The sequence below is a fragment of the Shewanella glacialipiscicola genome (genome assembly GCF_023283485.1).
GTDB classification, from domain to species: domain Bacteria; phylum Pseudomonadota; class Gammaproteobacteria; order Enterobacterales; family Shewanellaceae; genus Shewanella; species Shewanella glacialipiscicola.
The window spans coordinates 57,672-109,537 of sequence record NZ_JAKILU010000013.1; the positions used below are offsets into that span (position 1 = coordinate 57,672).

38 protein-coding genes (1 of these 38 only partly in view) are annotated in these 51,866 nt (G+C 44.0%); 21 read left to right on the top strand and 17 right to left on the bottom strand.

Features of this window, described 5'->3' with window-relative positions; genetic code table 11:
• The 5 genes in view from L2717_RS11405 to hyaA are tightly spaced (at most 19 nt apart) and all read right to left on the bottom strand, a layout consistent with a single transcriptional unit that may run on beyond the window.
• On the bottom strand, positions 1-98 hold the 5' end (the start) of the coding sequence (locus L2717_RS11405; protein ID WP_220772836.1) for a NiFe hydrogenase. The gene continues 1,879 nt to the left of window position 1, outside the view; the window shows 98 of its 1,977 coding nt (coding positions 1-98); it begins with the start codon at positions 96-98; the stop codon falls past the left edge of the window.
• Positions 79-642 (bottom strand): HyaD/HybD family hydrogenase maturation endopeptidase, encoded by a 564-nt coding sequence (locus L2717_RS11410; protein ID WP_220772835.1) that lies wholly within the window; start codon positions 640-642, stop codon positions 79-81. Before L2717_RS11410 ends, L2717_RS11405 begins: the two co-directional genes overlap by 20 nt.
• Positions 643-649: 7 nt before the next feature.
• Positions 650-1,324, bottom strand: a complete 675-nt coding sequence (gene cybH / locus L2717_RS11415; protein WP_220772834.1) for a Ni/Fe-hydrogenase, b-type cytochrome subunit — start codon at positions 1,322-1,324, stop codon at positions 650-652.
• Between the two features lie 19 nt (positions 1,325-1,343).
• A complete protein-coding gene (gene hyaB / locus L2717_RS11420; protein WP_220772833.1) occupies positions 1,344-3,047 on the bottom strand; it encodes a nickel-dependent hydrogenase large subunit in 1,704 nt (567 codons plus the stop codon).
• Between the two features lie 3 nt (positions 3,048-3,050).
• Positions 3,051-4,187 carry a nickel-dependent hydrogenase small subunit gene (hyaA, locus tag L2717_RS11425; RefSeq protein WP_220772832.1) on the bottom strand — a complete coding sequence of 379 codons (1,137 nt, stop codon included), beginning with the start codon at positions 4,185-4,187 and terminating at the stop codon, positions 3,051-3,053.
• A gap of 384 nt (positions 4,188-4,571) precedes the next feature.
• Between hyaA and L2717_RS11430 the strand changes: the two genes are divergently transcribed.
• The 10 genes from L2717_RS11430 (at position 4,572) to mepK (ending at position 16,782) form a co-directional block, all read left to right on the top strand.
• Positions 4,572-5,039, top strand: a complete 468-nt coding sequence (locus L2717_RS11430; protein WP_220772831.1) for a TlpA disulfide reductase family protein — start codon at positions 4,572-4,574, stop codon at positions 5,037-5,039.
• Between the two features lie 3 nt (positions 5,040-5,042).
• Positions 5,043-5,261 (top strand): DUF4266 domain-containing protein, encoded by a 219-nt coding sequence (locus L2717_RS11435; RefSeq protein WP_028760174.1) that lies wholly within the window; start codon positions 5,043-5,045, stop codon positions 5,259-5,261.
• A gap of 111 nt (positions 5,262-5,372) precedes the next feature.
• Positions 5,373-6,692: a DUF3570 domain-containing protein gene (locus L2717_RS11440; RefSeq protein WP_220772830.1), complete on the top strand. Its 1,320-nt coding sequence runs from the start codon at positions 5,373-5,375 to the stop codon at positions 6,690-6,692.
• A gap of 130 nt (positions 6,693-6,822) precedes the next feature.
• A complete protein-coding gene (locus L2717_RS11445; protein WP_220772829.1) occupies positions 6,823-7,731 on the top strand; it encodes an FAD:protein FMN transferase in 909 nt (302 codons plus the stop codon).
• Between the two features lie 34 nt (positions 7,732-7,765).
• The gene (locus L2717_RS11450; RefSeq protein ID WP_220772828.1) at positions 7,766-8,425 is read left to right on the top strand and encodes a response regulator transcription factor; all 660 of its coding nucleotides are present in this window, start codon (positions 7,766-7,768) and stop codon (positions 8,423-8,425) included.
• 87 nt (positions 8,426-8,512) lie between these two features.
• Positions 8,513-9,958, top strand: a complete 1,446-nt coding sequence (locus L2717_RS11455) for an ATP-binding protein (RefSeq protein ID WP_248938050.1) — start codon at positions 8,513-8,515, stop codon at positions 9,956-9,958.
• Positions 9,959-10,401: 443 nt separating this feature from the next.
• Positions 10,402-12,030, top strand: coding sequence for a glucan biosynthesis protein G (locus tag L2717_RS11460; protein WP_220774868.1), 1,629 nt, complete (start codon positions 10,402-10,404; stop codon positions 12,028-12,030).
• 23 nt (positions 12,031-12,053) lie between these two features.
• On the top strand, positions 12,054-14,237 hold the full coding sequence (gene mdoH, locus L2717_RS11465) for a glucans biosynthesis glucosyltransferase MdoH (RefSeq protein ID WP_220774866.1): 2,184 nt from the start codon (positions 12,054-12,056) through the stop codon (positions 14,235-14,237).
• A 164-nt stretch (positions 14,238-14,401) separates the two neighbouring features.
• The gene (locus tag L2717_RS11470; RefSeq protein WP_220774867.1) at positions 14,402-16,072 is read left to right on the top strand and encodes a L,D-transpeptidase family protein; all 1,671 of its coding nucleotides are present in this window, start codon (positions 14,402-14,404) and stop codon (positions 16,070-16,072) included.
• A gap of 161 nt (positions 16,073-16,233) precedes the next feature.
• Positions 16,234-16,782: a peptidoglycan L,D-endopeptidase MepK gene (mepK, locus tag L2717_RS11475; protein WP_220775159.1), complete on the top strand. Its 549-nt coding sequence runs from the start codon at positions 16,234-16,236 to the stop codon at positions 16,780-16,782.
• A gap of 10 nt (positions 16,783-16,792) precedes the next feature.
• Here mepK and L2717_RS11480 read toward each other — a convergent pair whose 3' ends face one another.
• Positions 16,793-17,167, bottom strand: a complete 375-nt coding sequence (locus L2717_RS11480; protein WP_220775158.1) for a hypothetical protein — start codon at positions 17,165-17,167, stop codon at positions 16,793-16,795.
• Between the two features lie 303 nt (positions 17,168-17,470).
• On the opposite strand from L2717_RS11480, the gene rplY reads away from it, so the two are divergent.
• Complete coding sequence (rplY, locus tag L2717_RS11485) at positions 17,471-17,758, top strand: 50S ribosomal protein L25 (protein ID WP_220775157.1); 288 nt, start codon at positions 17,471-17,473, stop codon at positions 17,756-17,758.
• A gap of 112 nt (positions 17,759-17,870) precedes the next feature.
• Here rplY and tamB read toward each other — a convergent pair whose 3' ends face one another.
• Positions 17,871-21,878, bottom strand: a complete 4,008-nt coding sequence (gene tamB / locus L2717_RS11490) for an autotransporter assembly complex protein TamB (RefSeq protein ID WP_248938052.1) — start codon at positions 21,876-21,878, stop codon at positions 17,871-17,873.
• A complete protein-coding gene (locus tag L2717_RS11495) occupies positions 21,875-23,728 on the bottom strand; it encodes an autotransporter assembly complex protein TamA (RefSeq protein WP_220774743.1) in 1,854 nt (617 codons plus the stop codon). The genes tamB and L2717_RS11495 overlap by 4 nt, the downstream gene beginning before the upstream one ends.
• Before the next feature lie 120 nt (positions 23,729-23,848).
• Between L2717_RS11495 and L2717_RS11500 the strand changes: the two genes are divergently transcribed.
• The 4 genes from L2717_RS11500 to hrpA all read left to right on the top strand — a co-directional run bounded on the left by L2717_RS11500 (position 23,849) and on the right by hrpA (position 32,420).
• Positions 23,849-24,880 carry an isoaspartyl peptidase/L-asparaginase family protein gene (locus L2717_RS11500; protein WP_220774744.1) on the top strand — a complete coding sequence of 344 codons (1,032 nt, stop codon included), beginning with the start codon at positions 23,849-23,851 and terminating at the stop codon, positions 24,878-24,880.
• 702 nt (positions 24,881-25,582) lie between these two features.
• On the top strand, positions 25,583-27,832 hold the full coding sequence (locus L2717_RS11505; RefSeq protein ID WP_220774671.1) for a nitric-oxide reductase large subunit: 2,250 nt from the start codon (positions 25,583-25,585) through the stop codon (positions 27,830-27,832).
• A 170-nt stretch (positions 27,833-28,002) separates the two neighbouring features.
• Positions 28,003-28,419: a CBS domain-containing protein gene (locus L2717_RS11510; RefSeq protein ID WP_220774672.1), complete on the top strand. Its 417-nt coding sequence runs from the start codon at positions 28,003-28,005 to the stop codon at positions 28,417-28,419.
• Positions 28,420-28,541: 122 nt separating this feature from the next.
• Positions 28,542-32,420 carry an ATP-dependent RNA helicase HrpA gene (gene hrpA, locus L2717_RS11515; protein WP_373316161.1) on the top strand — a complete coding sequence of 1,293 codons (3,879 nt, stop codon included), beginning with the start codon at positions 28,542-28,544 and terminating at the stop codon, positions 32,418-32,420.
• 71 nt (positions 32,421-32,491) lie between these two features.
• Here hrpA and nrdD read toward each other — a convergent pair whose 3' ends face one another.
• The 9 genes from nrdD to L2717_RS11560 all read right to left on the bottom strand — a co-directional run bounded on the left by nrdD (position 32,492) and on the right by L2717_RS11560 (position 45,723).
• Positions 32,492-34,285: an anaerobic ribonucleoside-triphosphate reductase gene (gene nrdD / locus L2717_RS11520; RefSeq protein WP_248938053.1), complete on the bottom strand. Its 1,794-nt coding sequence runs from the start codon at positions 34,283-34,285 to the stop codon at positions 32,492-32,494.
• The gene (gene nrdG, locus L2717_RS11525) at positions 34,272-34,742 is read right to left on the bottom strand and encodes an anaerobic ribonucleoside-triphosphate reductase activating protein (protein ID WP_220774454.1); all 471 of its coding nucleotides are present in this window, start codon (positions 34,740-34,742) and stop codon (positions 34,272-34,274) included. The genes nrdD and nrdG overlap by 14 nt, the downstream gene beginning before the upstream one ends.
• 257 nt (positions 34,743-34,999) lie before the next feature.
• The gene (locus tag L2717_RS11530) at positions 35,000-35,386 is read right to left on the bottom strand and encodes a putative zinc-binding protein (protein ID WP_076500146.1); all 387 of its coding nucleotides are present in this window, start codon (positions 35,384-35,386) and stop codon (positions 35,000-35,002) included.
• Between the two features lie 77 nt (positions 35,387-35,463).
• A complete protein-coding gene (locus tag L2717_RS11535; protein WP_220774453.1) occupies positions 35,464-38,127 on the bottom strand; it encodes a nitrate/nitrite transporter in 2,664 nt (887 codons plus the stop codon).
• Between the two features lie 59 nt (positions 38,128-38,186).
• Entirely contained in the window at positions 38,187-38,951 is a 765-nt protein-coding gene (locus L2717_RS11540) for a peptidylprolyl isomerase (protein WP_107882728.1), read from the bottom strand.
• Positions 38,952-39,023: 72 nt separating this feature from the next.
• Positions 39,024-39,713, bottom strand: a complete 690-nt coding sequence (gene narI / locus L2717_RS11545; protein ID WP_076500140.1) for a respiratory nitrate reductase subunit gamma — start codon at positions 39,711-39,713, stop codon at positions 39,024-39,026.
• Positions 39,714-39,724: 11 nt separating this feature from the next.
• Complete coding sequence (gene narJ / locus L2717_RS11550; RefSeq protein WP_076500138.1) at positions 39,725-40,447, bottom strand: nitrate reductase molybdenum cofactor assembly chaperone; 723 nt, start codon at positions 40,445-40,447, stop codon at positions 39,725-39,727.
• A 2-nt stretch (positions 40,448-40,449) separates the two neighbouring features.
• Positions 40,450-41,985: a nitrate reductase subunit beta gene (narH, locus tag L2717_RS11555; protein WP_076500136.1), complete on the bottom strand. Its 1,536-nt coding sequence runs from the start codon at positions 41,983-41,985 to the stop codon at positions 40,450-40,452.
• 21 nt (positions 41,986-42,006) lie between these two features.
• Positions 42,007-45,723: a nitrate reductase subunit alpha gene (locus tag L2717_RS11560; protein ID WP_248938054.1), complete on the bottom strand. Its 3,717-nt coding sequence runs from the start codon at positions 45,721-45,723 to the stop codon at positions 42,007-42,009.
• Positions 45,724-46,273: 550 nt separating this feature from the next.
• On the opposite strand from L2717_RS11560, the gene L2717_RS11565 reads away from it, so the two are divergent.
• The 6 genes from L2717_RS11565 (at position 46,274) to L2717_RS11590 (ending at position 51,708) form a co-directional block, all read left to right on the top strand.
• Positions 46,274-46,432 carry a periplasmic nitrate reductase, NapE protein gene (locus tag L2717_RS11565; protein WP_220775185.1) on the top strand — a complete coding sequence of 53 codons (159 nt, stop codon included), beginning with the start codon at positions 46,274-46,276 and terminating at the stop codon, positions 46,430-46,432.
• Positions 46,433-46,468: 36 nt separating this feature from the next.
• Positions 46,469-46,726, top strand: coding sequence for a chaperone NapD (locus L2717_RS11570; RefSeq protein WP_076500130.1), 258 nt, complete (start codon positions 46,469-46,471; stop codon positions 46,724-46,726).
• A gap of 2 nt (positions 46,727-46,728) precedes the next feature.
• Positions 46,729-49,218 carry a nitrate reductase catalytic subunit NapA gene (gene napA, locus L2717_RS11575; protein WP_248938055.1) on the top strand — a complete coding sequence of 830 codons (2,490 nt, stop codon included), beginning with the start codon at positions 46,729-46,731 and terminating at the stop codon, positions 49,216-49,218.
• Between the two features lie 10 nt (positions 49,219-49,228).
• Positions 49,229-49,714, top strand: coding sequence for a nitrate reductase cytochrome c-type subunit (locus L2717_RS11580; protein WP_220774969.1), 486 nt, complete (start codon positions 49,229-49,231; stop codon positions 49,712-49,714).
• A gap of 8 nt (positions 49,715-49,722) precedes the next feature.
• The gene (locus tag L2717_RS11585) at positions 49,723-50,310 is read left to right on the top strand and encodes a cytochrome c3 family protein (RefSeq protein ID WP_076500126.1); all 588 of its coding nucleotides are present in this window, start codon (positions 49,723-49,725) and stop codon (positions 50,308-50,310) included.
• Positions 50,311-50,538: 228 nt separating this feature from the next.
• A complete protein-coding gene (locus L2717_RS11590; protein WP_220774970.1) occupies positions 50,539-51,708 on the top strand; it encodes a ribosomal protein uL16 3-hydroxylase in 1,170 nt (389 codons plus the stop codon).
• Positions 51,709-51,866: the final 158 nt, after the last annotated feature.

The following is a 51,866-nucleotide window of genomic DNA, read 5'->3' on the forward strand; positions in this document are numbered from 1 at the left end:
TTAATGTTCAGCGCATCGTAATTTAGATATTGATTACATAAATGTGCATATAAAGGCACCTGACGTGAACAGGTAAAATCAAATCGAATATTCTTCATCTGTATGGACGCCACGTTTATAAGAGTCAGGGATCAGCGAGTCAATACTATGTTCGGCAATACGCGTTGCAGTGAACCCAAGGGAGGATAAATGCGATAACAGCGTTTTTTCCATTAACGGTACCGCTGCCGCGACCTTAGGAGTAAGGCCCAGAACCATAGATTCAAGTACTGTAGGTGTCACCCCTAAGATAAAGGTTTTAGGTCGGTCACCCACCATTTCCATCATATTAAGGGTTTGTAGCATTTCGACTTCATGGGCGCTGCCTTGCCAATCGATTTCTTTGGGCGCTTTATCAAAATCGAAGAAGTAGACTTCGCCAGCTTCAACCCCGTTGGCATTGACGGTATCGACCACGATTAAGTATTCATATTGGCAGATAATAGGAATGAGCCCTTGGGCCAAGGTGCCACCATCGAGCAATTCTAGCTGATGAGACTCATGGGTAAACTGATAGTTATCAGAAATGTAATTGACAAAATGTACGCCGATACCTTCATCGGCGTACAGGACATTGCCAATACCAAGCAGCAATATCTTCATTGGGCTCCTAGTGGTGTGAGTCTGGCTTTGGATAGTCGTAGCCAGAGACAATTGAGTCGACCGAGTTATGTTTGAAGCGTATTCCTGACCACACCGCCATATAGACGTGGATCACCACAAAAATAACAAATGCCCAAGTTAAATAATGATGCCAAATCCTCAGCTGTGCCAGTCCACCCATTTGTGCGGTGATCCAAGCTGCACTGCCCCAGAGCATGCCACCTAAACCTTCGTGGTACACATTGGCGTATAGCACCAGACCCGTTATACATATCACAACAGCGACAAGGGAAATTGCTATATAAGTCACAAATTGCAGCGGTCCATAGACACCGGCTTTATGTAAATGGCCCATCCATAAGTAGGATTTGAGCTGAGTGATCCAACTTTTTATACTCATCACATCGCGAAATGAGCGCCGCTCAATATCACTTCGGCTGAAAAAATACAGATAGAAGCGCACTAAGGTGATGGCGGTTAATAAAAAACCACCCATCAGATGAGCGAAGCGGATCCAGCCCTGTACCAGCACATCAGAGCTATCGGGTGTGACTAAAAACGGCCAAGAAATATAGAATCCTGTCACTACGAGCACGAGAATCGATAATGCGCGTAACCAATGGAAAATCCGTATTGCAGGACTAAAAACCAGTGTCCGAATGCGGGTTGCAGAATGGTCCATTTTGCTTTCCCTCCCTCGATTATTGGCCATTGGGGCTGACACGAAACTCGCTCAGTTCTTGACCTTTAAAATCCATAACGTGTACTGAACACGCCATGCAAGGGTCAAATGAGTGAATAATACGTATCACCTCAAGGGGTTTAGTTGGATCTTCCAGTTTTAGGCCGATGAGTGATGCTTCATAGGGACCCATTTTCCCGTTAGCATCAATAGGACCGGCGTTCCAAGTGGTCGGTACCACAGCTTGATAGTTTTCAATTACACCATTTTTGATGCGCAGCCAGTGGCTTAACGAACCACGGGGAGCTTCCATCATGGCATGGCCAATATATTCCTTATTCGGGTCCATATCGGGTTTTATATAGGTTGTTTCATCTGACTGTATGTTGGTAATTAATGCGTCGAAGGTTTTTAAGCCTTCTTGCGCTGCTATTAATGTTTGCAACATACGTGCAGCGGTACGACCTAAAGTGGTAAATAACGCCTCGATAGGTAAGCCTGTCCGCGCGAGTAGGCCATTAACGGTATCCACAACAATTTGATTACCGCGGGCATAGCTAACCAGTAAGCAAGCGAGTGGGCCAACTTCAACCGGTTCACCTTTGTAACGAGGTGATTTCACCCACGAATATTTACCGTCACCGTCTAAGGTTGGCAACTTACCGTAAACAGTATCGCGCTCAACAAAGCCGGTATAGTTAGGGATAGTTGTCCCGTCGTAGGGGTGTTGCGGCGCATCGGCGCTGTACCAAGCGTGGGTGACGTCTTCGGCAATCCAGTCTGGATTGATATCACTGACGCCCGCTAAATCGCCATTCATAATCACACCTTGGTCAAACAGGTGTTCACCATTGGCAAGAACAAACTCTTGTGAAGCCATAAAGTTCTTCACGTTAACGCCGCCCAGTACACTAGGTTCAGCACCAAAAGCTTCGGCGGCCATGACGATGTCAGCTTGATATCCGCGCACAATAAAGTCAGTCACGATAGCGTGTTTTTGCTTCCACTCTTGCAGGCGTGCAGGGCTTAACATGTCGCGTACTGAGGTTACACCGCCTACCACTATAGATTGTGGATGAGGCGATTTACCGCCGAATATTGCCATCATTTCAGCGGCAATACGCTGTACTTCAAGTGCTTTAAGGTAGTGTGATAGAGCGACAAGGTTTTGTTCAGGCGTAAATTTATAGGTGCCATTTCCCCAGTAAGCATTCGCAAAAGGGCCTAGTTTACCAGTGTCGACAAAGCCCTTAATTCGCTCTTGGACTGCCCTTAAGTCACCTTCGCCAGCGGCAATGGGGTTATCGGTATATTTTAAAGCAACTTGGGCGGCTTTCGCGGGATCGGCGCTGAGTGCAGAAACCACATCAACCCAATCTAACCCATGTAGGTGATAAAAATGCACAATGTGATCGTGCATAAATAATGAGGTTTGCATCAGTGAACGCAAATATTTAGCGTTAAGTGGAATAGTCATCCCTAAGGCATTCTCCACCGCTTCAGTACCACAGCGGTAGTGTGAATAAGTACACACACCGCAAATGCGCTGGACAATTAAGCCCACGTCCATTGGAGTACGACCTTTAAGAATGACTTCAATACCGCGCCACAGGGTAGAAGATGACCAAGCCTTACTGATGACATTATTCTCATCGACTTCGACTTCGATACGTAAGTGACCCTCAATACGTGTGATAGGGTCGATAACTACGCGTTTACTCATGGGTTATTCCTCCAGCGGTTTGGCAAAAAGACTGGCAACAGCATGGGCACCAATACCCACAACGGTCGCGCCTAAAATCACCGCACCAATAGTATCTGCGGTCGCATCCAATCCATGGAGGAGTTGACGGCCAAGGGGTTTTTCAAAGTCAGCCATATCATCCCAGAAGTTAGGTTCTGAGCAGCCCATACAACCGTGTCCAGCGAGTACCGGCCAGCTAGTGTGATGATTAAAGCGCTCGGTGGGGCAGTTGTTGTAGGTGTAAGGTCCTTTACAACCGACTTTATATAGGCAGTAACCTTCTTTCGCACCGTGATCGCCAAACTCTTCAACGAATTCACCGGCATCGAAACGACCGCGGCGTTCACAGTTATCGTGTACCCGAGCGCCATAGGCCCATTTAGGTCTGTTAAACATATCCAGCGCGGGTAATTTACCGAACATAATGAAGTACATCAAAGTGCCGACTATATTTTTTTCGCTCGGTGGGCAACCACCTAAGTTAATCACGGGTTTACTGACAACCTCATACACACCTTTAGCACCGGTTGGGTTCGGATAGGCGGCTTGCACGCCACCAAAAGCGGCGCAAGTGCCGACAGAGATAATGGCTGCAGCGCCTTCTGCTGCATGTTTGATGATTTCTAAACCAGTGTGACCTTTACAGCCCACTGTTAAAAAACTGCCGTTATTTGCAGTTGGAATCGCCCCTTCAACGGCCAGTAAATAACGGCCTTTGTAGGTCTCGAGTGCATGTTCGAGGTTTTCTTCGGCTTGCCAACCAGAGGCAGCCATTAAGGTTTCGTGATATTCCAAGGAGATATGATCGAAAATCAGTGAGTCTAGGTTTGGCGTATCGGTACGAATTAATGATTCTGAGCAGCCCGTACATTCGGCCATATGTAGCCAGATTAACGGAACTCTGTCGGCTAACTCAGCGGCCTGTGCAACTAAGTTACTAAAGGGCAGTGGTAATGCGAGCATGCCCGTCACCATGGCACTCCATTTCATGAAATCACGGCGACTGATGCCATGTTGTTGCATCTTTTCAATCAGGGATTGCTGTTGACGGGGAGCGAATTGGCGTAACGCATCTAAGCGTGCCTTTCCCTGTTCATATAGGGCTGCATGTGTGTCCATGGGTCAACCTTTATTGTTGTTTAAATGTAAATTGGTAAGGGTTTACATAATTGACAAGCTCAGTTTAGCCCTTGGAAATATAAAAAATGTTGATGTATATCAAGGATCTTAAATCGGCGTGATGAAAATCTAATCTACATTTCATTAACATGACGCAGATCTGATTTCAGTTTTTTAGGTGGGACAAAATGTCTCGCTTTTACCATTTTGGATGAAATCGGTTACTTAATCATTACTCATGTGATTGAGGCGGTGCTGATGACTATGGTTCATTCGCGTGGTGAGTCTGGGCGAACAGGTTAATTAAACTTATATAAGCTTGTTTAAGAAAACCTTAAGATTCAGTTAATAGATTCAAACGTAATCGTTAACGCAGAATATGCTATGAAGAAAATATTGTTGTTACTCAGTCTATTGGCCGTAGGCGTACAAGCCGCGCCATCACTGGACTATCAAGTGTTTAACGCGCAAAACCAAGCCGTTTCCCTGAGTGAGTTTAAAGGCAAAGTCGTCTATGTCGATTTTTGGGCATCCTGGTGTGGGCCTTGCCGTAAATCGTTTCCTTGGATGAATGAAATACAAAAAAAGTATCAAGATCAGGGATTAGCTGTCGTGGCAATCAACTTAGATACAGATAACGAGTTAGCCCAGGAATTCTTAAAACAAGTCCCTGCCAATTTTTCAGTGCGTTTTAACCCCGAAGGTGATGTCGCTCGCCGTTTCGATTTGCTGGGCATGCCGAGCAGTTTTATGTTCAATCGTCAAGGTCAGTTAGTACAGCATCATGTTGGCTTTTATGCCGATAAAACCGCTGAATACGAGCAAGAACTTGTCAATTTACTGAAGGAGTAATTTATGCTTAAACCCGCATTAGTCGCAGTAACGCTCATCATAGGTTTGAGTGGATGTTCAAGTTTAGGAGTGCAGCCGTGGGAAAAAGGCCAGTTGGCCCGCAGCGATATGGCGCTCGACAGTGAAAAGCTCGACCTCGCACTCGATGATCATATTTATTTTAGTAAAGAAGGCAGTAGCGGCGGACGTGCATTTGCCGGTGGTGGATGTGGCTGTAACTAAACTCTCTGTTGGTGTTATTTGCCCTTAGATGTAACGAGCAGATGTTCTAAAATCAGGGGCGAAACCCCGCAGTATTGAATAGATTGAAGTGACCTACAGGTGTTGTCAGCTATGACCCAAAAAAAGAACCAAATAAATACAAGACAATCGAAGCAGATTGCGGGTGCTCTCGCATTAGCCAGTTGTGGACTGTTTGCAACAAGTGGCCATGCGACTGAATTATCTAAAAAAACTGACGACTGGAAGATCGATGCTGCGTTAATGTATTACGGTGAGCAAGATAGAGTACAAGCCATCGAAGCCATAGGTACAGCGCAAAAAGCCTTTGGCGATGACAGTGTGCTGGATCTCAAACTCGTGGTTGACAGTCTAACGGGTCCTTCAGCATCGGGCGCTGTGGCCCAAAGTACCAGCCAAACGTTTACTCGACCATCTGGTAATGGTCAATATCATGTTTTAGCGGGGGAAACGCCGTTAGATGACACCTTTCATGATACTCGCGTACAAGCCAATGTCGGTTGGAGTGAAGTGCTAACACCAGATTGGAAACTCAATGTTGGCGCATATGGCTCGAAAGAGTTTGATTATATGTCAATGGGCATCAATGCCGGAATTGAGCGAGGGTTCAATAAAGACAACACCACTTTATTTTTAGGTACGGCTTATAGTTTCGATGTGGTTGACCCCGTTGGCGGTCGTCCGGTGGATTTATCTTCGATGGTCATTCGCGGTAACTTCACCAGTGAGGAAACTTATCGCAGCGCATTCGATGCGACTCGCCAAAGTGGCAGTGATAACAAGCAAACGGCCGATGTGATGTTAGGCATCACCCAAGTGCTCAGTCAGCGCTGGTTGTTGCAGGCCAATTACGGCTTATCGAGTGTGAATGGCTATTTAACTGATCCCTACAAGGTGCTCAGTGTGGTGGATAACAACGGCATTACTCAGGATTTATTGTATGAGAGCCGTCCCGATTCGCGCTTGAAGCACAGTTTTTACGTGATGACCAAAGGCGCATTAGATGCAGGTGTGGTGGATTTTTCCTATCGTTATAATACCGATGACTGGGACCTCACATCACATACCTTAGAAACCCATTATCGGTATTACTTTACCGGTAACTTTTATGGTCAATTACATCTGCGCTATTACCAACAAACTGCGGCTAACTTCTATCAACCTTTCTTGATGGCTGATACGCCACTGCCTGAGTTTGCCAGTGCCGATTATCGTATCGGAGATATGTCGGCTTATACGATTGGGGTTAAATTCGGCCATAGATTATCGGGCGGTCATGAAATGTCGTATCGCTTAGAGTATTACCAACAGGATCCGAAAAATAACGGTGCTACGATTCCTGGAGAGCTGCAAAACTTCGATCTTTTTCCGACTCAGAAGGCTATTACAGCACAGTTTAGTTATTCTTTTTAATACGAAATAATGCTACTGGCTCAGATAGCAAGGCGTTAAACTGTATGGGTAGCTTAGCTACCCATACTCAATTTGCCCCTGAACTTATTCAATCGCAATCCCAGTGGGATGCCATGTGAAGAGGTGATTTATGATGTCGACATCGTCCCTAAAGAGCGCACCTAATTTGTTGCAACGCCGCGATTGGGGTTATGTGGGAGAATTTAGGGCCATGGCGAGTCCCTGTGAAATACTCATCGCATGTGATCAACTCGATATTGCTGACGATATGTTGGATATGGCTGTCACTGAGGCGCTGCGTATCGAACATAAATACAGTCGTTTTATCGCGCAGAATTGTCTGTGGCAATTAAACCATGCCAATGGTAATAAGCAGCTTATCGATGAAGAAACCTGGCAGTTATTGGCTTTTGCTAAACAATGTTTTCAGCTCAGTGATGGACTCTTTGATATTTCTGCTGGGCCGTTAATGGAACTGTGGCGCTTTGATCCCAAAGCCCAATTGCCCGAACATGGCCGCATACTTGCCGCGAAAGCCTTAGTGGGGTTTGAGCGTATCGAGTTTGATTCGCACCATATTGAGATGCCAACAGGTATGAAATTGGATTTTGGTGGTATCGCAAAAGAATATGCGGTCGACAGAGTCGCCTATGAGTTAGCTGAATGTTATCCAGACATTCCAGTGTTAGTGAATTTTGGCGGTGATATCGCTTGTCCCGTGTCTAAAGTGACGCCATGGCAAGTGGGAATTGAAGATCCACGACACCTCGATCACGCTGCGAGTGTACTGGCGATTAGTCAGGGTGCATTAGCGACCAGTGGCGATACGCGGCGCTTTTTTGAAGTCGATGGAAAGCGTTACGGCCATATTGTCGACCCACGCACTGGCTATCCCGTTATCCATGCGCCGCGCTCTGTAACTGTGTTAGGGCCAAATTGTGTGACCGCAGGAATGCTGGCGACTATGGCCATGCTACATGGCCAAGATGCGGAAGCATTTTTACAGCAACAAGATGTTAAGTTTAGTATTTTTCGTTAAAGGTTCTTTTAAAAGGCTCTGTTAAGGACATTGAATGCGTATTATGTTGGTTGAAGATAACGAGTTATTAGCCCAAGGAATATGCTTAAGCTTGGGTAAGCTGGGCATGCAGGTTGATCACCTTAATACTTACCAACAAGCATTACAGGGGGTTAAAAATGAAAGTTTTAGTGCCATAGTGCTCGATCTTGGTTTACCTGATGGTAACGGCAAAGAGTTGCTTAAAGCTTGGCGGCAACAAGGGGTATCCATCCCAACGATAGTGCTAACCGCCAATACCGATTTTGACACTAAGCTAGAATGTTTGAACATAGGTGCCGACGATTATTTAGGTAAACCCTTTGATGTGCGTGAATTAGCTGCACGCATTCGAGCTATTGTTAGACGTCAGTACGGACTCGATCACAACAGTTTGATTATTGGCGCCTTATGTATCGGTTTAGATACGCGCGAAGTGACTTTTCGCGACCAAAATGTTGTGCTTTCACGCCGTGAATTTCAATTATTACTTGAACTTGCCCAGTCGGCGGGGCGCGTATTGACGCGCAGTCAACTCGAACAATTAACCTATGGTTGGGATGAAGTTGGTAGCAATTCGATTGAAGTGCATATTCATCATCTACGTAAAAAACTCGCTAACGAACTGATTAAAACCGTGCGCGGTATCGGTTATACCTTGATTGAAATAAATTAATGCGATCCATTCAGTGACAACAACCGCGTTTATGGGTATTGATATCTTAACTGTTTGCTGAGTATGTAAAGACGTTAGGAAATTTAAGTGATTAGATTAAAGGGGCAGGATGTGTATTCACTGCGTTTGGTTCTGACATTATTGATTTTGTCAGGTATTTCAGTCTCAGTCGCTGTCTCTAGCTGGTTGAGTACCCGTGATTCTAAGCATCAAATAGAAGAGCTTTTTGATGCCCAAATGCTACAAACTGCAAAAATGCTGGAGCTTTTTTATCATACAGATCTTGGCGTACCCGTTAGAAATCAGACGAAACTACAAATATTGCATGTCCCAGATAGTCAAATCAGCACATTTGCTGAAAAAGCGGATGCGTTGAAGCTTGCCTATGAACATAAATTGGCGTTTCAGATTTGGGGGGAGGCGGGTGAAGCACTGGTTTTATCCGATAATATTGGTCTTAAACCGATTACGCATTTTGTACAGGGTTATCATCAGACTATGTTTGAAGGCCAGCTTTGGCATGTACTTAGTTTCTTCTCGGTAAAAAATAATGTTTGGATTGTGACTGCTCAGCGCGATGATGTGCGTCAAGAACTCGTCTCTCAAATTATGCATAATGCAGTGATAGTTCCCTTGATTGTTGTACCTTTGACATTGTTGATTGTAAGTCTGTTGTTTTATCTTTTATTTAGGCCGTTAAAAACCTTTGAAAGAGAGTTAATTAGTCGAGCGCCAAACGATCTTACGCCACTGACCATGTCTTTACCCAAAGAGCTTGTGCCTGTGCGCCGCGCATTAAATTTGTATATCAATAGCATTGCCCGCTTTATTGCCCGTGAACGCCGTTTTAGTGCCGATGCGGCACATGAACTAAAAACACCATTATCGGTAATTAAATTACATCAACATGGTTTAGAAAGCTTGATTGATGATGATCCTCAGCAGAAGTTTCATTTAGCTGCCATTGATGCGGGTGTCGAACAGATGAGCCATACGGTGGAACAACTCCTCGTACTTGCAAGAGTCGATTCAATCAATGAGCTTAATGTATCATCCCACGGGATATTGCCGATGATTGAAGATGCGCTTAATCAGCTGATGCCACAAATTACGGATTATGAATGGAACATAGATATTGCCTCCGATTTGACGGTGAAATGCGATCGTTTCTATTTACTGCTCGTACTAAAAAATATTATCGAAAATGCTTGTAAATATAGCCCCAAGGAATCTGAAATATCAGTCTCAGCATGTGCCGTTGATGACCAAATCTGTATTTGTATTGCTGACAAAGGACAAGGTATGACGCAGCAGCAGATTGCCAGTGCAACTGAACGCTTCTATCGTGTGAATGAAAATGAAGGCATTGGCGCGGGTTTAGGTTTGTCTATCTGTCATCACATCATTGAATTGCATCAAGGGCGACTGGTGCTGGCGGCAAGGGAACACGGTGGATTATCAGTGACTATTTTTCTACCATGCGATCAGCACAAATCAAATCGAGAAACTATAGGCGCTGGCAGGGCGGCATAAGATCGTTTTTTTGATCAATCTAGTCTGAGTATGAATGTGGCAGTTATAGAATACTTTAATTTAACCAATTGTTTTATTTGATATATTTTTTAAAAACTATTCTGCGGCAGCTAAATGCACCGACATTAAATTGAGCCTTTAAGAGGCGCTATTCATTTGCAATAATGCCGCATTTTGAACGATTAATTTTGTTTTGTAACTTTGAAACCATTAATAAGCATGTTAATGTTATTTTTATATTCTTTTTTAGTATAAACTTATTCTCAAATAGTATTGTCTAAAAGGGGTTAACTGCATCTTTATTTATGCGTTTTTTTCTCCTTCTGATATCTTTCGCGATATATAAGCAGTTGTTTTTTTTCATCACCTATTGAGAGTGAAAAAAATTCACCGCTTATATAAAAAACATTGATTTCTTAGTTTATTTTTTAGGTTACCTATCTATGGTTAGCTTGTTGCGTTGCCCATCGTCCAAACCTTATTCGTCCCTCATATGTTCACTGACGCTAGGCGCTGTTGTCGCCTTGTCTAGTGTCGCGTACGCTGAAGAGACAAAACCCACCGAGACAGTTCCAGTGGTTACTCCACCGAAAGCTACTGCTCAGCCAGCGGCCAAAAATCAAGTGCGCTTTACTAAAACCGGCGATTTTGATGGTGAGACTGTCGTAAAAATAGCAAAACGTTTGGCAGCGAAACCCTATGCGGCCCTCAAAGATCCTTTGCCCGCCGGCCTGGCTAAACTGTCATACGATGAATACCGTGATATTCGTTTTAACCCGACAGCGTCTATTTGGCGTGATCAGGGTGTGCCTTTTCAAATGCAAATGTTTCACCGTGGTTTTTATTTCCAAGATCTAATTGAAATAGCCATAGTTGAGGGCAATAAAGCGACACATTTGGCCTATGAGCCTAAGTATTTCACTGCGGGTGAAGTCATTACTCAAGCGCTGCCTAATGATGATATTGGCTATTCTGGTTTTCGTATTCATAACCAACTGAATACTAACGGTGTGTTCGATGAGCTTATGGTATTTCAAGGTGCGAGTTATTTTCGTGCTTTGGGTAAAGGTAACGCCTATGGCTTATCATCCCGTGGTTTAGCTTTAAAAACTGCAGATGCCGAAGGGGAAGAATTCCCGATATTTCGCGCCTTCTGGGTTGAACGTCCTCACAATGACAGCAACTTGATTGTTGTACATGCCTTGTTAGATAGCCCAAGTGTGGCAGGGGCTTATACTTTCTCTGTGCGTCCTGGCGATAACACGCTCATTGATGTGGAAGCGACACTGTTTCCGCGGGTTGAACTGAACAAAGTAGGTCTAGCGCCAAGTACCAGTATGTTCTTGCATTCGCTAAATGGCCGTCACGATACCGACGATTTTAGACCAGAGGTACATGATTCTGATGGTTTATTGATGTTAAACGGTCGTGGTGAGCATTTGTGGCGCCCGCTGGCTAACCCGCGTCAATTACAGGTCAGTGCGTTTTCTGACAACTCACCACAGGGTTTTGGTTTAATCCAACGTGAACGTGACTATACGGCATACCAAGATCTAGAAGCCCATTATGAACGTCGTCCTAGTTTATGGATTGAGCCTGTCGGGAATTGGGGCCAAGGTTCAGTGGTGCTAACTGAGATCCCGACCGAGTCAGAAATTCACGACAACATAGTAAGCTACTGGAAACCACGTCAACCAATTCCAGCGGGCGGCGAGTTTCATTTTGCCTACCGCATGAGCTGGGGGGATGAACCTGCAGCTAAAATGGGCGCTGTGCATGTATCTCGTTCTGCCAGCGGTCGTGCCGATATTGCTAAAGCAACGCCAAGACGTTTATTTGTGGTTGATTATCAATTAGAAGGTCCAATGACAGATGAAATGCCTATCGCTAAAGTTGAAGCCTCTGGCGGCGTGGTGACTAATGTGGTGATCGCGCGTAATGTTGCAAAAAATGGTTACCGTCTCGCCTTTGAGTTAGAGCCAGAAGATAAAGAGCTTATCGAACTGCGCGCAGAACTCAAATTTCCTACTCCTCGTCAGGTTGAAACCTGGCTCTATCGCTGGACGTTGTAAGGTTCATGACGGAGCAACATAATATGACTGTATCCGATAACTCGGTACTCGAGACGGAAGTCCTCGTGGGTGGCAGCGCTATGCCAAATGAACGGCCTGGCGCGATGGAACCCCAAAATTTAAGTAAGATGCCGGAAGGTTTTCCGCGCCGTAGCACTGTCGCAAATGGCGTGCGTTCGCGTGCTTCTCGTCGTTTCTTCGTAGTAGGCGGCGCATTGTTGATGTCTCTGTTTGCTATTTATGAAATGGGCGCAGTGTTTAGTATTGGTGGAATTACCCCCTTAGAGTACCTGGTCTTGGTGCTATTTGCGGTTAACTTCTGCTGGATTGCTTTAGCATTTTGTAGCGGTATTGCGGGTTTCCTCATCTTGTTACGTAAACCGCGTGCCAAAGACTTGGATGCGACGCAGCTACATACTCGTACCGCGATTTTAATGCCAACTTATAACGAATCCCCAGATAGGGTATTTTCTGCGGTCTCTGTGATGGCAGAAACCCTGTCGCAAACTGGACACGGCCATGCTTTTGATTGGTTTATTTTAAGCGATACCACAGATCCGGATATCGCACTGCTCGAAGAGCAGGCGTTTTTGGTATTACGCCAAGAAACCCATAAGCATTCGCGGGTTTATTATCGTCGTCGCCGTAAAAACGTCGCTCGTAAAGCGGGCAACGTGGCGGATTTTTGCCGTCGTTGGGGTTCGCGCTATGATCATTTATTGGTGCTTGATGCCGACAGCTTAATGGAGTCGTCAACCATTACAGGCTTAGCGCAGCGTATGCAAGCTGATCCTGATGCGGGTCTTATCCAAACAATACCGTCATTAATTAACGGCACTACTTTAATGGCGCGTTTACAGCAATTTGCGGCGCGTATCTATGGTCCAGTTATCGGCACGGGTTTAGGTTGGTGGGTACAAAAAGAAGGTAACTTCTGGGGCCACAATGCGATTATTCGTACTGAAGCCTTTATGACTGCGGCAGGCTTACCTAACCTTAAAGGTAAACCGCCTTTTGGTGGCCATATCATGAGCCATGACTTTGTTGAGGCTGCGCTAATTCGTCGTGCTGGCTGGAGCGTGGTTATTGCCTATGACTTGCCGGGTTCGTATGAAGAATGTCCACCGTCGATTATTGATTTAGCTGTGCGTGATCGTCGCTGGTGCCAAGGTAACTTACAGCATTCACGTATTTTACCGACTAAAGGTCTGCACTGGGTGAGTCGTCTGCATTTACTGACGGGTATCATGGCTTACTTATCATCACCTTTTTGGTTGATGTTAATTTTGACCGGTTTGATGCTCGCTCTGCAGGCACACTTTATTCGACCTGAATATTTCACGGATCAATTTTCATTGTTCCCTACTTGGCCCATTATGGACTCGGATAGAGCATTGAGATTGTTCTACATTACTATGGGTGTGTTGTTTGGTCCTAAAGTCTTCGGGGTGCTATTACTCCTCAAAGATGGCGAGTTTGCTCGCAGTGTGGGCGGACGCATTAAAGCGATACTCAGTGTTATTTTTGAGGTGATACTTTCAGCCTTAATCGCACCTATCATGATGTTTATTCATTGTGGCGCAGTGATGTCGATTTTGATGGGGCGAGATAGTGGTTGGTCACCGCAGCGTCGTGATGATGGCAGTATGCCTTGGCTGACACTTTTGTACCGTCATCGCTGGCACATGCTAGCGGGTATTATGTTAGGTTACGCGGCTATTTTAGACTCTTTAACACTTTTAGCTTGGATGAGCCCTGCTTTGATTGGTTTGTGGTTTGCTGTGCCTATATCGGCATGGACAGGCTCAATTAAAATAGGTGAAGTATTTAAGCGTGCTGGTATTCTCGCCACGCCAGAAGAACGTAGTCCCGCTGCTATCTGTATTCAAGCACAAGAAGCGCGTACTGCTTATCAACATTTTATTGCCGAACCTTGGACATTAGAACAGCTTCTTAAAGATCCTGCGTTGATGGAACTGCATTTGGCAATGGTTGATAAACAACCATTGCGAGCTGCAGGCACACCGATTGAAGCGACGGAAGCGATATTACATGTCAAGGTATTGGAAGCGCGTTGTCAGCAAAGTGCGTTAGCGCTGCTTAATCGTCAAGAAAGGGCGATGGTGTTAGCAAATCCACAGATGCTGCGTAACTTACAAAAATTACCTGAGCAATTTGTTGAAGAAGATTTAGTGTCTTTTTGCTAATAGCCACTAGCGCATAGCTTGTCTTAAATGCCACTGACTAACCTCAGTGGCATTTTTCTATTCATTATCTATAGTTAGCGCTAGCAATTCATTAAGCTCCATGGAATAGTCATCTTGTAGTGTTGATCCCTGACATGATTGCTGACCGTATTAAGGAAGTGTTTATGGTATTGCAAAAGATCATCCGCTATTTCTATCGTTTTGTTCATTGTGCTTTAGCGATTCTGGTGCGCAACACCGTTGTACTAACAAAGTGTATATCAAATGTGCCAGTGGCAAAGAGAGACCGGGGACTAAGTGATGCTCGCTTGGCTGTCTCATTATTTCGCCGTTTAGTATTCATTGTTATCGTTATAATACCTTTCAGTTTAGTTAATGCAGCTGATGAGGTCCCTCCACAAAACGTAAATCCAAGCGCGGAACGCGAGTTAAATCCTGACTTAAATTCTAACTTAGGCCCTGAGTTAAACAGTGAATTAAGCACTAGGTTCAGAACGGGATTTCACGTGATAGAGCCCGAGCCTCAATTGCAACTGGAGGCATTAATGCCACAGGTGTTGTTATTAGATCTTGCGGGAGTGAATCCCTTATTCAGCCAAGATTACCGTGAGCTGGTCGCTTCACCCAATATATTATCAATGGCAGATTTAGCCCGAATACAAGCCAATGTAGCGAGTTATTGGCGTTATGTGACGTTATTAACGGCATGTAATGACACTGGAACGATGGAAGTAACCTCTGCCGTTATTCCTATGGATACTCCATTCCAAAGCGTGCTGAAACAAATTACTCATCTTACGCAACTTGATGCAACTGAGTCATGGGAAACCTTAGTGCTAGATGAAAAGCTGACCTTAGGTATGACGCATCAAGCTATTGATATCATTTCAAAACGTTTACAAGTATTGGGCGACTTAACGACATGGTCAGAAACGACTCAAGTGTATACTGAAGAGCTCATGGTGGGTATTAAGCAGTTTCAGCTAAGGCATGGATTGAAGCAAGATGGGGTCATTGGTAAACAAACCTTGTATTGGTTGAATCAATCCCCTAAAACAAGGGCTGTATTACTGGCGAAAAATACTATTCGGAAAAGGCTATTTGAGCGTAAATTAGCGCCGAGCTATTTGTTGATTAATATCCCTGCCTTTGACATGACTTTAGTGGATAACGGCACTACAGTGCTTAAGTCTAAGGTGATTGTCGGTAAACCATCTCGACAAACTCCTATTTTAGATAGTCAAATCTCCAGTGTTGTGCTTAATCCTGATTGGCGAGTCCCTAGCAGTATTTTACGCCGGGATATTCTGCCGCAAATCAAAAAAAATGGTTATTACCTCAGTGAGCGTAAGTTTGATGTGTATGATTATAATGGTCAAAAGGTGCAGCATACGCCAGAAGAGTGGCAAGCATTAGCATCGACTTCTTTTCCATATAAATTAGTTCAACGCCCTGGTGCTAAGAATGCATTAGGTAAATATAAGTTTCATTTTGAAAACAGTTTTAGTGTGTATTTACATGACACGTCTGAACCTAGCCTGTTTAACAAGGATAATAGAGCATTATCATCGGGTTGTATTCGTATAGAGAAGGTTTCTGAGTTAGCGCAGTGGTTTAAGGAACATCTAGTAAAAGACAAGCGCTTGTGGGACAAATTAGCGCCAGAAGTTTCCCATGCACAATGGTTTGCTTTGTCAGAAAAGCTGCCCGTGCATCTTGTTTATTGGACGGCATGGCTAGAGGATAATGGTCAAGATCATTACCGCAGTGACATATATAACTTAGAACCTGAGCTAACCAATGCTGTGCCCGCAGCAGTACTCGATATTCGTTGAGGGAGCTTTTTATCACTTTACTATTTGCATAACTAACAAATTGAACTCACACGGCATTTTAAAATTGTGGCAAAGAATGGAGCGAGTAAAACTTGAACTTAGTATTAATTCAGTATAAGTTGCCTCTTTAACGACCAAAAAATAGACAAAAAGGTGACCATGTGACTTTGATCTGTCCTGCCCGTAGGCAGTTATTGTTAGGCCTTAGTGGTGTGGCATTATGTTCTTTTATTCCTTCAAAAGCCGTGGCGAGTCGTTCGACAAAAGGTATCCGCGAATTAAGCCTTTTTAATCGCCATACCGGAGAACGTGATGATGGTAGTTATTGGGTTGATGGACATTATCAAAGTAAGGTATTAAAAGATTTTAATCATTTGCTGCGGGATCATCGTCAAAATATTGCTGCACCAATGGATAAGCGGTTATTCGATTTACTCTATTCGCTTAAAACGACCTTAAATACCGATGATGAAATACATGTGATTTCTGGTTATCGATCACCAAAAACCAATGCCATACTAGCGAACAACAGTGGTGGTGTTGCCAAGAAGAGTTATCATATGCGGGGAATGGCGATGGATATTGCAATTCCAAGCGTTAAGTTAAAAACCCTGCGTGAGGCCGCGTTATCGCTCAAGCTCGGTGGTGTAGGTTATTATCCTAACTCTGGGTTTGTGCATGTGGATTGTGGCCCAGTAAGACACTGGTAACTCAGTACTTTTATTGTTGCGTCTGCAGGTGAAATGCATGCTCTAAGGCTTGAGCTTCAATTAAATAATGTTGCAGCAGTGGAATAAAGTGCTGGTTTAGCGTGCTTAGCTCCCGATGCTGTTGCCAATGACAGATTAATAGGCTTAAGCGCTGCGATAATTGATATTGTCTGAGCCTTTGCGCTTTTATGTCGACACCCTGAGTGGTTTGCATCAGCATAATTAAGCTATGGTTTTTTTGTTGGGTACAGGCGAGTAATTCTAAACATTTTAATTCTAACGTAGTTTGCTGATAAGGAACGGTTTCGATAAGCGAGATGAGTTCATGGGCCAATTGGTATGAAAGTTTATTCTCTTGTTGTAACTGATATAGTGGATGAGACATGTTATGGCACACCAATTATCGAATTTTGCGCGAGCTTAACAGACTTTTTTGGGATGCTATGTGATCTAGAGCGCGAGTTTTTTGTTTAAGAGCAAAGCTTTTTCTTTAGCGTAACTGCCACGATACAAGTCCTTTAAGTTAATAAAGAACCTCCTTTTTTACTAACGCAGATTGTTATAAATTCAGGTATTGCCTGATTCTTGTGTGCTTTAGGTATCTATGTTAGTATTCGCGCGCTTTATATGAGCCGCCATTGGTCGAAAATGTCGGCAATTTTTTACTCTAAATTTAAGTGAGAAACACATGTCTTACACTATCCAAGCACAAGCCCGCACTGAAATAGGGAAAGGTTCGAGCCGCCGCCTACGCCATGCTGGTAAAGTACCTGCTGTCATTTATGGCAAAGGCAAAGAGCCAATTTCTATTGTTTTTGATCACAAAGATATCATTAACATTCAAGCTAATGAAGATTTCTACACTTCTACACTGACTATCGTTGTTGATGGTAAAGAAGTCGGTGTAAGTGTTCAAGCTATGCAACGCCACGTGTTCAAGCCACTCATTGAGCATGTTGACTTCGTTTACGCTTAATTGTCGTAATTGAAGTAAAAAGCGCCTAATGGCGCTTTTTTTGTCTCTCAAATCCAGCGATTTTAGAATAGATTACCGTCAGCCCTATAAAATGGATGTTGTGCTAAGCGTGCTATTTGATATTAAAGTTATAATAAATATCAAGGGATTGGCCTAAAGTACCCGATACGGTTTCTAGGTAAAGTTGAGAGAGTAAATAATATCTCACGGTCATTTCATAGCCTGGGTTAAATACGCCAACGCCATACTTCACCATTAGGTCCTCGCCAATATAACCACTGATCGCAACGCGTCCTTCATCGTTAGTGTCGAGTTGCACGTTTGAGAAACCAAATTCTTCAATCAATCCAGTCGCAGTATTACCTATGCTGTTAATTGCGCCGCCGCTTACCTGTGAGCTTAACCCTAAGGCTGCGCCCATCATAAGAGAGTTATTCTGCTCATTATTAGCATTATTAAAACCACTGCCTTTAACAATATAAGATAAAATTTCAGCCTGCTCTTTGGCGGGGTTTGAAAATAAGGTGACGACAGGGCGCGATGGCGTACCTGTTACGCGCACGCCAGCGACTAAGTCTTCACTCTTAATTTCGCGTATAGCTTCAATATTAAGATTAGGTACTGAGGTTGGTCCCACAAATTGTACTTCACCAGTACGGATTTTAAGGGTTTGGCCCATAAACTTATAGCTACCCTGATTGACTTTGATATTACCAAAGAGCAAAGGAGGGCGGAAAGCTTGCTGCTGTAGCCTTAAAGTACCTTGCAGCTTACCTTTGAGGCCCATACCATCAATTCTGAGCTCATTCCCCACATTGATATTAAGATCAGCGACTATGGCGTAGGGGCTGGTTTTGGGTTGAGTGGCGGCGATGGAGTCTTCAAATACCACGTCCTCAGAGGTCGCAACGCCGCCTTCTGCTAACGGGATAATTTTGATATTGCCAGATGGGACGTTGATTTGCCCCTTCACTGCCAGTTGCTTACTGCTAAACGTAACCGTGATATCAGGTGATACATCGAGGATGGCCAGTGGCGGCTGGATCACCGCCAGTTTGTCACCTTGGACGGCTAACTCACCGCTAAATTGTCCTTGTGGCCATTGCAGTTGGCCATTCACTCGGCCTAAACCATTTCCCATCATCCAACGGCCTTTAAGTTGGGCCTGTTGGCCTGCAAATGTCATTGACATGTCAATCTTGTCAACCAAGGTTGGGTTGGCTGTTAGTGCTAAAGCGCCCTCAGTTAAGGCCATGCTGCCTGATACTTCAGGTGCATCTAGGCTACCAGCAAAGTTAAGCTGGCTTGTTAGCAAGCCTTGGACTGTATTTAATTGCGGGAAAAACTCCCCAAGTGGTTGTAAGTTGATTTGTTTGATATTGGCATAGCCCGCGAGCGCACGATCGGGCGTGACATTGACATTAATTTCACTTTGCCAACTTGCTACGCCTTCCGATTCAAAAGTTAATGCCGTCGTTAGCTGTTTTGCATCTAAGTTGGCTCGTAACGATAGATTTTGATAATTAATAGTCACTTCACGATTTTTAGCCCGTTTTAGCATGATACTGCCAGGCGTAAAATCCAGATTAACATCGGCTGTTGGTTTGCGGTTTGCGGCCCAAGCAAAGTTAGCTAATAGCGATGCGGGCCCATCCCAGCGCATATTCGTTGGTAATATGGGGATTAATAATTTCCCCGGGTTACCTGAATAACTTATCTGTGCATTGCCTTTGTTTCCTAATGGGGTGTTGTTATTTAAGCAAACGCGGCTATTTGGGTTAATAAGACAAAACGGCGTAATACTGCCTTGATTCTTGTTTTTATCCCAAGCGAGATTAACTGTTTTGTCTAGTTGCCATGGGCCAACGGGGGTGTTGAGGTTTAAGCGTTCGATGTCGACTTGTAGATGTGATTTTTTCACATCGTACTGGCTGTTTACTGTCACATCAAGGCTGAGATCGCCAATGGCATTCAGGGTGAGTTGTTGAGCATTGATAGTGCCTTTTGCCCCAAGCGTTAAGGTGTCTATACGTTCCGCTGCTAACTGTAAGGTTTTTGATTTTAGGGAAATGGCAAATTCATGCTGCTCTAATGGCTTGTAATAGGCTGTTAAGTTAGATTCTTGTAGTCTGATATTTTGATAAGCAAACTCTGCTAACAATGCAGTGAGCTCAACTTGGGGATGTTTTTCGTCACCGGTGACATTAATTTGCGCCTGCAGCTGGCCGCTTGCTTTAGGTATCCACAGACCAAAATCGGGTACTTGTAATTCACCTTGGAGATCCCAGTTGGCATTAGCTTCGCCTTTTAATATTAGCGTCGCACCTAACACTTTGGCATTAAGTCCTTTAGAACTGACATACAAAGCATCATTGATATTAATATCCCCTGTAATATCGAAGGGGTATCCTTGCAAACTGCCGCTGAGCGCAGTGTCACTTAAGGCAACTTGCCAACGAGGATCTGCAAACGAACCTTGAGTACGTAATGTCCCTGAAATTAAACTATCAGGCAAGATAGTTGCAGTTTGCGTGGTATCAGTTTTGGGCAGTTGTAATTCTTGTAGTTTGATGTCATTGAGCTTGAGATTAGCGGTCCAACTTATGGCTTTTTGATAATCAAGTTCTCCGGAGAGATCTACCTTACCAATGGCTCCCAGCGCCTCAAGCTTGTTAATCGTTAACTTAGCCCCTTGATTTTGGAGCTGTGTGTCTATATCGAGCACTTTGTGAAACGGCGTTGTGAATTGACCTTTAAGTGTCGCCTGCTGTTGATTGAAATCGCCTTCGCTCACCAGTGTCACATCGTTTATTGAGTATTCAGGGTTCTTCAGTGGCCACTGTAGTCGCGTATGCTCCAGTTTCACTGTGTAGGGTAGGTTAGGGTCACCAAGCGTTATCTGGCCATTAAGAATAAGATCCGCATCGCCTTTTGCCACAGCGTTAATCTGTAATTTACCCACGCTTTGACTCAAATGTAGCGTTAATGCTTGGTGAGTGAGTTCGGGTAATTCTGCTAATTGGTTAAGGATGAGGCTGACTTCTAAATCAAGTGGATAATCTTTATCTAGGGTTAAGCTGCCAGTAATATCGGCGTTACCATCGGTATGGTTGAACTGCAGATGCCCTAGGGTCAATTGATATTCACGAAAGTGGCCTTGTAATTCAACATGACTAAAGGCATCTTTGCGTTCACCAATTTGCAGTGTGGTGTTGTCTAGCGTTAGGGCGTGGACTGTCACAGGGAAAGGCATAAACACGGCTGGCAATTGAGCTAATGCCCACTCAGCAGAATTATCATTTATAACCGTTGATGCAGCTATTGTTGGTACTTGTACCGGAGTTGGCGCTGCGACGGATGTTGCGACAGTCGGATCCGCATTTTGTTGCGTGGGACTATGGTTGCCCGTTGCGGAACTGGTTTGCACTGTATCAGCCGATGTGGGGATAAATACCGATAATCCCTCGCTGGTTAACTGTTTTATTGATAAGCCTTCGGCAAACCATTGCGCTTGTGCGCTAAGTTGATTCGCCGCAAATTGCATATCATCCACTTGAACATGAATAGCGTTAAGCGTGGCTGAATCTAACACAATATCAAAAGGTAATAGTAGCTCAGAGGGTGTTTCATCCTGCGGCGTAATTACCGTTTCGCTGTCGGCTGTAAGGGCTACAGTATCAATAGTTATATCAACCTTGGTTGCAGATAAGCTATTTACACATAAGCGTTTTTGTAAAAAACAGGCAGGTTGCCATAGTAAATGCACATCCTCAAGCTCAACTTTGATTCCGGCCATAGACCAAGTAGCCTGCGATAACACTAAATCTTTATTAATCGATCCTGAGGTATAAGTCAGTCCAGCATCGGGGATAAATTGGTTCGCGAGTCCTACGGTAATGCGCGAGCCAAATTCTGTGCCGAGTAATAAAGCGACCACAATTAATAAGCTTAAGGGGACATAAATAATAATGCGTGTCCACAGTTTGAAACTTCGCCATAATTTTTGTAGCCATGACACTGATTGCGTCACAGATGCACTAATTGCATCACCTACCTCAGTGATCGGGTTGTTGGCTGCGTCTTGTTCTGTGGGTTTATGTTGCTCTGGGGGCTGGCTCATAGATCTGTCCCCATCGTCAGGTGAATGCGCCATGATCGTTCAATAGTATCGGTTTCTTTCAATCCCACCCCTAAATCCAGTTTTATTGGGCCAATAGGTGAAATCCAATGGATGCCTCCTCCGACAGATGCTACCGGTTCAAATTGATTATTATCAAAAGCGTTACCTGCATCAATAAAAGTGCCGACTCGCCAAGTGGGCGTGACATAATATTGATATTCTAAACTGCCTACCATTAAATAGCGGCCGCCGATGACCTCGCGGTTAAGTGATCCATCGTCGGCAATATAGTCTAAATAGGGGCCCAGTTCTTGATAGCCATAACCCCGCACACTTTGATCACCACCGGCAAAATAACGTAATGACGGCGGTATTTCTGCCAGTTCATTCTCGTTGGCTAAGTTGGCGGCTAAATCGATGCGAGCAACAATTCTGTGTTTATCAAAGAAGGTATCAATCCACTTAAATTTAGCTTGCAGTCGCGCCAAGCGGGTTTCAGAACCCAAATAGGGGTCGGCGTAGTCTAGGCTGTAGATTTGTCTAAATCCTGACTTAGGATCGAGGGAATTATCGCCACGCGTCGTTTTAGAAAAGTTAAGTCCAGCCAAATAAAATGTCGGCATATAATCGATGTCTGACTGAGTATATTCCTCGCGAATAGCCTCAAGGGAATAATTCATTAACCATTGATTATCTAATCTTTGTTGACGTAATAACCCAATAAGATACTTGGTTGATTCTAATTGCCCCGTATTCGTGAAATCGCGATTATCGGCATCGTAAACTTGGGTGACACCGTATTTATCTCGCAGTAATCCAACGCGGATTTTCAGTTGGTCATCCAAAGGGTGTGTTAACGGGATCGTATAAGTGGTTAATAATTTTGGCCTATCGGGAGACCATTCTAGGCTGGTCTCCTGTGAGTGGCCGTATCTATTGATTTGCGGAGTCCGCCATGTCACTCGTACTCTTGGATCGAAGGCTTGGTCTGTTTTACCTATATCACCACCAAAACCTAGCTCGATAGCGTGGCTGGCCTTGGGGGTCAATTCGACTCGCACCGGAATTTGACTGCCATCAACATCGTCGAACTGTGGCATGACTTTAATATTGGCGAAATAGCCAGTATCCAATAGCTGACGGTTGAGTGAACTCACTCGTCTGGTCGAATAGGAAGCCCCGGGTTTAAAAGGAATAAGGTCATCTAAAATTTCGGGCTCTAAGCTATGTCCCTCGAAGGTCACTTGGCCAAATTTGTAACGTTTACCCGAGTCAAAATGTAAACTGATTTTGGCGGTATTGATGTCGCGATTCACTTTGATCTGTGATTCAGTATATTCACCGTCAAAATAGCCGCGCGCCAAGGCTAGTGCTACCAATTGCGATTTAAGCTCACTATAGGCACCGTGATTTAATATATCACCGGGTTTAATTTGAATTTGTGCGAGCCACCGATCAAAGGCGCGGTCATCAAGCATTTCGCCACTTAAGTTAATATCAACCCACTGAATAATAGTTGGCTCGCCGGGGGTAATTTCAAGTTTTAGTTCCCACGGTCCCTTATCATGCTCAATCAGATTTTCGTCTATTTCGCCGTGATAGTAGCCCATTGACTCTAACGCTGTGCTGACATTGTCCTCAACATTAAACAAAAAGGCACGACGCTGCACCTCAGATTCGGGCAAGGTGCCTAAATGAGCAACGATATTACGTTGCAGAGCTTCGTTAACGCCTGAAACTGATAACCGAAGAAAATTATCTGCCGCTAACGCGAACGATACGACTGACATCAAACTCAGAAATAAGCAAAGACGAAAGTAATGTGAAGTAATTAGCAAAAATGGCTGCACTCTAAATTCCCTGTGATATGACATCATTGTCGCCAGAATAAAACCAACAGGCAAGGAGAGGATTGAAATTACATGTTGAAATGGTTACAAAGGAGGCTACTTTTTAAGGGGATGTAAAGAATGAAAACAAAACTAACCACCTTTAGTTTAATTATTTCGGGTCTACTTTTTATGTCACAGAACGCGTTTGCCGCAGATAAACCTTACGCCATTGCGATTCACGGTGGTGCGGGCACGATTTCTAAGGCCAATCTCACCCCAGAACAACGTCAAGCTTACAAAGATAAATTAAAAGAAGCCGTTGATAAAGGCTCAAAAATATTGGAAGAGGGCGGTGACAGTTTGGTGGCAATTCAAGCCGCGATTAATATTCTCGAAAACAGTCCTTTATTTAATGCAGGCCTCGGCGCGGTTTACACCTATGACGGCGGTCATGAATTAGACGCTGCGGTAATGGATGGCAAAACTATGAATGCAGGTGCAATAGCGGGCGTGCGCCATATCGCCCACCCGATAGATTTAGCCTTAGCGGTGATGAATAAATCCGAACATGTGATGCTCTCTGGCGCAGGGGCAGAAGAATTTGCTCTGACTCAAGGCTTTACCTTAGTACCGAATAGTCATTTTGATACTGACGCGCGCTACCAGCAATTACTCGATGCACGGCAAAAACTGCAAGCAGCGGCTAAATCAGAGCAAGTTGCCAGTGTTGAGATGAAAGACCTCGATTATAAATTTGGCACCGTTGGTGCTGTAGCCTTAGATAAAAAGGGTAACTTAGCCGCAGGGACCTCAACCGGCGGGATGACAGCTAAACGTTTTGGTCGTATTGGCGACTCTCCTGTGATCGGCGCGGGCACCTATGCCGAAAATGGGGTTTGCGCAGTATCAGCAACTGGGCATGGTGAATTTTTTATTCGTTATTTAGTCGCTGGAGATATTTGCGCTAAGGTGAAATACCAGCAAAAGTCGATCATTCAAGCGGCTGATGAAGTGATTAATCAACGCCTTATTACTGCCGGTGGTTCTGGTGGCGTGATTGCTGTCGATCAGCGCGGTAATATTGCGACGCCTTTTAATACCGAAGGTATGTACCGTGCCACTCGCAGCAATGGCGAACCCGCTCAAGTGCTGATTTGGCAAGATGAATAATACGCTAAAGCTCATGGTTTAAGTCATCACGAAGGTGGATTTTAAATCGTTAACAGCGAGTGCTACTAACCTAGCACTCGCCTTTTTCTGGGTAAGTGACTTTGCCCTAAGATGAAATAAGTCATTTTTAAGCGTGTGTTGCCTCAATACGAGTGACTCTCCCCGTATTTATTTGCTATGCACATCGCTTTAAACTCGGTTGCAACATATGGCCAAAAACCGAGATATAGCAATCGCCACTTTTCAAAATATGTGTAATTCGAGCCAGTTTAAAAGATATTTTTGTTAAAATATTGTTGGCATTTCGCTTGTTATTTAATCCAATAAACACATGCAAAGTCCATTCTTGTCGGCTGGTGATATGTTTGATCCGCAGGTAAGGTGGCAAAGCTGCATAATTTAGTGACTAAAAATTCTGCGCGATTAAAAATTAAACAGTTATGCATTAATAATATGATTATTGTTAAATAACGTTAAAGTGAATTAGCTTAAATGACTATACTGGTCCATAGTCTATATCGAAATGATATATAGGCTATCTTCAACATATTTGAATGACGCGTGAAATCAGATTGACTTTAGTGTTTGAAAAATAGTCGGATTATGGGCAATCATTTTTAATGGTTCATTAATGATATTCATATTTACTTGGGGAAATATTCTTTTTTAAGGAATAGAACACAAATTAAAAGGAGAAAGACCATGGGAGAGTATAAGAAATTGTGGTGGACCTTATTAGGGATCGTCGCAGTGACGTTCTCTATATTAGGTTACTATGGTACTGAGATATACCGAACCGCGCCGCCAATTCCTGCATCGTTTGTGTCGACAAATGGTGACATTTTAACGACCGAAGAAAAAATATTAGATGGTCAAACGGCTTGGCAATCCGTTGGTGGTATGCAATTGGGTTCAGTATGGGGCCATGGTGCTTATCAAGCACCGGATTGGACGGCGGATTGGCTGCATCGCGAACTACTTATTTGGTTAGATTTAGCCGCGGAAGGTGAATTTAAGCGTCCGTATGCTGAACTCACCGAGCAGCAGCAACATATGTTGCGTTATGAACTGAAAAAAGAATACAGAACGAATACTTATAACGTTGAAAATAACACAGTAACGCTATCGCCAAGACGTATTCAGGCGATTGAACAAACTGGAGCTTATTACAATGCTCTTTTCGGTGGCGCGCCTGAACTGAAAAAAACACGCGAAAACTATGCAATGAAAGAAGTCACTCTGCCAAATCCAGAGCGGCGAGCGCGTTTATCTGAATTCTTTTTCTGGACTGCGTGGGCAGCATCTACTGAGCGGACCGACGGTACCGCGACTTATACCAACAACTGGCCACATGAGCCATTAATTGACAATAAACCCACCACTGAAAACATTGTTTGGTCTATCATCAGTGTGGTTATTTTGGTGGCAGGTATTGGTGCATTAGTTTGGGCATGGGCATTTTTGCGTAAAGAAGATGGCGAGCCTGTTGCTCCAGAGCGCGATCCTATTTTGTCGTTTAACTTAACACCTTCACAAAAAGCCTTAGCTAAGTATCTCGTTTTAATTGTTTCTTTATTTACATTCCAAGTGTTTATCGGCGGTTTTACCGCACATTACACCATCGAAGGACAAAGTTTTTACGGTATCCAAACCTCAGAATGGTTCCCGTATAGCTTAGTGCGTACTTGGCATATTCAGTCTGCACTATTTTGGATTGCAACCGGGTTTCTTGCTGCTGGGTTATTTCTGGCCCCGGTGATTAATGGCGGTAAGGATCCTAAATTCCAAAAAATTGGCGTTGATATATTATTTTGGGCATTAGTCATTGTTGTTGTGGGCTCGTTTATTGGTAATTACTTAGCAATCGCACAAATCATGCCTGCTAACCTGAGTTTCTGGTTAGGCCATCAAGGTTATGAATACGTTGACTTAGGGCGAATTTGGCAAATAGGTAAATTTACTGGAATCGTTTTTTGGCTAGTATTGATGATGCGTTGTATCACACCAGCATTACAGCAAAAAGGCGATAAAAATCTCTTAGTCCTCTTTATGTTATCAGTTATAGCCATCGGCTTATTTTATGGTGCTGGATTCTTCTATGGTGAACGCACGCACATTTCAGTGATGGAGTACTGGCGTTGGTGGATTGTGCATTTATGGGTAGAAGGTTTCTTTGAAGTATTTGCCACGACAGCATTAGCATTTATCTTCTTTAACATGGGATTAGTCACCAAACGCATGGCAACCGTGGCTTCGTTAGCTTCGGCTTCAATGTTTTTGTTAGGCGGCGTTCCAGGGACTTTCCATCACTTATATTTTTCGGGTACAACAACGCCAGTTATGGCTGTGGGTGCGACGTTTAGTGCGCTTGAAGTTGTTCCTTTAATTGTGCTTGGTTATGAAGCTTGGGAGCACTATCGATTAAAAGATCGTGCGCCTTGGATGGCAAACGTAAAGTGGCCGATAATGTATTTTGTTGCGGTAGCATTTTGGAATATGTTGGGTGCCGGTGTATTAGGCTTTATGATTAACCCTCCTATTTCTTTGTATTATATTCAAGGGCTTAATACAACTGCAACACATGCTCATGCCGCATTGTTTGGTGTTTATGGCTTCCTAGCGCTTGGCTTTACGTTGCTAGTATTAAGGTATATTCGTCCACAGTTGATATTTAATGAACGGTTAATGAAAACATCGTTTTGGTGGATGAATATCGGCTTAGCCTTAATGTTATTCACCAGTTTATTACCGGTAGGTATTATCCAGTTTATCGCTAGTGCATCCGAAGGGCTTTGGTATGCTCGCAGTGAAGCGCTATTACAAAGCGATACATTGGTGACATTACGTTGGGTACGGACAATCGGTGATATGGTATTTATTGTCGGTGCATTGGCCGTTACTTGGCAGGTGTTTACAGGCGTGTTTAGCCGTTCTGCCAGCCATGAAAAATAATGTGAACATGATTGAGTGATTAAATTAAGTGGTGCTTTTTAGCACCACTTTTTTTATATTTTTTATGCACTAGATAAGCTCAATCGATATTTATCACAACGTTATCACGATATTTTGACTAAACTAAAGCATAAGGTTAGTACGAGGGAAATATTATGGGAGGAAAGACAATGGACTTAATTAAAATCCGCGATCACATGGACCGCCAACCCGTGTTATTACGCGCCAATATGTCGCTTGCGACTGCGGTCGAAAAACTATTGGATAATAATAAAATGGGCGCCGCTGTGGTTGATGATTCGGGCAACTTAGTCGGTTTTTTATCCCAACAGGATTGTCTGGCTGTGATGATTAAGAGCAGTTATCACTGCGATATGACCTCAGTCGTAAAAGATTGTATGCGTACTGAAGTGCTGTTTGTCGGGCCAGATGACAGTATTTTACACTTAGCTGAACAAATGCTTGGGCTTAAACCTAAGGTGTACCCTGTGGTCGAGCACGGCAAAGTGATAGGTACCATTAATCGCACTAATGTACTTAAAGCGATGAATATCTATATGCAGCAATGTTATCTGTCACCGGTTTAATCTAAGCCTTACTAATGAGGAACTGATACGCTTTATCCTCAGTGCAGCGTAAATTAGCCATACCATTGCGTCAATTTCCTTGCTAGGATCGCCATTTTTGATGCTAGCACTGGAATTTGCATTTGAACTCAGACACACATCCGCTATCGAACGCCTTTCTTAATCTTTGTTATCAGAGCGATGCGTCGCGGATCCGTCGCCGTTTATTTAAGCTCAATAAAGAAGTCGACTCAGATAAAAAAACTCAAACCTTAGCCCAACTGAGTGAGCAAGCGCAGGCGGCGTTTGAGAAGGTTGAGCTGCGCCGTAATGCGCGCCCTAAAATTCACTATCCTGAGAATCTACCCGTTTCTCTGATGCGCGACGATATTGCTCGCGCGATTGCGGGTAACCAAGTGGTGATTATTGCTGGTGAAACCGGTTCGGGTAAAACCACTCAGCTCCCCAAAATTTGTTTAGAAGTGGGTTTGGGGTGTCGCGGCATGATAGCCCACACCCAGCCAAGACGTTTGGCTGCCCGCAGTGTGGCAAGCCGCATTGCAGAGGAATTACAAAGCCCGCTAGGGGAAGTCGTCGGCTTTAAAGTGCGTTTTGCCGATGCGCTTAAAAGTGACTCGTATATTAAGTTGATGACCGACGGTATTTTACTGGCGGAATTAACGTCCGATCGCAATCTTGATCAATACGACACCATTATCATCGATGAGGCCCACGAACGCAGTCTCAATATCGACTTTATTCTGGGCTATCTCAAACAAATTCTCAAAAAACGCCCTGATCTTAAAGTCATTATCACGTCAGCAACCATAGATGTTGAGCGATTTTCTAAGCATTTTAACAATGCGCCCATCATCGAAGTATCAGGGCGTACCTTTCCGGTAGAAACCCGTTATCGGCCATTGGTGCAAGACAGCGATGCCGATTTAGATCAAATCGAAGGCATTTTTGCCGCCGTTGATGAGTTGGTGAGCGAAGGTCTTGGTGACATATTAATCTTTATGAACGGCGAGCGAGAAATTCGCGATACGGCTGAGCAATTAAGCCGACGCAATTATCGTGATACCGAAATCTTGCCGCTCTATGCACGGCTATCCTACGGTGAACAATCCAAAGTGTTCAATAGCCACAGAGGTCGGCGGATTGTACTAGCCACTAACGTGGCAGAGACCTCCTTAACTGTGCCGGGCATTCGCTATGTAATTGACCCTGGTACGGCGCGCATTAGCCGTTATAGCTACCGTACTAAGGTACAACGTTTACCGATTGAACCTATCTCACAGGCGAGTGCGAATCAGCGCCAAGGCCGTTGTGGTCGTGTTGGGCCGGGGATTTGTATTCGATTGTATGATGAGGCCGATTTTAATAATCGCCCAGCATTTACCGATCCTGAAATTTTACGCACTAACTTGGCTTCGGTTATTTTACAAATGCTCGCTATTGGTTTGGGCGATATTGCAGGTTTCCCCTTTATCGAGCCGCCCGATCCTCGCCATATCCGCGATGGTTTTTTGCTGCTTGAAGAATTACAAGCAGTAGAGAGCAAACACAATAAACTCGTATTAACGCCACTTGGGCGGAATTTAGCGCAAATTCCGGTGGACCCGCGTCTCGCGCGTATGGTGGTAGAGAGTCAGCAGTTAGGTTGTTTGAATGAAGTATTAGTGATTGCGGCGGGGTTATCGATTCAAGATCCCCGCGAGCGTCCAATGGAGAAAAAGCAAGCCAGTGACGAAGCCCATCGCCGTTTTGCCGATCCCAGTTCCGACTTTGTCAGCTGGATAAACCTGTGGCAGCATCTAAAAGAACAACAAAAAGAATTATCGGCTAGCCAGTTTCGTAAAAAGTGCCGCGATGAGTATTTAGCCTATTTGCGTGTGCGCGAGTGGCAGGATTTATACGCTCAACTTAAGCAAGCCGTACACGATTTAAAATGGCGTTTAAACGATACGCCAGCCAGTTACGATACCTTGCACCGCGCACTGTTGTCAGGCTTATTGAGTCATGTGGGTTTTAAAGATAACAATAACGAGTATTTAGGTGCTCGTAATCGTAAATTCTTTGTGTTTCCCGGCTCGCCATTGGCTAAAAAGGGCCCTAAGTGGATCATGGCCGCAGAGCTGACCGAAACCTCGCGCTTATTCGCCCGTTGCTGCGCAAAAATTGAACCTGAATGGCTTGAGCCCTTAGCCGCGCATTTGATCAAAAAAAGCTATGTAGAACCACATTTTGAGGCAAAACCAGGTAGCGTTATCGCCCTTGAAAACCAAGTGCTCTATGGCTTGATGGTGGTGCATCGCCGAAAAGTGCAATATGGCCCCATCGATCCCGTTGAAGCGCGGGAGATTTTTATCCGCAGTGCTTTGGCAGAAGGGCAGTTGCAAACCCAAGAAGCATTTTTTGTGGCTAACCAAAAGTTGCTAGAAGACATTGAATCACTTGAGCACAAATCCCGCCGCCGCGATATTTTGGTCGACGAGCAAGTGTTAGTCGATTTTTATGAGCCGCGCATCCCTGAAGGTATTTACAACGCGCAGCTGTTTTTGGGCTGGTGGAATAAAACTAAGCGTGAGCAGCCAGATTTACTCGATTTCAGCAAAGCCTTGTTAATGCAGCGCAGTGCCGATCATATTTCGAGCTTGGATTTTCCCGATACCTGGCATAAAGGAAATTTACGCCTGCAATTGAGTTACCATTTTGAGCCTGCCGCCAGTGATGACGGCGTGTCTGTACACATTCCGGTGGCGCTGCTTAATCAAATTGATGACAGTGATTTTGATTGGCTAGTGGCAGGGCTGCGGGAAGAAAAGTGCATCGCATTGATCAAATCGTTGCCTAAAAGTTTACGGCGTAACTTTGTGCCAGCGCCTGATTACGCCCGAGCTTGTGTGCAGGCCATGGCACCGTTTAGTGCTAGTTTACTGGATACCATGTGCAAACAATTACTGCGTATGAGCGGCACGCGTATATCGCCAGAAGATTTTGATGCAACGCAAATGCCCGCGCATTTGCAGATGAATTTTAAAATTGAAGACGATCATCATAATTTAGTAGCGCAGAGCCGCATGCTCGATAACTTAAAAGCCGAATTGCAAGGCGTTGTTGCTAAGGCGATACGTCAGGTGGCGGATAAGGGAATTGAAAAAGAAGCCTTAACTGAATGGTCTTTTGGTGATTTGCCGCAGCAATACCAGCAGCAAAAAGGCAATTATCAAGTACGAGCGTTTCCGGCACTGATCGATAAAAAAGACAGCGTCGCGATCAAATTATTTGATGATGAATTTGAGGCGCAAGATGCCCATCGCCAAGGTCTGCGACGTTTGCTGTTGCTCAACATTCCTTCGCCGGTAAAACATTTACAGCAAGCCTTGCCGAATAAGGCCAAATTGGCGATGTATTTCAATCCTTTTGGTCAAGTGCAAATTTTGATTGATGATATTATTGCCGCCGCCGTGCAGCAGTTGTTAGACCAAAAAGCGTTAGATGTACGTAATCAAGCTCAATTTGAGCTAGCAAAGGATTGGGTTCGCCAAGAATTGAACCCGACTGCTGAGCAAATAGCTCTTAAGGTTGAACAGATTTTAACCTTGTACCAGAGTATTAAAAAACGTCTTAAAGGCAAAATAAGTTTAGATATCGCCTTTGCTATGAGTGATATCCAAAATCAATTAGACAAATTAGTGTTTAAAGGTTTTGTAGAAGCCTGTGGTTGGCAGCGTTTAGCGGATGTGGCGCGTTATTTAAAAGCGATTGAAACCCGTGTTGAAAAACTGCCTATTGACCCGACTCGCGACCGTTTGCACATGCAAAGTATTAATAAAGTGCAAGCAGCCTTAACGGCGCAGCTAGCAAAAGTACCGCGCGCTATGCCAACACCGCCTGCATTAATTGAAGCTCGCTGGATGATTGAAGAATATCGCGTATCTTGTTTTGCTCAAGTGTTAGGTACCGCATATCCTATTTCTGAAAAGCGTATATTAAATCAACTTACCGAACAGTCATAAATGCGCCTAGATTAATATTGAGCAATAGCCAGTTATTTATAGCGCTGGCTATTGACTCAAATAAGGCTTTATCAGGCATGTGTTGGTGCGGGCGACTGGTGATAATAACGTAAATCGTGTTCGGTTCGACGTCCTTGACTAAAGGCTGAGACGCGCTTTAAATAACCAATAACACGGGTGCCGTAGTCAATGTTTTTTGAACCGCATTGGTGGCAATATTGCTGAGTTTGTTTATCAATATGCTGACATTCATTGCAGATAGTAATTTTTACATTGACACAAAAATAATTACACCCTGTACGTGCAGCGACATTATATAAATTAAGATAATTTTTTACTGATAACTTTTCATCTAAATTTAAATGTAATGCTGAGCCCCCATCTAAGTAGCGGGTCATTTTTTCACCGTGCATAATAAATTTATCAAGATAATTAATGTTAGTGTCTTCTACCGGATAAAAGTAACTGTTATAGCAACTTCGATTAACAAAGTAGCCTGCCTTTCTATCCCAAGCCGCATTCTTTATACCTAAGTTTTCTGCTGGAACAAACTCAGTATTAAATTTGTAGCCAAATTTTTGAGTAGCTTCTCGGTTAGCCTTATAAATAATCTGTAATTGCTGGTCGACAAAGGTCTGGTAATCATTATTAGTGTCAGCTACTAGACCTAAAGATTCAGCGGCCTCTACCATGCCATTAATACCAATCGTCATAAATTGTTTATCCAGAGAGATAAAACCCGCGGTATAGACTGGCAGCATACCATTGGCTAATTGTTCTTCCATTAGCTTACGATAGGCAATCTGGTATTGATGAACCTTTTCAACCTCGATTTTAAGATCGCGTTTATCTTGGATTAATCGATTCATATTAATGGTTATAACATTAATTGAACCGGTGGCGACGCCGCCAGCACCTAAGCTGTAGGAGAAGGTGTGATCGCTTATTTCATTACGTAAACGACAGCATGAGGCTAAAGAGTCAGCATTTTTGGATTGATAAATAAAAAATGCACCGCCTTCGCTCATATTTTTGGCACAAACATGGGCAAACTCCGTATCTTTAACTTTATCATCAGCGGTTAACATCGCCGCGGTGATCACTGGAAAGGTTAAAATGGCTTTATTCCGTTCTTGATTAAACCAATCTAAGAAAAAAACTTGTAACTGTTTTAAAGAGTGCCAATCTGGCGGGGTAAAGTCAGGAAATACAAATTGCCCAAACATGGCCTCAAAATAATATTGATCATAAAGAGAAATATTCCAAAATACACTTTGGTATCCTCTTGCTGCTGCAGGTTGATTTAACGCATACACAACGTGTTGTAGGTGGTTCTCTATTGCGTGTTTATGCTCGGTGAGATAATCATCTCCAAAATCTTTACGGGCAAAGTAATCGAAATACATTAAAAATTCGACAGTCGCAATTGCGCCAGCAAATTGCGCGCTGATAGCAAATACTAAATTAACAAAGCTGCCACAAAAAGACTCTAAGTGTTTTGGCGCTTGTGATTCTCCACCTAATTGAGTTAATCCACTGAGTAAAAATGGGTACATTGAAATAGAAGCGCAATATGGTTTTAAACTGGTTTCATCATGAACGTAAATTTCATGTTCTATTATTTGTCTCTCGTATTCTTTCGCTAAATCTACACCATATAATTCAGTTATTTTTTGTTTTACTAATTCACGATTAATATCAATAAAATAATCTTTCATTAACTCGGTTTCTAAGGTGGCAATGTTTTTATGGGTTACATTTGCATTCGCATCTAAATGCGAAGCATCAGCGGCATTATTTGATTGTTGATATTGTTTAATAAAAGCTAATTTTTTTTGTAATTGCTGTGGGTTAAGAGATGGCATGCTGATGTTCCCTAAATTTAAAGTTGAGTAGGTTTCCCGTTGCGAGTTCAATAAAGCGTTGATTAGTTTTTTCTTTTTCTAATCCTCCTTGATTTGGCCGCCAAGCCCCCGTTTTGAGGTAATCCAATTGTGCAATCAGATGCTGTGATACCTTGGTTTTTCCAGTGTAGAGACAGGTTTTAAGACCGTATTTTTTTGCCAGTGATAACTTGTCGAGTAATGCAGGGGGATTCCATTCGCCACCAAAAAATAAAACACAACTCACCAGTCCCTGATAACGTGTTAAATAATGTTGAAAATTATTATTATTTAACTGAATACCCGTTTCTGGATCCCAAGTATCTTGGCTATGACACCCTTGGCAACGTAGTGGGCAACCGGTGATGGTAAATGCTAACGACACCTCATCAGGAACCTCTTGAAAACAGATCTGTGGCGCAAAGCTATTAAATGCCATAACCACCATATGTTGTGCCTATTCAATTATAATTAACTATATATTGTGTTTTATAATATCGGGATAGACAAATAAAAGTTTGATCAAGATCAAACTATTGAGGATTAATGCGATGAGGTTAATCTTGGGGGAGTAAAGCAGATAACACGGGTGAATGGCTGTAAATAAGTGCTTGTTTAAGCTGTATTAAACTTGGCTTATTTACAGTAGGTTCCAGAGCTTAAATAAAAACTGCGGCAGTGTAAATGATGATTAGGCTAATTAAGTTTACATTGAGGAATATGAATAATTTTTTGATGGATATGCTGTAACAAACGGTAACTATCAGCCAGATCGCAATCAATTTGCTGTTGTTTTTTATAGCCCAATTGGGTGAGCTCTATGTGCCAGGTGGGTACAATTTGTTGTAGCGCCAAACTATTTTTAACGCAATTGAGCTTACAACCATCAAGTGCCAATATGGGGCGTCCAGATTTCGCCAGTCTGACAATCGATTTTATATTCCCTCCAACGCCCGCGATACATGACATTTGCATCACGCCTGAACGATCAAGGGTCAGGGCCACATCATTAGCTAATTGTGCGACATTTGAGCAGCCAGAGCAGGCATAAACCAAGGGTTTATTCGTCGATAATTTTGTCATGTTGGCACCTTTGTAAAAAAGTGAATGTAGATGATAGGCATCCTAAATCGGCATGCCTACCATTGTTTAGCTAACAGTTAGCAAGGGATCTCTGCGTTACGCCTAGCGTAGAACCACCAAGTGATAACCACACAACTGGCGTAAAACAGGATAAACCCATAGAGCGCGGTATCTACCGCTCCAGTTAAGCTCATTGCGGTGCCATAGGATTTGGGAATAAAAAATCCGCCATAGGCAGCAATGGCAGAAATAAAGCCTAAAACCGCTGCGGACTCTCGGTTTCCTTCGATTTCGGCTTGTTTTTCCATGCCTTTACCTAATGCTTTTTGCCTCAGGGTTAAAAACATCACTGGCACCATACGGAACGTTGAACCATTACCAATGCCTGTGGTGATAAAGAGCAAAACAAACATACCGAAGAAGCCACCAAAATTACCCGCAGCACCGTCATGCGGTAAGAAGTACAGCACACCGACAACGCCCATCGCCATGAAGAAAAAGTTCCATAGCGTCACTTGGGCGCCGCCAAATTTATCGGCTAATTTACCGCCGACAGGTCTGGCTAATGCACCTGCAAGTGGACCGATAAAGGCAAACTTAACGGGGTCGACATCTGGGAATAACATACCCGATAACAATGGGAAACCTGCGGCAAAACCAATAAAACTGCCAAAAGTTCCTAAATAAAGCCAGCACATTAGCCAAGTATGATGACGTTTAAAGACGACGGCTTGCTCCTTAAATGAAGATTTAGCATCCGTAATATCATTCATGCCAAACCACGCCGCAATGGAGCCAATAATGATAAATGGCACCCAGATAAACGCCGCGTTTTGCAACCACACCGAATGTGTTTCACTGTTTTGCAATACAAGGGTGAGAGGCTCTCCTTCTAAACCGCCAAACACACTGGCAGATATCACTAAAGGGGCAATTAATTGCATGCCCGATACGCCTAAGTTACCCAGCCCAGCATTAAGCCCTAGTGCAGTACCTTTTTCAGCTCTAGGGTAGAAAAAGCTGATGTTTGCCATACTCGATGAGAAGTTAGCGCCACCTAAACCACAGAGTAAGGCTAAAATCAGCATGATGAGATAGGGTGTTTCGATATTTTGCAGTGCAAAACCCATCCATAAACAAGGGATTAAAAGTGATGCGGTTGATAAGGCTGTCCAACGGCGACCACCGAAGATGGGGATCATAAAGCCATAGAAAATTCGCAGTGTAGCACCCGATAATGCGGGTAGCGCCGCCAACCAAAACAATTCATTTGGGCTGTAGTTAAAGCCTAATGTCGGCATTTTAACCACCATAATGCTCCAAATAGACCATACGGCAAACGCAAGGAAGAGGTTGGGTATTGAGATCCATAAATTGCGCGTGGCAATTTTTTTACCTTTAGTGTCCCAAAAATGTTTATTTTCAGGTTGCCAATCGTTAAGTACAAAGGCGTCGGGTGTGGTCATTTCGGGTAAGTTTTTTACCGTTTGACCACTGGCCCATTCCATTCTCTCGGCTCGGCGAATTGAATAATGCATCCACATTAATGAGATAGAACTAATAACAAACAACAACATAAAACAGCTTTGCCAGATGCCAATAACGTCATTGAGCATCCCAAATGTGACGGGTAATAAGAAGCCGCCAATACCGCCGACCATACTCACAAGGCCGCCCACTACGCCGACATTATTCGGGAAATAAGTCGGTATATGCTTAAATACAGCCGCTTTACCTAAAGACATGAAAAAACCTAAGGTAAAAATAAGCAGCACAAAAACGGGCAAGGATAGGTGGAAGTTAAATTCAAAAACGTGTTCAACCCCTTTCACGCTGTAGTGGGTTGGGGGATAACTGAGTAAAAAGGTACAAATGGTGCTGATGCCTAACGTCCAATACATGATGCGACGGGCGCCGTATTTGTCGGACCACAAGCCGCCTAAAATACGAAATAAAGAACCTGGGATAATATAAAACGAGGTAAGAATACCGGCGGTGACTAATGACACTCCATAAACATCAATAAGGTAGTGGGGTAGCCATAGGGCGAGTGCCACAAAGGCGCCAAACACGAAAAAATAATATAAGGCGAAGCGCCAAATACGAATGTCGCTGAGCAAACCTAATTGTTCACTGAATTTGGGCGGTTTGAAATTAGTTAATCGGCGGGGTTCTGTTTTGGCAAAGACCAAATATGCGGTTGCCGAAATCGCAATGATCAAAGCATAAATTTGTGCGGTTTCTTGCCAACTGAAATACTTTAATAAAAAGGGTGCGCCAAAGGTTGTTAGCGCAGCACCTACGTTGCCCGCACCAAAAATACCCAGTGCAGTACCTTGTTTTTGTGTTTCAAACCAAGATACGACATAGGTCGCACCGACAATAAAGCCACCGCCCGCTAAACCCAGCCCAATACCTGCGACTAATAGCATATCGTAACTATCAGCAAGACTGAGCAGATAGGTCGCAATGGCAGCAATGTACATTAACGTACTAAATACAAGGCGCCCACCCCAGCGCTCCGTAAACATACCTAGGGCAATGCGGCTCAACGAGCCGCTTAAAATTGGAATCGCCATTAATAACGCCATTTGCGTATCGGTTAAGGCTAAATCCGCTTTTATTTTTATCCCTAAAATCGAAAATATCGTCCAAACGGCGAAACAGAGCGTAAAAGCGGCGGTGGTAAGCCACAATGCGCGGTATTGTCCACTCTTAATGCGTAGCGGTAGACTACTCATTTGAAAACTCCGACAAATTAGCAAAATGTAACGTTAAAAAACATCATTTTTTTAATGGGTTACTGCAGTAATGGCTCATTATTGGTGTCAAAATCAAAACCTTCTATATGGGCTTCGTCTATTAACACTTGGATATATTGAGCAATGGCTTTTTGACGCACTTTTTCATTAAGGTATAAGCTAATCCTGTCGCTAACCGCTTCAAATGGGAGAGGGTTACCGGCAATTTTGTGTTTGATATCGACAATATGAAATCCATAACGACTTTCTATCGGGTAGGGTTGCAAGCCTATTTCGGCGGTTAATAGCTGTCGTTCAAATTCCGGCACGGTTTGCCCACGGCTGAGCTGACCTAAATTTCCCCCTACGGATTTTGAAGGGCAGGCAGAAAACTCCTGTGCTAAAGCGGCAAAATTGGCTTTTTGATGCAATTGTTCAATCAGTTGCTCGGCGATGATTTTGCCCTCTGCTCTGGCTTTTAAATCATCGGGCGCAGCGGCAATCAGGATATGGTTAGCCTCAACCAATGGCGAGGTTGTAAAGCGGTGTGGGTTTTGTTCAAAATACTGTAAACACTCTTCGGGAGTCGCTTGCGGAATAGGTACTTCAGATTCAATGAGTTGCTCTAAATAATCCTCTTTATTACAGATCTCATCATTAGGGCGAGATAACGATAATGCTTTTGCACGTTGAAGTAGCAATTCGCCAATGATTAAACTCTGGGCGGCTTCTAACATCGCTTTACGTTGGGTTGGGGCCGGGAAATACTGCATTTCACTGAGAACTTGCTCTTCGGTAATGCTGGCTTGGTTGACTGTGATCATAATATGGCTCTCTATAAAATAAATGCGGGCGAGCAAAGATCCCCTGATAAGCCAATATCAGGGGATTTAGCACTAACGGCTGACTTTACGACGTACTATTTGTGGTGCGCGTGTTAGGTACTGCAGTGGTGCACTGAGCATGTGAACCAAGCGGCTGAATGGGAATACCACAAACAGCGTCATACCTAGAATGACGTGCAATTTGAAGACGATATTTACATCGCTAATGGCTTCAACGGCGGCAACACTATTAAAGGTCATAATGTTTTGTGCCCAAGCCATTAACTTAAGCATTTCAGCGCCATCTAAGTGTCCACCAGATACCGGAATAGAAATAAGTCCGAGGATCAGTTGTCCATAGAGCATTAAGAGGATGATGATATCCATCTTTTTGCTAGTGGCACGAACGCGAGGGTTTGTTAGGCGACGACGGATCAAAATGGTTAATCCCGCAAAGCAAATTACTCCAAATAATCCACCCGCACCCATAGCAAGTAACTGTTTAAACTCGGCAGTCACGCCCAGCGCGTGCCAAACGGCTAATGGTGTGAGTAACCCCACAAAATGACCGAAGAAAATCCCGATCACCCCAACGTGAAACAATACGCTACCAATATGCAGTTGGCGTTTTTCCAGCATTTGGCTGGAGCTCGCTTTCCACGTGTATTGTTCACGGTCATAGCGGATCCAGCTACCGATAAACATCACCGCCATAGCGATATAGGGGTAGATGCCAAAGGCAAATATTGAGAAATGGCTCATCAATGGTCTCCTTACAACCGTTGGCTATTGCTTTTAGGCTGCAATAGTTCGGTATTGAGTGGAATGTGTTGGTCCCGACGCTGTGTTTCACTGGGTTTATTGCTGCTATTACAGCCCGTTTGCGCGTTGTCCATAAAGCTCACCATTTCTTCTTCCCACACTTTATCGAGCTCTTTGGGGGTGTTGTCGGGTTGTTCGTCAACGATTTGTTCACGTAAATCCTTAAGATCGACATCAACCTTGCTTAAGCTCAATAGTGCATGGAGTAAGTTGGCATAATTTGATTGGTGCTTTTCAAGTCTGCATGCCAGTAGCGCTAAAATCGGCGCCACTTCTTCTAATCCATAACGACCATTTTCGCTGCCTTGGGTTGACATAAACTCAAGATATAGCGGGATATAATCTGGCAACTCTTTAGCACTAATATCTAGACCTGCTTGGTGATATTGATCTAAAAGGTTGACCATGGCTTGCCCGCGGTCACGTGATTCACCGTGAACGTGTTCAAATAACAGTAAGGACAAAGAACGTCCTCGCTCGAATAAGCCGTCATATTCGGCTTGCCAGTCCATGGTATCCATCGCAAAACGCTCGGCGATAAACTGCAGTACAAGGGCTTGATGCGCGGCATCAAGTTCAGATCCCGTGACAATGGCCTCTAACTCTGCCCGCGCGTCGAGCAGTTCAGCGTGCGGGTAATCGAGTAGTATTGAAATAACACTCAGTACTTTCATGTTTACTTCTCCAATGTGACAGGAATGACTTGGCGTACGCCGGTCGCTTTGCTGCCAAATAAGTTGACGCCGTTGTTACCATCACCACAGCCATTACCAAAACTAAAGCCGCAACTGCTTTTCATGTCGTAGGCATTTTCTGCGTAGGCTTTATGGCTCGTTGGCACTACAAATCTGTCTTCGTAGTTAGCAATGGCCATGTAGCGATACATTTCTTCGACTTCGACTGCGGTGAGGCCAACTTGCTTTAGCACCTCTAAGTCTTCAACTTTGTCGACCTGTTGTGAGCGTTTATAGGCACGCATCGCAATCATGCGCTCAAGTGCGCGCTCAACTGGTTTTTCATCGCCAGCAGTTAACAGGTTTGCAAGGTAACGTAGCGGAATACGCAATGATTTCAGATCGGGGATTTCACCGTTCATGCCGACATGACCTGCTTCTACTGCCGTTTGGATTGGCGATAGTGGCGGCACATACCACACCATAGGTAAGGTGCGATATTCAGGGTGTAAAGGCAGCGCGACTTTCCAGTCGATTGCCATTTTGTATACCGGTGAGCGCTGGGCTGCAGTGATCCAGTTATCACTGATGCCTTCTTTACGCGCCGCTTCAATTACAGCCGGATCGTTAGGGTCGAGGAAAACATCGAGCTGTGCTTGATATAGATCTTTTTCATTTGGAGTATTTGCCGCAATTTCAATTTGGTCGGCGTCGTACAGCAATACGCCCAGATAGCGGATACGGCCTACGCAGGTTTCAGAGCAAACCGTAGGTTGACCCGCTTCAATGCGAGGGAAACAGAAAGTACATTTTTCTGATTTACCTGATTTCCAGTTGAAGTAGATTTTTTTGTAAGGGCAGGCAGAAACACACATGCGCCAGCCGCGACATTTATCTTGGTCAATCAGTACGATACCGTCTTCTTCACGCTTGTAAATCGAGCCTGAAGGGCAAGAGGCAACACATGCTGGGTTTAAGCAGTGCTCACACAGTCGAGGTAAATACATCATGAAGGTTTTTTCAAATTGACCATAAATGTCTTTTTGAATCACATTATCGAAGTTGATGTCTTTTTTACGCTTTTCGAACTCAGTCCCGAGAATTTCTTCCCAGTTTGGACCCCATTCAATTTTCTCCATACGCTGACCTGTGATCAGCGAGCGGGGTCTAGCCACCGGTTGATGTTGGCTATCAGGCGCTGTGTGTAAATACTCGTAGTCAAAATCAAAGGGTTCGTAGTAGTCGTCAATTTCAGGTAAATCAGGGTTAGCAAAAATTTTTGCCAGCAATCTGATTTTGCCACCGATTTTGAGTTCTAACTTACCGGCGTCAGTGCGTTTCCAGCCGCCGTTCCATTTCTTTTGGTTTTCCCATTCTTTTGGAAAGCCAATACCGGGTTTAGTTTCTACGTTATTGAACCACGCGTATTCAACGCCTTCGCGTGAGGTCCAAACGTTTTTACACGTGATGGAGCAAGTGTGGCAACCGATGCATTTATCTAAATTTAGCACCATGCCGATTTGGGCTCTAACTTTCATATTGTATTCCTCGCTCCACGCTTATTTAGTATCTAACCAGTCGACGTTGTGCATTTTGCGTACAACAACAAATTCGTCGCGGTTACAACCGACAGTACCGTAATAGTTAAAACCATAGGATTGTTGCGCATAGGCACCAATCATATGAGTGGGTTTCATCACTGCGCGGGTGACTGAGTTATGAATACCGCCACGGGTGCCGGTCATTTCTGACCCTGGTATATTTACGATACGTTCTTGGGCGTGGTACATCATGCTCATGCCTTCTGGCACACGTTGTGACACCACTGCGCGGCACGCTATTGCACCGTTGACGTTGAAGACTTCAATCCAATCGTTATCTTCAATACCCGCGGTTTTAGCATCGGTCTCACTCATCCACACGATAGGGCCACCGCGTGATAGTGTGAGCATCAACAGGTTGTCGGAGTAAGTACTATGAATGCCCCACTTTTGGTGTGGGGTGATCCAGTTCAGAACAATTTCTTTATTGCCGTTAGGCTTTTTGTTCAATACTGGGGCAACGGTTTTTAAGTTAATGGGCGGTTTATAGGCACAGAGCTGCTCGCCAAAGTCACGCATCCACTGGTGATCTTGGTAAAACTGTTGACGGCCAGTAATGGTGCGCCACGGTATCTGCTCATGTACGTTGGTATAGCCCGCGTTATAGGACACATGCTCATCTTCTAAACCAGACCAAGTCGGTGAAGAGATAATTTTGCGCGGCTGGGCAACAATATCGCGCCAACGAATTTTTTCATCTTGTTTGGGCTTGGCTAGATGGGTGTGATCTATACCGGTCATTTCTCCCAATGCTTCCCATGCTTTAACGGCGACTTGACCATTGGTTTCAGGGGCGAGGGTGAGGATCATTTCGCAGGCATCAATGGCAGTATCTAGCTTTGCCATGCCTTTGTTGATGCCTTCTGTGGTATGGGTATAGTTGAGTTGAGTTAATAACTTAACTTCATCTTTAGTGTCCCAACTAATGCCTTTACCACCATTGCCGATTTTTTCAAGTAGGGGACCTACCGAAGTAAAACGAGCGTAGGTATTAGGGTAGTCGCGCTCAACCATAGTTAAATGCGGCATGGTTTTACCCGGAATAGCTTCACATTCGCCTTTCCACCATGCTTTAACATCATAGGGTTGAGCTAATTCAGCAGGGGTATCGTGATGCATTGGAATGGTCACCAGATCTTGTTCTACCCCTAAGTGCCCCACACACACGCGGGAAAACTCTTTGGCGATGCCTTTAAAGATTTCCCAGTCAGATCGCGCTTCCCATACGGGATCGATTGCGGCTGATAAAGGATGAATAAACGGATGCATGTCCGAGGTGTTCATATCATCTTTTTCATACCAAGTTGCAGTGGGTAAAACGATATCTGAATATAAACAAGTGGTTGACATACGGAAGTCTAAGGTAACCCATAAGTCGACTTTGCCTTCGGCGCCTTCATCTTTCCATTCGACATCTTCAGGTTTATTGCCGCCAAAATCACCGAGATCTTTACCTAATAGCCCATGCTTAGTGCCGAGGAAATGACGCAGCATGTATTCGTGGCCTTTGCCGGATGAACCCAGCAGATTAGAGCGCCAAATGAACATATTACGTGGGAAGTTTTTCGGATCGTCCGGCTGTTCACAGGCAAATTTTAGATCGCCGGTTTTCAGTTGTGATACCACGTAGTCTTCAACGTTTTGTCCAGCCGCTTTAGCACTGGCGGACAAATGCAGTGGGTTAGTGCTTAATTGTGGTGCAGAGGGTAACCAGCCCATGCGTTCAGCACGGCTATTGAAATCGATAATGCTGCCAGTCCAGTTTTCTTTTGGCGCGAGCGGCGAAATAATTTCAGACATGTTCAATTTTTCATAACGCCACTGACTAGAGTGGTTGTAGAAGAATGAGGTGCCGTTCATGTGACGTGGTGGGCGCTGCCAGTCAAGTGCAAATGCCAGTGGTGTCCAACCCGTTTGTGGACGAAGTTTTTCTTGCCCTACATAGTGAGCCCAGCCACCGCCAGATTGACCGATACAACCACACATCATTAACATGTTAATGAGGCCGCGGTAGTTCATGTCCATGTGATACCAGTGGTTTAGTGCAGCGCCCACAATTACCATAGAGCGACCATTGGTTTTATCAGCATTACGCGCAAACTCAGTGGCAACACGGATAACATCGGCGCGTTTTACACCGGTGATCACTTCTTGCCAAGCTGGCGTGTAGGGGATGTTATCGTCAAACGAGCTAGCACGATTGCTGTCGTTAACGCCGTTATCCACCCCATAATGCGCCAGCATTAAGTCAAATACGCTCGCTACTTTTGCCTGCTTACCGTCGGCAAGCGTAATGGTTTTAACGGGCACATTACGCAGCTGAATATCACTGTGATCAGTGTGTTGAAAGTATTCATATTCGTGCGGCGCACCGCCAAAGTAAGGGAAAGCGACTTCGGTCAGTTCAGCATCATGATCTTTAAGGGATAATAAAAGATCAATGTCGCCTTTACTGTCTTTAGATTCTAAGTTCCATTTGCCTTTTTCACCCCAACGATAACCGATAGAACCGTTAGGGCTGGTGAGGTTACCATCATGGTTAAATGCAATCGTTTTCCAATCTGGATTATTTTCTTCACCCAAATTATCAACTAAATCTGCTGCACGTAAAAAACGTCCACTGGTAAGGTGGCCATTAACTTCTTCAAGCATGACCAACATGGGCATGTCTGTGTAGCGTTTGGCATAATTAATGAAATACGCACTTGGGGTATTGACGTAAAACTCTTTTAAAATCACATGACCAAAAGCCATTGCCAAGGCGGCATCAGTGCCTTGACGTGGTGCTAACCAAGTATCACCAAACTTAGACGCTTCAGAGTAATCGGAGGTAATAACGCAGGTTTTGGTACCCTTGTAACGGACTTCACTTAAGAAGTGCGCATCGGGTGTACGGGTTTGCGGTACGTTTGAGCCCCAAACAATAATGTAATTTGAGTTATACCAATCTGCAGATTCTGGGACGTCAGTCTGTTCACCCCATACCTGTGGTGAAGCGGGGGGTAAATCACAATACCAATCGTAGAAACTCAGACAGTTAGCGCCAATTAATGATAAATAACGCGCACCAGCGGCATAGGACACCATCGACATTGCCGGAATAGGGGAGAAACCGGATACGCGATCTGGGCCGTATTCCTTAGTGGTATACACGTTAGATGCCGCAATAATTTCGTTGACTTCATCCCAACTCGCACGGATGAATCCTCCTAATCCCCGTCGTTCTTTGTAGCTTTTGGCTTTAACCGGATCGCTCACAATCGACGCCCATGCATCGACAGGATCAGCATGTTGTTGCTTAGCTTCGCGCCATAGTTTCATTAATTGTTGACGAACTTTAGGATATTTCAGGCGATTTGCGCTGTAGATATACCATGAATAACTCGCGCCTCGTGGGCAGCCTCTGGGTTCATGGTTAGGTAAGTCGGGTCGAGTGCGAGGGTAATCGGTTTGTTGGGTTTCCCAAGTCACTAAGCCATTTTTAACATAAATTTTCCAACTGCAAGAGCCGGTACAGTTTACCCCGTGGGTAGAACGAACAATTTTATCGTGTTGCCAGCGTTGACGATAACCCTGTTCCCAACTTCTATCTTTATCGGTTGTCACGCCATGCCCATCGGCAAAGGGTTCTTGGTGGGTTTTAAAAAACCGCAATTTATCGAGTAAGTGACTCATCTTATTAATTAACTCCTAGTACGACATTGCTAACAACCTTGCATGTTGTGCTACACAGCATTGTGGGTTGTTTAGTGGTAGTTATATTGACTGCTGTTTTATTCTTAGAAGATGGAAGATGTTAATAAGTCTGTAGTGTGTGAGGGTTCATAACGTTGATCGCGATCAATAAAGTTTCTCATATGTGATAAATATCTCTTTATGAGTATCTGAGTTGTTGTGCTAAATAACGTTTTTTTAATGTATCGTTTTTGGGGGATGGCGATGATGTTTTAAGATGAAATTCTTCATCTTCTTAGGGGGTTGTTGCAGAAAGAGGGGGGAGGATTAAATTTTTACTATCCGCTTTGTAGATCGCGATCACGCTTATTGTTAATTACCTAATTAGAGGCACATTAAAAAAAGGTATATTTACCTATCATGGTGTTAGGTAAATAAAATTGTCCCAATAATTTAACATATGACAAAAGGTTTGATTGTATTTAAGTGTTATCAAATCGTTAAGTAAGATAAAGTGGTGAATACGATAGACGTACTTTAGGGAGCGTATATGACAACTCAAACAGATGAAAACAAGAGCTTAGAACTCAAAATTTTTCTATTTTTAACCGTATTGTTAGCACCTATTTTGTCGGTGCTACTCGTTAGCGGCTTAGGTTTTGCAATTTGGTTTAGCCAAATTTTAACTGGCCCACCAGGTGCTGGTTAACATAATAAAAATCATGAAATAAGAGTGAAGTGTCGGATGAGCAAAGAGATTCATATTACAAGTTTAGTCGTACAAGTTTTGCCACAAAAGATGGCAGAGGTTAGGCAGCAGATTATGACTATTGAAAATGCTGAGCTTTCCGTAAACAACGAAGTGAAATTAGTAGTTGTGCTCGAAGGGGATACTCAACGAGCCATTATGGAAAGTATCGAAACCATCAATGCCATTCCTGGTGTCTTATCCGCCACTATGGTTTACCACCAGAGTGAAGAGCTTAAAGAGGGTGAAGAATGAACATGAATAGACGTGACTTTATTAAGGCCAATGCGGTGATAGCCGCTGCAGGAGCGGCAGGTTTAGCCTTGCCAGCTGGCGCAAGTAATTTAATTACTAGTTCAGAGCAGACTAAATTAGAGTGGAACAAAGCACCGTGCCGTTTTTGTGGAACGGGTTGTTCTGTGATTGTTGCTACCCGCGAAGGTAAAGTGGTTGCCACCCATGGCGATGCCAATAGTGAAGTTAACCGCGGCCTTAACTGCATCAAGGGTTATTTCTTATCCAAGATTATGTATGGCAGTGATCGTTTAACTACGCCCATGCTACGTATGACTGATGGCAAATTTGACAAGCACGGTGAGTTTTCACCGATAAGCTGGGATAGCGCCTTTGATATCATGGCGCAAAAATGGAAAGAAACCATTAAAGCCAAAGGCCCAACAGCGGTTGGTATGTTTGGTTCTGGCCAATGGACCGTATGGGAAGGTTATGCCGCCCTTAAGCTGATGAAAGCCGGTTTTGGTTCAAATAACATCGATCCTAATGCGCGCCATTGCATGGCTTCGGCCGTGGTTGGTTTTATGCGTACCTTCGGTATTGACGAACCTATGGGTTGTTATGATGACATTGAAGCTGCTGACGCCTTTGTACTTTGGGGCTCAAACATGGCGGAAATGCATCCCATTTTGTGGAGCCGCGTGACCGACCGTCGTCTCAGCGCCCCCCATGTTAATGTGACAGTGTTATCGACCTTCCAACACCGTTCTTTCGATTTAGCGGATTTACCCATCGTATTTACACCGCAAACTGACTTAGCCATTTTAAACTTTATTGCTAACTATATTATTCAAAACGATAAAGTAAATTGGGATTTTGTTAAAAAACATGTGAATTTCCACATGGGTACTCACGATATTGGCTATGGTTTGCGCCCAACGCACCCACTTGAACAAAAAGCGAAAAACGTTAAAACGGCTGCGGATTCAACGCCAATCGATTTTGATACGTTTAAAGCCTTTGTTGCCGATTACACGGTAGAAAAAGTCAGTAAATTATCAGGTGTATCAGAAGAGAAACTGATTGAATTGGCTAAGTTATATGCCGATCCTAATACTAAAGTGACTTCTTTCTGGACGATGGGATTTAACCAGCACACCCGTGGTGTATGGTGTAATAACCTGATTTATAACATTCACTTGTTAGTCGGTAAAATTTCAACTCCAGGCAACAGCCCATTCTCGTTAACAGGTCAACCATCTGCTTGCGGTACGGCCCGTGAAGTCGGTACCTTCTCACATCGTTTACCTGCCGATTTAGTCGTCACTAATCCTGAGCATAGAAAACGTGCTGAAGAAATTTGGAAAATTCCTAGCGGCATTATTCCACCTAAGCCTGGCTACCACGCAGTTGAACAAAACCGTCGCCTTAAAGATGGTGATTTAAACTGCTATTGGGTCCAAGTTAACAACAATATGCAGGCTGGTGCGAACATCAATGAAGAAATGTTACCGGGTTATCGCAATCCGGCTAACTTCATTGTGGTGTCTGATGCTTACCCAACAGTGACGACACAAGCTGCTGACTTAATTCTTCCTACTGCAATGTGGGTCGAAAAAGAAGGCGCTTATGGTAATGCTGAACGTCGTACACAGTTCTGGCATCAAATGGTGCAGGCGCCAGGTGAATCGCACTCTGATTTATGGCAGCTGATGGAATTTGCTAAACGCTTCACTACCGATGAAGTGTGGCCACAGGATGTATTAGCGGCAAATCCAGAATTTAAAGGTAAAACCTTATTCGAAGTACTATATCAAAATGGCAATGTTGAAAAGTTCCCGCTCACAGATGCTGATCCTAAGTACCTAAACAACGAAGCAAAACATTTTGGTTTCTACGTTCAAAAGGGCTTATTCGAAGAATATGCGACCTTTGGCCGTGGTCATGGCCACGATTTAGCGCCTTTTGATGTGTACCATGAGGCGCACGGTTTACGTTGGCCTGTGGTTGACGGTAAAGAAACCAAATGGCGTTTCCGTGAAGGTAGCGACCCGTATGTGAAACCAGGAAAAGACTTTGAGTTTTACGGTCACTCCGATGGTCGTGCCATTATTTTTGCACTGCCTTATGAGCCTGCAGCTGAGTCACCAGATGAAGAATACGATATATGGTTATCAACAGGTCGCGTACTTGAACACTGGCATTCAGGTTCAATGACTCAACGTGTACCTGAGCTGTATCGTGCCTTCCCTGATGCAGTGTGTTTTATGCACCCAGAAGATGCTAAAAAACGGGGTTTACGCCGTGGTGATGAAGTGCGAGTGGTGTCGCGTCGCGGCGAAATCAAAACGCGCGTTGAAACCCGTGGTCGTAATAAGCCACCAGTAGGCTTAGTGTTTGTGCCTTGGTTTGATGCTAGCCAGCTCATTAATAAAGTCACGTTAGATGCGACAGATCCTTTGTCAAAACAAACTGACTATAAAAAATGTGCGGTGAAGATCATCAAAGCATAAGGAGTACAACATGAAAACATTCAAATTAATGTCATTGATGGGTTTACTTGCTCTTAGCTCATTCGTCATGACGAATGCCGTTGCGACGAGTATTCCTGAAGATAAAATCGACACGTTACGTTTAGCGCCCATTGATGTTGAGCCAACACCACCTGCGATGCAAAATGTGCGTAATACAGATATAAAAGAAGTGCGTAACTATCCTATGCAGCCACCGGTGATCCCACATAAAATTGATGGTTATCAATTGGATCTGAAAGTGAATAAATGCATGGCATGTCACGCTAGAAGCCGTACTGGGGAGTCGCAAGCCCCGATGGTGAGTGTGACGCACTATATGGATAGGGATAACAACTTCCTTGCCGAATTATCGCCGCGCCGCTATTTCTGTACTCAGTGCCATGTGCCGCAGTTAGATGCCAAACTACTGGTCGAAAACGACTTTGTTGATATGGAACATCTTATTAAAGCCAACACTGAGCAGAAAAAACACTAGGAGTTAGCATGTTAGATAAACTGAAAAAAATCTGGCAGGTACTTAACCGTCCGAGTGTGCACTATAGTCTGGGCTTTTTGACCTTAGGTGGCTTTGTGGCTGGGGTGATTTTTTGGGGTGGCTTTAACACGGCCCTTGAAGCAACCAACCAAGAAGCTTTCTGTATCAGTTGCCATGAAATGGAAAACAACGTCTATCAAGAATTACAGACGACGATCCATTTTACTAACCGCAGTGGTGTGCGGGCAACCTGTCCAGATTGCCATGTGCCACATAACTGGACCGATAAAATTGCCCGTAAGATGCAAGCTTCTAAGGAAGTGTGGGGCAAAGTGTTTGGTACCATTAATACCCGTGAAAAGTTTGAAGGTAAGCGCCGTGAGTTAGCAGAGCACGAGTGGGAACGGTTAAAAGCGAATGATTCGCTCGAATGCCGTAACTGCCACAACTTTACTTACATGGACTTTACCCGCCAATCTCCTCGGGCGTCGCAGATGCATTCTACTTCACTGGCGAATGGTGAAAAGACCTGTATCGATTGTCATAAAGGGATTGCCCATCATCTCCCTGACATGAAAGGCGTAGAAGGGTTCTAATCCCTTTGTAAGCAAAGATACACAGTTAAAGGCCAAGCATTATTAATGCTTGGCCTTTTTGTTTGGATTATATTGATGCTTATCGTCATTCGTCATTCGTCATTCGATAATCTCATCGCTGAAATGAAAACATATCTGCGACAACTTTATTGATCCCATCGAGCTTTTTGGTTTTAGCTTACTGTTAGCATTACCATTTATTTATGTTTACTTGGTCCATCATCCCCTATGCAACTCGATATTAATGGCTTAACTCCTGCGCAGTTTTTAGCAGAATACTGGCAGAAAAAACCACTGGTTATTCGTCAAGGATTTAGCCATTTTCAAGATTTAGTGTCACCAGAAGCCCTAGCAGGTTTAGCGATGGATGAACTGGTCGAATCTAGGCGTGTTTACCAGCAAGAAGGACAATGGCAAGCAGAGTTTGGCCCTTTTGAAAGTTATGATCATTTGGGTGAAAAAGATTGGACGTTAATCGTACAAGCCCTAAATAACTGGATTCCAGATGCTGAAGCTTTGATCCAATGCTTTGATTTTATTCCCCGTTGGCGCTTAGATGATGTGATGGTGAGCTTTGCTACGCCTGGCGGCGGCGTTGGGCCACATATTGACCTTTATGATGTGTTTATTTGCCAAGGCTCAGGGCGACGCCGTTGGCGTGTAGGGAACATAGGGCCGCACAAACAATTTGTTGCCCATCCCGCCTTATTACACACTGAATCATTTGAGCCAATCATTGATACTGAACTATTGCCAGGAGATATTTTATATCTTCCACCGGGGTTTCCACACGAGGGGATAACCTTAGAGCAATCCTTAAGTTTTTCTGTGGGTTATCGCACAGCCTCTGCCAAGGAAATGGTAGGCGCCTTGGCGGATCATCTTTCTGAGCAGGATTTAGGCGTTCAGCAGATTAGCGATCCCGATCGCGCCTTATCAAACCGCAGTGGTTGCGTAGATAATACCGATTTAGCACGTTTACGCTCACAGCTGACGAATATGCTTAGTGACGAGTTAGTGAGCGAATTTACGGGTCGTTATTTAACTCAATCTAAGTGTGCGTTAGATTTACCCGATGAGCCGCTGGATATTACACAAACAGAAGTGCTTGCTTGGCTTGATGAGCAGCCGTTAATACGTCTCGGTGGTCTTCGTTGTTTGTATTTTGATGTTAATGTCGCCGAAGGTGCAGTTTATATTAACGGTGACAAATACCAACTTGCAGTGGAATTGGCCGCGGTAATCCCATTATTATGTAATGTGAATCAACTCGATAAAATGGCGTTAGCGCCTTGGTTAACCAGTCCAGCGTTTTTGATCCAGTTAACTGAATGGGTGAATTTAGGCTATTGGTATTTTGACGACTTCGACGCAGATGACGAGGCACCTATCGATTAATTACCCGTGAGCCGCTTATGCTCATTCTAGAAAAGTGATTACTCGTTCTAGAAGAGCCATCAAAGGGAAATAATACCAATTACTTTAATTATATGATCTAATAAGTCGTCACTTTCTAACCTTACAAAGTATGAACAAGCCCAATATCCTAGCCCTAG

Excerpts from the sequence above, each read along its gene's own strand:
- narI (WP_076500140.1), bottom strand. The coding sequence starts at position 39,713 with ATGAGCCATTTCTCAATATTTGCCTTTGGCATCTACCCCTATATCGCT.
- L2717_RS11480 (WP_220775158.1), bottom strand. The coding sequence starts at position 17,167 with ATGTCTCATCCACTATATCAGTTACAACAAGAGAATAAACTTTCATAC.
- L2717_RS11505 (WP_220774671.1), top strand. The coding sequence starts at position 25,583 with ATGGGAGAGTATAAGAAATTGTGGTGGACCTTATTAGGGATCGTCGCA.
- L2717_RS11565 (WP_220775185.1), top strand. The coding sequence starts at position 46,274 with ATGACAACTCAAACAGATGAAAACAAGAGCTTAGAACTCAAAATTTTT.
- tamB (WP_248938052.1), bottom strand. The coding sequence starts at position 21,878 with ATGAGCCAGCCCCCAGAGCAACATAAACCCACAGAACAAGACGCAGCC.
- L2717_RS11535 (WP_220774453.1), bottom strand. The coding sequence starts at position 38,127 with ATGAGTAGTCTACCGCTACGCATTAAGAGTGGACAATACCGCGCATTG.
- nrdD (WP_248938053.1), bottom strand. The coding sequence starts at position 34,285 with ATGCCATCTCTTAACCCACAGCAATTACAAAAAAAATTAGCTTTTATT.
- L2717_RS11440 (WP_220772830.1), top strand. The coding sequence starts at position 5,373 with ATGACCCAAAAAAAGAACCAAATAAATACAAGACAATCGAAGCAGATT.
- hyaB (WP_220772833.1), bottom strand. The coding sequence starts at position 3,047 with ATGAGTAAACGCGTAGTTATCGACCCTATCACACGTATTGAGGGTCAC.
- L2717_RS11585 (WP_076500126.1), top strand. The coding sequence starts at position 49,723 with ATGTTAGATAAACTGAAAAAAATCTGGCAGGTACTTAACCGTCCGAGT.
- cybH (WP_220772834.1), bottom strand. The coding sequence starts at position 1,324 with ATGGACCATTCTGCAACCCGCATTCGGACACTGGTTTTTAGTCCTGCA.
- L2717_RS11570 (WP_076500130.1), top strand. The coding sequence starts at position 46,469 with ATGAGCAAAGAGATTCATATTACAAGTTTAGTCGTACAAGTTTTGCCA.
- hyaA (WP_220772832.1), bottom strand. The coding sequence starts at position 4,187 with ATGGACACACATGCAGCCCTATATGAACAGGGAAAGGCACGCTTAGAT.
- L2717_RS11430 (WP_220772831.1), top strand. The coding sequence starts at position 4,572 with ATGAAGAAAATATTGTTGTTACTCAGTCTATTGGCCGTAGGCGTACAA.
- mdoH (WP_220774866.1), top strand. The coding sequence starts at position 12,054 with ATGACTGTATCCGATAACTCGGTACTCGAGACGGAAGTCCTCGTGGGT.
- L2717_RS11580 (WP_220774969.1), top strand. The coding sequence starts at position 49,229 with ATGAAAACATTCAAATTAATGTCATTGATGGGTTTACTTGCTCTTAGC.
- narH (WP_076500136.1), bottom strand. The coding sequence starts at position 41,985 with ATGAAAGTTAGAGCCCAAATCGGCATGGTGCTAAATTTAGATAAATGC.
- L2717_RS11435 (WP_028760174.1), top strand. The coding sequence starts at position 5,043 with ATGCTTAAACCCGCATTAGTCGCAGTAACGCTCATCATAGGTTTGAGT.
- napA (WP_248938055.1), top strand. The coding sequence starts at position 46,729 with ATGAATAGACGTGACTTTATTAAGGCCAATGCGGTGATAGCCGCTGCA.
- rplY (WP_220775157.1), top strand. The coding sequence starts at position 17,471 with ATGTCTTACACTATCCAAGCACAAGCCCGCACTGAAATAGGGAAAGGT.
- L2717_RS11460 (WP_220774868.1), top strand. The coding sequence starts at position 10,402 with ATGGTTAGCTTGTTGCGTTGCCCATCGTCCAAACCTTATTCGTCCCTC.
- nrdG (WP_220774454.1), bottom strand. The coding sequence starts at position 34,742 with ATGGCATTTAATAGCTTTGCGCCACAGATCTGTTTTCAAGAGGTTCCT.
- L2717_RS11540 (WP_107882728.1), bottom strand. The coding sequence starts at position 38,951 with ATGATCACAGTCAACCAAGCCAGCATTACCGAAGAGCAAGTTCTCAGT.
- narJ (WP_076500138.1), bottom strand. The coding sequence starts at position 40,447 with ATGAAAGTACTGAGTGTTATTTCAATACTACTCGATTACCCGCACGCT.
- L2717_RS11410 (WP_220772835.1), bottom strand. The coding sequence starts at position 642 with ATGAAGATATTGCTGCTTGGTATTGGCAATGTCCTGTACGCCGATGAA.
- L2717_RS11470 (WP_220774867.1), top strand. The coding sequence starts at position 14,402 with ATGGTATTGCAAAAGATCATCCGCTATTTCTATCGTTTTGTTCATTGT.
- L2717_RS11590 (WP_220774970.1), top strand. The coding sequence starts at position 50,539 with ATGCAACTCGATATTAATGGCTTAACTCCTGCGCAGTTTTTAGCAGAA.
- L2717_RS11560 (WP_248938054.1), bottom strand. The coding sequence starts at position 45,723 with ATGAGTCACTTACTCGATAAATTGCGGTTTTTTAAAACCCACCAAGAA.
- L2717_RS11500 (WP_220774744.1), top strand. The coding sequence starts at position 23,849 with ATGAAAACAAAACTAACCACCTTTAGTTTAATTATTTCGGGTCTACTT.
- L2717_RS11445 (WP_220772829.1), top strand. The coding sequence starts at position 6,823 with ATGATGTCGACATCGTCCCTAAAGAGCGCACCTAATTTGTTGCAACGC.
- L2717_RS11530 (WP_076500146.1), bottom strand. The coding sequence starts at position 35,386 with ATGACAAAATTATCGACGAATAAACCCTTGGTTTATGCCTGCTCTGGC.
- L2717_RS11510 (WP_220774672.1), top strand. The coding sequence starts at position 28,003 with ATGGACTTAATTAAAATCCGCGATCACATGGACCGCCAACCCGTGTTA.
- L2717_RS11450 (WP_220772828.1), top strand. The coding sequence starts at position 7,766 with ATGCGTATTATGTTGGTTGAAGATAACGAGTTATTAGCCCAAGGAATA.